Origin of the sequence: Acinetobacter sp. YK3, assembly GCF_001729365.1 — a bacterium.
Lineage (GTDB): Bacteria > Pseudomonadota > Gammaproteobacteria > Pseudomonadales > Moraxellaceae > Acinetobacter > Acinetobacter vivianii.
Genome location: NZ_LZPJ01000088.1, coordinates 1 through 57671 on the forward strand (window position 1 = coordinate 1; position 57671 = coordinate 57671).

At 42.7% G+C, this 57671-nt stretch carries 57 protein-coding genes and 1 riboswitch (1 of these 58 running past the window's edge); of the genes, 35 read left to right on the forward strand and 22 right to left on the reverse strand.

Annotated elements, in window-relative coordinates:
• Window positions 1–32: 32 nt before the first annotated feature.
• Entirely contained in the window at window positions 33–425 is a 393-nt protein-coding gene (locus A9Z07_RS09160; RefSeq protein ID WP_047431828.1) for a hypothetical protein, read from the reverse strand.
• Between the two features lie 150 nt (window positions 426–575).
• On the opposite strand from A9Z07_RS09160, the gene A9Z07_RS09165 reads away from it, so the two are divergent.
• The gene (locus tag A9Z07_RS09165; protein WP_004773934.1) at window positions 576–974 is read left to right on the forward strand and encodes an MAPEG family protein; all 399 of its coding nucleotides are present in this window, start codon (window positions 576–578) and stop codon (window positions 972–974) included.
• A gap of 114 nt (window positions 975–1088) precedes the next feature.
• The gene (ppa, locus tag A9Z07_RS09170; RefSeq protein ID WP_004656389.1) at window positions 1089–1616 is read left to right on the forward strand and encodes an inorganic diphosphatase; all 528 of its coding nucleotides are present in this window, start codon (window positions 1089–1091) and stop codon (window positions 1614–1616) included.
• A 99-nt stretch (window positions 1617–1715) separates the two neighbouring features.
• Here ppa and A9Z07_RS09175 read toward each other — a convergent pair whose 3' ends face one another.
• On the reverse strand, window positions 1716–3008 hold the full coding sequence (locus tag A9Z07_RS09175) for an OprD family outer membrane porin (RefSeq protein ID WP_005255607.1): 1293 nt from the start codon (window positions 3006–3008) through the stop codon (window positions 1716–1718).
• 739 nt (window positions 3009–3747) lie between these two features.
• Here A9Z07_RS09175 and A9Z07_RS09180 point away from each other — a divergent pair.
• A complete protein-coding gene (locus A9Z07_RS09180; protein WP_004773937.1) occupies window positions 3748–4518 on the forward strand; it encodes a TorF family putative porin in 771 nt (256 codons plus the stop codon).
• Between the two features lie 105 nt (window positions 4519–4623).
• Here A9Z07_RS09180 and A9Z07_RS09185 read toward each other — a convergent pair whose 3' ends face one another.
• From A9Z07_RS09185 to A9Z07_RS09195, 3 genes are all read right to left on the reverse strand, one after another.
• On the reverse strand, window positions 4624–5388 hold the full coding sequence (locus A9Z07_RS09185; protein WP_069578102.1) for a sulfite exporter TauE/SafE family protein: 765 nt from the start codon (window positions 5386–5388) through the stop codon (window positions 4624–4626).
• Window positions 5389–5739: 351 nt separating this feature from the next.
• Window positions 5740–7227 (reverse strand): YifB family Mg chelatase-like AAA ATPase, encoded by a 1488-nt coding sequence (locus A9Z07_RS09190; RefSeq protein WP_069578104.1) that lies wholly within the window; start codon window positions 7225–7227, stop codon window positions 5740–5742.
• A 69-nt stretch (window positions 7228–7296) separates the two neighbouring features.
• A complete protein-coding gene (locus tag A9Z07_RS09195) occupies window positions 7297–7524 on the reverse strand; it encodes an accessory factor UbiK family protein (RefSeq protein WP_004773944.1) in 228 nt (75 codons plus the stop codon).
• Between the two features lie 275 nt (window positions 7525–7799).
• Between A9Z07_RS09195 and glnK the strand changes: the two genes are divergently transcribed.
• The 7 genes from glnK (at window position 7800) to A9Z07_RS09230 (ending at window position 14644) form a co-directional block, all read left to right on the forward strand.
• Window positions 7800–8138, forward strand: coding sequence for a P-II family nitrogen regulator (gene glnK, locus A9Z07_RS09200; protein WP_004656379.1), 339 nt, complete (start codon window positions 7800–7802; stop codon window positions 8136–8138).
• A gap of 67 nt (window positions 8139–8205) precedes the next feature.
• A complete protein-coding gene (locus A9Z07_RS09205; RefSeq protein ID WP_069578106.1) occupies window positions 8206–9615 on the forward strand; it encodes an ammonium transporter in 1410 nt (469 codons plus the stop codon).
• 124 nt (window positions 9616–9739) lie between these two features.
• The gene (gene nrdR, locus A9Z07_RS09210) at window positions 9740–10204 is read left to right on the forward strand and encodes a transcriptional regulator NrdR (protein WP_004773947.1); all 465 of its coding nucleotides are present in this window, start codon (window positions 9740–9742) and stop codon (window positions 10202–10204) included.
• Window positions 10205–10216: 12 nt separating this feature from the next.
• Window positions 10217–11317: a bifunctional diaminohydroxyphosphoribosylaminopyrimidine deaminase/5-amino-6-(5-phosphoribosylamino)uracil reductase RibD gene (gene ribD, locus A9Z07_RS09215; protein ID WP_069578108.1), complete on the forward strand. Its 1101-nt coding sequence runs from the start codon at window positions 10217–10219 to the stop codon at window positions 11315–11317.
• Window positions 11314–12606: a DNA adenine methylase gene (locus A9Z07_RS09220; protein ID WP_004773949.1), complete on the forward strand. Its 1293-nt coding sequence runs from the start codon at window positions 11314–11316 to the stop codon at window positions 12604–12606. Before ribD ends, A9Z07_RS09220 begins: the two co-directional genes overlap by 4 nt.
• Before the next feature lie 389 nt (window positions 12607–12995).
• Window positions 12996–13835 (forward strand): MIP/aquaporin family protein, encoded by an 840-nt coding sequence (locus tag A9Z07_RS09225; RefSeq protein WP_004773950.1) that lies wholly within the window; start codon window positions 12996–12998, stop codon window positions 13833–13835.
• A 149-nt stretch (window positions 13836–13984) separates the two neighbouring features.
• On the forward strand, window positions 13985–14644 hold the full coding sequence (locus tag A9Z07_RS09230; RefSeq protein WP_004773951.1) for a riboflavin synthase: 660 nt from the start codon (window positions 13985–13987) through the stop codon (window positions 14642–14644).
• Between the two features lie 43 nt (window positions 14645–14687).
• Here the strand turns inward: A9Z07_RS09230 and A9Z07_RS09235 are convergent, their stop codons facing one another.
• From A9Z07_RS09235 to A9Z07_RS09245, 3 genes are read right to left on the reverse strand one after another with little or no spacing between them, the layout of a single operon-like run.
• Window positions 14688–15314, reverse strand: coding sequence for a hypothetical protein (locus A9Z07_RS09235; RefSeq protein WP_069578109.1), 627 nt, complete (start codon window positions 15312–15314; stop codon window positions 14688–14690).
• Window positions 15315–15349: 35 nt separating this feature from the next.
• Window positions 15350–15757, reverse strand: a complete 408-nt coding sequence (locus A9Z07_RS09240; RefSeq protein WP_004773953.1) for a DNA polymerase III subunit chi — start codon at window positions 15755–15757, stop codon at window positions 15350–15352.
• Entirely contained in the window at window positions 15750–17198 is a 1449-nt protein-coding gene (locus tag A9Z07_RS09245) for a leucyl aminopeptidase (RefSeq protein ID WP_069578111.1), read from the reverse strand. Before A9Z07_RS09245 ends, A9Z07_RS09240 begins: the two co-directional genes overlap by 8 nt.
• A 153-nt stretch (window positions 17199–17351) precedes the next feature.
• Here A9Z07_RS09245 and lptF point away from each other — a divergent pair, with 153 nt between their 5' ends.
• The 4 genes from lptF (at window position 17352) to A9Z07_RS09265 (ending at window position 22372) form a co-directional block, all read left to right on the forward strand.
• On the forward strand, window positions 17352–18452 hold the full coding sequence (lptF, locus tag A9Z07_RS09250) for an LPS export ABC transporter permease LptF (protein WP_004773955.1): 1101 nt from the start codon (window positions 17352–17354) through the stop codon (window positions 18450–18452).
• Entirely contained in the window at window positions 18452–19522 is a 1071-nt protein-coding gene (gene lptG, locus A9Z07_RS09255; protein WP_004773956.1) for an LPS export ABC transporter permease LptG, read from the forward strand. The genes lptF and lptG overlap by 1 nt, the downstream gene beginning before the upstream one ends.
• Window positions 19523–19645: 123 nt before the next feature.
• Window positions 19646–21190, forward strand: coding sequence for a 2,3-bisphosphoglycerate-independent phosphoglycerate mutase (gene gpmI / locus A9Z07_RS09260; RefSeq protein ID WP_069578113.1), 1545 nt, complete (start codon window positions 19646–19648; stop codon window positions 21188–21190).
• A gap of 9 nt (window positions 21191–21199) precedes the next feature.
• Window positions 21200–22372, forward strand: a complete 1173-nt coding sequence (locus tag A9Z07_RS09265; protein ID WP_047431852.1) for a S41 family peptidase — start codon at window positions 21200–21202, stop codon at window positions 22370–22372.
• A gap of 40 nt (window positions 22373–22412) precedes the next feature.
• On the opposite strand, the gene A9Z07_RS09270 is transcribed toward A9Z07_RS09265, so the two are convergent.
• Genes A9Z07_RS09270 through A9Z07_RS09280 form a run of 3 tightly spaced genes read right to left on the reverse strand, consistent with a single transcriptional unit; the run spans window position 22413 to window position 26098 of the window.
• The gene (locus tag A9Z07_RS09270; RefSeq protein WP_069578115.1) at window positions 22413–23849 is read right to left on the reverse strand and encodes a sigma-54-dependent transcriptional regulator; all 1437 of its coding nucleotides are present in this window, start codon (window positions 23847–23849) and stop codon (window positions 22413–22415) included.
• Window positions 23850–23867: 18 nt separating this feature from the next.
• The gene (locus tag A9Z07_RS09275; protein WP_069578117.1) at window positions 23868–25436 is read right to left on the reverse strand and encodes a sensor histidine kinase; all 1569 of its coding nucleotides are present in this window, start codon (window positions 25434–25436) and stop codon (window positions 23868–23870) included.
• A 26-nt stretch (window positions 25437–25462) separates the two neighbouring features.
• Window positions 25463–26098, reverse strand: a complete 636-nt coding sequence (locus A9Z07_RS09280; RefSeq protein ID WP_004773961.1) for a response regulator — start codon at window positions 26096–26098, stop codon at window positions 25463–25465.
• 210 nt (window positions 26099–26308) lie between these two features.
• Between A9Z07_RS09280 and pbpG the strand changes: the two genes are divergently transcribed.
• Window positions 26309–27370, forward strand: coding sequence for a D-alanyl-D-alanine endopeptidase PBP7/8 (gene pbpG, locus A9Z07_RS09285; RefSeq protein WP_123773889.1), 1062 nt, complete (start codon window positions 26309–26311; stop codon window positions 27368–27370).
• 126 nt (window positions 27371–27496) lie between these two features.
• On the opposite strand, the gene thrC is transcribed toward pbpG, so the two are convergent.
• The 4 genes from thrC to xerD form a co-directional block, all read right to left on the reverse strand.
• The gene (thrC, locus tag A9Z07_RS09290) at window positions 27497–28636 is read right to left on the reverse strand and encodes a threonine synthase (RefSeq protein ID WP_004656353.1); all 1140 of its coding nucleotides are present in this window, start codon (window positions 28634–28636) and stop codon (window positions 27497–27499) included.
• Between the two features lie 108 nt (window positions 28637–28744).
• Window positions 28745–30046, reverse strand: a complete 1302-nt coding sequence (locus A9Z07_RS09295; RefSeq protein WP_004773963.1) for a homoserine dehydrogenase — start codon at window positions 30044–30046, stop codon at window positions 28745–28747.
• A 129-nt stretch (window positions 30047–30175) separates the two neighbouring features.
• Window positions 30176–30991 carry a DsbC family protein gene (locus A9Z07_RS09300; RefSeq protein WP_069578119.1) on the reverse strand — a complete coding sequence of 272 codons (816 nt, stop codon included), beginning with the start codon at window positions 30989–30991 and terminating at the stop codon, window positions 30176–30178.
• Window positions 30992–31116: 125 nt separating this feature from the next.
• Entirely contained in the window at window positions 31117–32037 is a 921-nt protein-coding gene (gene xerD, locus A9Z07_RS09305; RefSeq protein ID WP_062847108.1) for a site-specific tyrosine recombinase XerD, read from the reverse strand.
• 150 nt (window positions 32038–32187) lie between these two features.
• On the opposite strand from xerD, the gene A9Z07_RS09310 reads away from it, so the two are divergent.
• From A9Z07_RS09310 to ftsW, 6 genes are all read left to right on the forward strand, one after another.
• Complete coding sequence (locus A9Z07_RS09310; RefSeq protein WP_004773968.1) at window positions 32188–32448, forward strand: FeoA family protein; 261 nt, start codon at window positions 32188–32190, stop codon at window positions 32446–32448.
• A complete protein-coding gene (gene feoB, locus A9Z07_RS09315; protein ID WP_062847107.1) occupies window positions 32445–34298 on the forward strand; it encodes a ferrous iron transporter B in 1854 nt (617 codons plus the stop codon). Before A9Z07_RS09310 ends, feoB begins: the two co-directional genes overlap by 4 nt.
• 54 nt (window positions 34299–34352) lie before the next feature.
• Complete coding sequence (locus tag A9Z07_RS09320; protein WP_069578120.1) at window positions 34353–34604, forward strand: DUF6587 family protein; 252 nt, start codon at window positions 34353–34355, stop codon at window positions 34602–34604.
• 51 nt (window positions 34605–34655) lie between these two features.
• On the forward strand, window positions 34656–34961 hold the full coding sequence (locus A9Z07_RS18050; protein WP_069578122.1) for a hypothetical protein: 306 nt from the start codon (window positions 34656–34658) through the stop codon (window positions 34959–34961).
• 99 nt (window positions 34962–35060) lie between these two features.
• Window positions 35061–36413, forward strand: a complete 1353-nt coding sequence (gene murD, locus A9Z07_RS09330) for a UDP-N-acetylmuramoyl-L-alanine--D-glutamate ligase (protein ID WP_069578124.1) — start codon at window positions 35061–35063, stop codon at window positions 36411–36413.
• A 17-nt stretch (window positions 36414–36430) separates the two neighbouring features.
• Window positions 36431–37624, forward strand: a complete 1194-nt coding sequence (gene ftsW, locus A9Z07_RS09335) for a putative lipid II flippase FtsW (RefSeq protein WP_004773975.1) — start codon at window positions 36431–36433, stop codon at window positions 37622–37624.
• Window positions 37625–37674: 50 nt separating this feature from the next.
• Here the strand turns inward: ftsW and gluQRS are convergent, their stop codons facing one another.
• From gluQRS to thiC, 5 genes are all read right to left on the reverse strand, one after another.
• The gene (gene gluQRS / locus A9Z07_RS09340) at window positions 37675–38607 is read right to left on the reverse strand and encodes a tRNA glutamyl-Q(34) synthetase GluQRS (protein ID WP_081406423.1); all 933 of its coding nucleotides are present in this window, start codon (window positions 38605–38607) and stop codon (window positions 37675–37677) included.
• A gap of 3 nt (window positions 38608–38610) precedes the next feature.
• Complete coding sequence (gene dksA, locus A9Z07_RS09345; RefSeq protein ID WP_004773977.1) at window positions 38611–39141, reverse strand: RNA polymerase-binding protein DksA; 531 nt, start codon at window positions 39139–39141, stop codon at window positions 38611–38613.
• 189 nt (window positions 39142–39330) lie between these two features.
• Window positions 39331–40146 carry a 3',5'-cyclic-AMP phosphodiesterase gene (cpdA, locus tag A9Z07_RS09350; RefSeq protein ID WP_069578128.1) on the reverse strand — a complete coding sequence of 272 codons (816 nt, stop codon included), beginning with the start codon at window positions 40144–40146 and terminating at the stop codon, window positions 39331–39333.
• A 22-nt stretch (window positions 40147–40168) separates the two neighbouring features.
• Window positions 40169–40780 carry an NUDIX domain-containing protein gene (locus A9Z07_RS09355; protein WP_004773979.1) on the reverse strand — a complete coding sequence of 204 codons (612 nt, stop codon included), beginning with the start codon at window positions 40778–40780 and terminating at the stop codon, window positions 40169–40171.
• A gap of 75 nt (window positions 40781–40855) precedes the next feature.
• On the reverse strand, window positions 40856–42751 hold the full coding sequence (gene thiC / locus A9Z07_RS09360; protein WP_047431871.1) for a phosphomethylpyrimidine synthase ThiC: 1896 nt from the start codon (window positions 42749–42751) through the stop codon (window positions 40856–40858).
• An 84-nt stretch (window positions 42752–42835) separates the two neighbouring features.
• A riboswitch (TPP riboswitch) is annotated at window positions 42836–42956 on the reverse strand.
• A gap of 146 nt (window positions 42957–43102) precedes the next feature.
• On the opposite strand from thiC, the gene phoU reads away from it, so the two are divergent.
• On the forward strand, window positions 43103–43825 hold the full coding sequence (gene phoU, locus A9Z07_RS09365) for a phosphate signaling complex protein PhoU (protein WP_004773981.1): 723 nt from the start codon (window positions 43103–43105) through the stop codon (window positions 43823–43825).
• 295 nt (window positions 43826–44120) lie between these two features.
• On the opposite strand, the gene A9Z07_RS09370 is transcribed toward phoU, so the two are convergent.
• Both A9Z07_RS09370 and argH read right to left on the reverse strand, forming a co-directional pair.
• The gene (locus tag A9Z07_RS09370; RefSeq protein WP_004773983.1) at window positions 44121–44393 is read right to left on the reverse strand and encodes an oxidative damage protection protein; all 273 of its coding nucleotides are present in this window, start codon (window positions 44391–44393) and stop codon (window positions 44121–44123) included.
• A gap of 49 nt (window positions 44394–44442) precedes the next feature.
• A complete protein-coding gene (argH, locus tag A9Z07_RS09375; RefSeq protein ID WP_032810861.1) occupies window positions 44443–45873 on the reverse strand; it encodes an argininosuccinate lyase in 1431 nt (476 codons plus the stop codon).
• Here argH and A9Z07_RS09380 point away from each other — a divergent pair.
• The 13 genes from A9Z07_RS09380 to A9Z07_RS09440 all read left to right on the forward strand — a co-directional run.
• Window positions 45864–47009, forward strand: coding sequence for a sensor histidine kinase (locus tag A9Z07_RS09380; RefSeq protein WP_005255549.1), 1146 nt, complete (start codon window positions 45864–45866; stop codon window positions 47007–47009). The genes argH and A9Z07_RS09380 overlap by 10 nt on opposite strands.
• Before the next feature lie 59 nt (window positions 47010–47068).
• A complete protein-coding gene (locus A9Z07_RS09385) occupies window positions 47069–47809 on the forward strand; it encodes a LytR/AlgR family response regulator transcription factor (RefSeq protein ID WP_004773988.1) in 741 nt (246 codons plus the stop codon).
• 110 nt (window positions 47810–47919) lie between these two features.
• Window positions 47920–48837: a hydroxymethylbilane synthase gene (gene hemC / locus A9Z07_RS09390; protein ID WP_032863816.1), complete on the forward strand. Its 918-nt coding sequence runs from the start codon at window positions 47920–47922 to the stop codon at window positions 48835–48837.
• Window positions 48837–49613, forward strand: a complete 777-nt coding sequence (locus tag A9Z07_RS09395; protein WP_069578132.1) for a uroporphyrinogen-III synthase — start codon at window positions 48837–48839, stop codon at window positions 49611–49613. Before hemC ends, A9Z07_RS09395 begins: the two co-directional genes overlap by 1 nt.
• Window positions 49610–50437, forward strand: a complete 828-nt coding sequence (locus tag A9Z07_RS09400) for a hypothetical protein (protein ID WP_069578136.1) — start codon at window positions 49610–49612, stop codon at window positions 50435–50437. The genes A9Z07_RS09395 and A9Z07_RS09400 overlap by 4 nt, the downstream gene beginning before the upstream one ends.
• 6 nt (window positions 50438–50443) lie before the next feature.
• Window positions 50444–51637, forward strand: a complete 1194-nt coding sequence (locus A9Z07_RS09405; protein ID WP_062847098.1) for a hypothetical protein — start codon at window positions 50444–50446, stop codon at window positions 51635–51637.
• Between the two features lie 8 nt (window positions 51638–51645).
• Window positions 51646–52086, forward strand: a complete 441-nt coding sequence (locus A9Z07_RS09410; RefSeq protein ID WP_004773995.1) for an acyl-CoA thioesterase — start codon at window positions 51646–51648, stop codon at window positions 52084–52086.
• Between the two features lie 390 nt (window positions 52087–52476).
• Window positions 52477–52803: an H-NS family nucleoid-associated regulatory protein gene (locus A9Z07_RS09415; protein ID WP_004773997.1), complete on the forward strand. Its 327-nt coding sequence runs from the start codon at window positions 52477–52479 to the stop codon at window positions 52801–52803.
• A 177-nt stretch (window positions 52804–52980) separates the two neighbouring features.
• On the forward strand, window positions 52981–53724 hold the full coding sequence (gene gspN / locus A9Z07_RS09420; RefSeq protein WP_004773999.1) for a type II secretion system protein N: 744 nt from the start codon (window positions 52981–52983) through the stop codon (window positions 53722–53724).
• The gene (locus A9Z07_RS09425; protein WP_069578140.1) at window positions 53724–54563 is read left to right on the forward strand and encodes a type II secretion system protein N; all 840 of its coding nucleotides are present in this window, start codon (window positions 53724–53726) and stop codon (window positions 54561–54563) included. Before gspN ends, A9Z07_RS09425 begins: the two co-directional genes overlap by 1 nt.
• Before the next feature lie 40 nt (window positions 54564–54603).
• Window positions 54604–56862, forward strand: a complete 2259-nt coding sequence (gene gspD / locus A9Z07_RS09430) for a type II secretion system secretin GspD (RefSeq protein WP_069578145.1) — start codon at window positions 54604–54606, stop codon at window positions 56860–56862.
• Between the two features lie 62 nt (window positions 56863–56924).
• Window positions 56925–57539, forward strand: coding sequence for an FHA domain-containing protein (locus A9Z07_RS09435; RefSeq protein ID WP_047431885.1), 615 nt, complete (start codon window positions 56925–56927; stop codon window positions 57537–57539).
• 70 nt (window positions 57540–57609) lie between these two features.
• Window positions 57610–57671, forward strand: the 5' portion of a protein-coding gene (locus A9Z07_RS09440) for a phosphoglycolate phosphatase (RefSeq protein WP_062848320.1). It continues 604 nt past the right edge of the window; the window shows 62 of its 666 coding nt (coding positions 1–62); its start codon is at window positions 57610–57612; the stop codon falls past the right edge of the window.

A 57671-nucleotide genomic window follows, 5' to 3' on the forward strand; every position in this document is an offset into this window, starting at 1 on the left:
AACGCCGCAATTGCGGCGTTTTTTTATTGGGTTCATTTTGAACCTTTTGATTTCATTAACCAGCGGTCAATATAAGGTCGACCAATACCAACGATGCCCACAAAAACGACCATGGTCGCGAGCTGGAAACGTAATCGTGTCGGATCAATGCCATTAAAACTAAAATAATTATCGGCAACTGCATAGAGCACAATGGCGGTCAGCCAGTGCCAGAGTGTCAGGCGATAAATACCGACTGCATAAAAGGCCACTGTCAGAATCACAAAAGTACCAAGTGTCGATTGCCAGTTTAGATTTGCACAAATCACACTGAGTAGAAATGCCATGATCGGGAGTACAACTTTAAGTACTCGATCAACTAAAATTTGATGCTGGCGTTGTTGAGCAAGCACCTCAAACATTTCTTTTTGATCTGGTTGCGGCATAGGTTGACCTTAAAACAGTATGAAAAAACACAACTTTTACACAAACAATGTGTGTAAAAGAAACGCTTGTTGAACAAGCACACATGAAAGTTCAATAAATTATAAGTTATGATAGCATGATCAGAAGAACTTCAAATGATGGATGTCAGCATGCAAGGTATTAGCGGCATTATATTGATTATTATAGTCGCATGTTTGTTGCCTTATGTATTTACCTTGATTGCAAAATCAAAAGGTGGTTTTCAAGCAAAAGATAATCAGAATCCTCGTGACTTTTTAGCCAAAACAACGGGACTATCTGCACGGGCAAATGCTGTGCAACAAAACAGTTTTGAGAGCTTACCTTTGTTTATTGCTGCGATGTTGATGGCAGAGTATATGGTGGTGCCAGAGTATTTCATTTTGACTTTGGGCTGGGCTTATATCGTATTTCGCGTCATTTATGGCATCTGCTATCTGGCCAATCTCGCCACGTTACGTTCTATCATCTGGTTTTTCTCTCTACTTTGTCCAATTTTACTGTTCGTGATTACGGTCAAAATGACCTGATGACAGCTGGCTATAAAATTCGCCAGCTCGCTACATATCTAGCATCATTTTCGCTGTATTCACGTTATAATCTGTCCGATTTACATCTACTTCACAATATAAACGAGTGTTGATATGAGTTATAGCAATATTCCTGCGGGTAAAGACGCACCAAATGACATCTATGTCATTATCGAAATTCCTGCAAATGCAGCCCCAATCAAATACGAAATCGACAAAGATTCAGATGCGTTATTTGTAGACCGTTTCATGGGTACAGCAATGTTCTACCCAGCAAACTATGGCTATGTTCCAAATACATTGTCTGAAGATGGTGATCCATTAGACGTACTTGTTGTAACTCCACATCCTGTTGCTGCTGGTTCTGTGATTCGTTGCCGTCCAGTGGGCAAATTAAAAATGGAAGATGATGGTGGTATTGATGCGAAACTGATCGCTGTTCCACACGAAAAACTATCTCCACTTTATAAAGATGTTCAAGAATATACGGATCTTCCGCCATTATTGATCAGCCAAGTTGAGCACTTCTTTGCACACTATAAAGATTTAGAGCCTGGTAAATGGGTAAAAATCAGTGGTTGGGAAGGTGCTGATGTTGCGAAAGCTGAAGTACTTAAAGCAATCGAAGCGGCTAAAAAGTAACTTTGAGATGCTCGACCAGATTTTAAAAAATTTAAAATCTGGTCATAAAAAAACTCCATTCATTTGAATGGAGTTTTTTATTGCTTGATCAGCTGTGAATTAGAATAATTTCACAGGAATATCAAGCCAGATACGCCATTCGTTGGTATCGCCAATGTAGGCATTTGTTTGATATTCATCACTTGCACGGTAATACGAGTGACGTAAACGTAAGCTCGCATCTTTGGCAAAACCAGATTGAACCGTGTATTTCACTTGGTTAAAGAATTCACGTTCATGTGCATTATCAGTCAAATTCTTGACTTTGATATCCCAACCATAGACATAGGCGGTGGTCCAGCTTAAGCCTGGTACGCCATAGCCACCAAAGTCGACGTTATATTGCAACTGTGCAGATTTTTCGCTGTTACCAATAAAGTCAGATAGGTAAGAGTTTGGCAAATAGATACTTTGAGCGCCATCAGCGTTTTCGCCATAGTCATAACCTGTATTACCATTATTTTGTTGGTAAGCCAGCATCACGCTATGTGGACCTGTGTTATAAGTCGTAGAAAGTGCCCAAATGGTATTTTTACGATTAGACAGGTCGTCAGTTGTACTTGAATACGTACTTGCCTTTTCATCCCATTTAGTGTGGTAAGCACTTAAGTCATACGTCAGACCACTGTCTTTATCTAACGGCTGCTTATAGTTCACATTGATATAATGACGATCTAGCTTATCTTTGCTATCCAAGCCAAAGTACGCCGCATTTAAGTTGTCATCAAATTTGTATTTTGCGCCCCAAACGACAGCACGATCAAGTTTGCGGCCATCAGTATTGATTTGGTCAGAGTACTGATCTTTAGTGAATTTACCGGCAGTTAACTCTAAGCCATCAATTTCACGGCTAGTTGCCAATACACCTTCAAAATATTCAGGTACTAAACGCGCTGTATTACTTGCTAAAACAGGAATATCGAGAACTTGTGTACCATAGGTTACAGTCGTATTCGAAATACGTGCTTTTACAAAACCGCCGCCACGTGCCCAGTGATCATATGTGTCACCTTTACCATCTACACCATTTAAGCGTTCGCGTGGGATCATGCCGTTACCAGCATTATTGTTTGAGCCTAATTTAAAAGAGCCATCGCCGATCACACCAGCGCCAAAGCCAACTAAACCTTGAGTAAAACCAGTTTCCAGTTTCACCATTGCCGTCTGAGCATATGAGCTAGTGTCTTCGACACCATTCTTTTTGTCACGATTTAAATAACCTGTACGGAATAAAATATCCCCTTTGGCATCTTCAACAAGTCCTTTTGCTTCGCTTTGTTCGCTTGCATATGTTGAGGTAATTAACGCGGCATTAATCAAAACCGCTAAAGTAAGTTTCTTTGCCTTTGGCATAGCTCGCCTCATTAAAAATAATAAATTTGGGATAAAACCGAAATTTTGATCAATTGTATAAGTTATGCATAAAAAAGATAGATTTTTATTAAAATTTTTTAATTATTTTTAAATAAAATACTTATAAAATTTTATGATTTGTTTCTCGTTTAAAAAGTATACATTTTAAGATCAAGTGTTTGATTATTAGTCATAATGTTGTTTATTTTGGATATAAAATAACCAGGTTGTTTTTTGTTTTATTCGAATAAAACTATGTGATTTATTGAGGTATTTTTTCTTTTATTTTAAATATTTATTTTTTCTTTGTGTGAAAAGTGTTCAATTGTTTGCTGCAAAAAGAACATCCCGACGAATGACGAAAGGGATTGTCCTAAAAAGAATATTTTTTAAGCGCATTTTAAGTTTTTTTGCCGTGCACTTTTATGGAACATTTCTGTTTTCTGCTGATTTAAGCTTAATTTGAAAGCATTTTACACTTTCTCGACCCTGACAAAATGCCTCTTTTTTGTGCAAAAAATAATCTTGAATGGGTTGGTGCGTCTAAATCGCTCAAAAAAAAATAAGGATGCTAGATCGGCCTTAATTCAGAACTATTAAAAATTTGAGTAAGGCGAATTTACTCATTAAGACCACGATGAAATATGGTTTAGCTGAAGTTGGCACAGCAATTGCTAATTACTTTGCGATGCAATTTAAAATTTAAATCAGTCGAATATCCATCATGGGGGAGATCAAGATGATGAAATTTGCATGTAAAGCAATCGCGTTGAGTATTTGTGCAGTGACTTCAACTTTTGCGATGGCAGAAGAAACAAATACATTATCTCAATACGGCCTGAGTTTTTCAGGAACGGCTGCGTTAACGACTGATTATCGTTATCGTGGTATTACACAAACTCAATCTGATCCTGCGGTACAAGGTGGTTTTGCATTAACACATTCATCAGGTCTTTATGCTGGGGTATGGGGTTCAAACGTTAACTTTGGTGGGGCTGATCCTCATCTTGAGCTAGATCCTTATGTGGGCTATGCGACTGAGTTACCATTTGCAGGTAAGCCGACTTTAGATGTCGGTTTATGGTACTACGGTTATCCAAGTGCATCTGACCTGAACTGGTTAGAACTTTACGCAAAACTAGGCTTTAAAAATGTATTGGCATCAGGTGATAGCCTATTAGGTAGTTTGAACTATACCAATGACTTTGCTGGTACAGATGAGAATGGCTGGTATGTGAACGCAACCTATAACATTCCGTTTGCAGATACTGGCTTTGGTGGCGTAGCAAGTGTCGGTTACACCAAAGTGGATAACTATGACTTTAGTGATACAGGTGGCGAAGACGATAATTATGTCGACTGGAAAGTCGGTGTGACGTATAGCGTGAAATCAGTATCTGGTTTAACGGCTGAACTTGCTGCTGTAGGAACCAATATTGATGCAGATTTCCAACCGTATAAACGTGGCACAGAAACAGGCGCAGTATTTACCTTGACCAAAGCATTCTAAGCTTCGTTGGATAAACAAAAAGCCAGCTCTATTGCTGGCTTTTTTATATTGAAAGATATTTGCTTGAGGGAAGTCGTTTAAATCTAATCATATCTTGCGATGGATTCAGAATATAGATAATCCCATTCTGATAATCAGAAAGACTAAAAGGAACAGAAAAAATATCCGGATAAACTGACTACCATATCGTAGTGCCAGAAATACGCCGACTAGAGCACCTATGACATTACAGACGGCAATCATTAAGCCGATTTCCCACAGCACATGACCTGTAGGGATAAAGAATAAAAGTGCAGAGCTAAAAGTACCAATATTCACAATTTTGGCTGATGCAGATGCGTTGAGAAAATCAAAGCCAAACACTTTTACAAATAAGAACAGCAGAAAGCTTCCGCTACCTGGCCCAAACACACCATCATAGAATCCAATCAAACCACCAAAAAAGATCCCCAGAACAATTTCTTTATGCCCACATTTGACATAAGTGCTATGTGCACCTAAGTCCTTCTTTAGAAAGGTATAAATCGCCATCAAGATGAGCAAAAAGAAAACAAGATAGGTCATGAATTGCTTGGGAATATGCGCAACTGTCATGGCACCAATAAAGGCAAACATGAATGCTGAAAGCATGGTCGGGATGAGTAACTTCCAGACAAATTTAATTTTATTCACATATCTAAAAATAGAGGAAACGGTACCTGCCCACACGGCTAATTTATTGGTACCTAAAACAGTGGTAATACTGTGCTGTGGCAAAGCATGTAATAGCGCAGGTATTTGAACTAAACCGCCACCACCTACTGCGGCATCAATCAGGCCACCACAGAACGCAAAAAATCCTAACATGAGTAGTGCGGTGTCATAGGTCATAATCGCCAACCTTTGGGAAAGTTGATTCGGCTGAAAGTGTTAGGTCATTTGTTCGGAATATTTATCCAGCTTATTCATGATGAATTCAGCTTATATCGTTTATTTTTTTGCCCATAAAAATGAGCATTCTTCTATTTTTGAAATCAAAAACTGTATAAACACAAATGAACGGTGTCTGTTTTCAACATAACTTGTTGCCTTATGAAACTCAATTGAATTGTGCCGACCTTTAAATTGCATGTTCGATAAATACAGTTAAGACATTATTTTTATATATTTTTTTAAAATCTTGGTTAATAAAAGAATCCGTACTACGACGGATTCTTTTGTTGAAAAATCTCGATAAAAATTTTAGGTTTGGTTGCCGCGATAGGATAGTGCTTCGGTTAAATGACTACTTGAGATCAGATCACTTTCTGCTAAATCGGCAATCGTGCGCGCAACACGCAATACACGATGGTAGGCGCGTGCAGACAAGTTAAGACGTTGCTGGGCCATCTCAATAATTTTTGTCGAACTGTCATCTAGCATAACATGCTGTTCTAATAACTTCGGTGATAAAGCTTGATTTAAGCACTGCTGTCTTTGGATCTGTTTTTCGTAGGCAGTGATCACACGTTGCCGCACGCTGGCAGAATTCTCGGTTGGCGTACGATCTTGTAGTTCCTGAGCCTGTAACGGCGGTACATCAATATGTAAATCAATACGATCCAGCAATGGGCCTGAGATACGATTTTGGTAGCGTTGAATACTTTCAGGGGAACATTGGCAACGGCTGTCCTGATTAAAGGCATAACCACATGGGCAAGGGTTCATTGCGGCAATAAACTGGAAATTTGCAGGAAAGGTCATTTGTCGTGCGGCACGAGAAATCACAATTTCTTTGGACTCTAAAGGTTGACGTAATACTTCCAGTACCTTGCGATCAAATTCTGGCAATTCATCCAGAAAGAGAACGCCTAAATGAGCCAAAGTGATTTCACCAGGCTTGGGTTGAGAGCCGCCACCAACCAACGCAATTGCTGAAGCGGTATGATGTGGGGCTCTAAATGGACGCTGGCCAAAACTGTGCGGTGCGTTGGCTACCGAATAAATACTGGCGACTTCTAGATTTTCCTGCGCATTGAGCGGCGGTAAAATCGAAGGCAGGCGAGAAGCCAATAAGGTTTTACCTGTGCCAGGTGGGCCTTTAAATAATAACGAATGTCCGCCCGCAGCGGCAATTTCTAGCGCTCGGCGTGGACGTAATTGACCTTTGACATCGGCAAGATCAAATTGATAGGCAGATGCGGCTGAGTTTGGTCGTTGTGGTGCAGCTGCCAGCTGGGCATTGCCCAAAAAATGTGCACAAACTTCTTGTAAATGCTGCGCTGCATAGACTTCAAAATCGGGAAGCTGGCTTGCTTCATCCAAATTTTCAGTGGGCAGTAGAAGGCGATGTTTGGCTTGTTGGCAGGCCATTGCGATGGTTAATGCCCCAGAAACAGGACGTAAGTGTCCATCAAGCGCCAGTTCCCCTATAAATTCAAAGCCTTCTGTACTGTGTTCTGGTAATTGTCCAGAAGCAATCAGAATCCCCAAGGCAATCGGTAAGTCCAGTCGAGAACCATCTTTGGGTAAATCGGCTGGTGCTAAATTGATGGTTAAGCGTTTGGTTGGAAACTGAAAACCGCTATTGATGATGGCAGAACGCACACGATCTTTACTTTCACGTACAGCGGCTTCAGCTAAGCCAACAATTGTTAAAGAAGGAAGGCCTGAACTAATGTGGACTTCAACTTCAATCTGAGGAGCATGTAACCCCAATAGCCCTCTCGTATATATCTTGGCAAAAGACATCTTGTTATTGTTCCATTGTGGTGCTTTATTTTTAATCATTCTGAGGTGCGAAATGCACCAAGTTGGTGCTTATTTTTTGTTCTGAATCACTTCTTCAAGTGTTTTCATTTGTTGCTGAAGTTCAGTCAAACGTTGGTTGGCTAACTCAAGCGCTGTTCTTTGGCGGTCAAGTTCTTGTTTTGAAACTAAATCCAGTTTTTCGATACTCTCGTTTAATAAAGCACGCAGATTTTTTTCTAAATCTTTTTTCGGCTGGTCAACTTGCTGCAAAATCGCTTGTAAAAGAGTTTCAATCATAAAGTACTCAATAAGTTATGTATATTTGCTGCTCAGTGTATCACTGCTTGTGTCAATCCTCTAGCACAGTTAAGGCCAGAACGAGGAGTGACTTATAAATCCAGTGAAACAGGAGCAAATGATACTTATTTTCGATGGACTATCTACATCTTCAAGGCTAAATAGGTTATAAAGAAAGCTTATGTCCGATATTTAAAAACCCCCAACCTTTAAATATTGGCATGAAAATTGAACATAAAACCTTACTGGTGAAAATAAGCCGAAGGAAAACAAACATGAAGCTTGTAACTGCAATTGTAAAACCATTCAAATTGGATGATGTGCGTGAAGCACTTTCTGAGATTGGTGTTCAAGGGATTACCGTAACTGAAGTCAAAGGTTTCGGACGTCAAAAAGGTCACACAGAATTGTACCGTGGTGCAGAGTATGTGGTTGATTTCTTACCAAAAGTAAAGATTGAAATTGCAATTAGCGATGAAATGGTTGATGCCGTCATTGAGTCGATTACTCGTGTCGCAAGCACAGGCAAAATTGGTGATGGCAAAATTTTTGTGACCAATTTAGAGCAAGTGATCCGTATCCGTACGGGCGAGACTGGGCCAGATGCTGTCTAAGTTGGCACAAACTTTGCTGAGCTATTAAATATAGCAATAGCTCGCGAAATCAGGTTGGGGGACACGAATGAAAAAAATGCTTATGGCGCTCAGTCTATCTGGCGCACTCTTAGGTGGTTCAGCGGTGGTTTGGGCAGAAGATGCTGCTTCAACGCCTGTTACTGAACACGCTGTAGCAGTTGACACTACAACTGCCTCAACAGAAATTGTTGCAGCAGAAGCGCCAGCTCCTGTGGAAGCAACACCAGCACCTGCTGCGGAAGCAACGATCGATACAGGTGATACAGCATGGGTTCTTGTTTCAACTGCGTTGGTGCTGTTGATGACGATTCCGGGCTTAGCTTTATTCTATGGTGGTATGGTTCGTAAGAAAAACGTACTGAGTACCATGATGTTCAGCCTTTCAGCGGCAATTCTTGTAAGTTTGATCTGGGTAACAGTAGGTTATTCTCTGGCGTTCTCTGGTTCAGGTGCTTATGTTGGTGATCTCGCGAAAGCCATGCTGAATGGCGTTGCCTTTGATGCCTTGACAGGCACCATTCCTGAAAGTCTATTCGTTATTTTCCAAATGACTTTTGCCATCATTACGGTTGCAATTATCAGTGGTTCAATTGCTGACCGTATGAAGTATTCTGCATTTATGGCCTTTATCGCAGTTTGGGTGATCTTGGTTTATGCGCCGATTACACACTGGGTTTGGGCAGCAGATGGCTGGTTATTTAAAGCAGGCGCGTTAGATTTCGCGGGTGGTACTGTTGTCCATATCAATGCGGGTGTCGCGGGTCTAGTTGCAGCGTATATGTTAGGCAAACGTACTGGTCTAGGCCGTGAGTCTATGGCACCACATAACCTGACCTTAACCGTCATTGGTGCAAGCTTGATCTGGGTAGGCTGGTTTGGCTTTAACGGTGGTAGTGCTTTAGGCGCTGGTGCACGTGCAGGTATGGCGATTCTAGTAACACAAGTTGCTGCCGCAGCTGCTGCATTCTCTTGGCTGATTGTTGAACGTGTGATTCGTGGTAAAGCTTCCGTACTGGGTGGCGCATCAGGTGCTGTTGCTGGTTTGGTTGTGATTACACCTGCTGCTGGTTTCGTTGGTGTAGGTGGCGCATTGATTATGGGTCTTATCGGTGGCGTGGTGTGTTTCTGGGGAATTACAGCATTGAAACGCCTGCTTAAAGCGGATGATGCCTTGGATGCATTTGGTCTACATGCGGTGGGTGGTATTGTTGGTGCGATTCTTACGGGCATCTTCTATAGCGATGAAATCATCAAAGCAGCGAACGTTGCACTCGCACCAACTTTTGCAGGTCAATTGTGGGTGCAAATCGAGGGTGTGTTAGCAACCATCGCTTACAGTGCAATCGTGACCTTCATTATCCTTAAAGTGATTGATCTGGTGATTGGGATCCGTGTTAGCGCTGATGATGAGCGTATGGGTCTTGACTTGAGTCAACATGGCGAACGTATTGAATAACACAGACAAGATGTGATTTAAAAACAGCCTCATGGGGCTGTTTTTTTATGCCTGTAGGGTGCTGGTTCTGCAATTGAAGAAACTTTGCTACACTTAGGCAAAGAGATTAAATAATCGCGCAACTATGCATTGTCCATTTTGTAACGCTGCTGATAGTAAAGTTATCGACTCCCGTTTGGCCGCCGAAGGGTGCCAGATTCGTCGTCGTCGTGAGTGTGTCATTTGTGGTGAGCGTTTTACAACATTTGAAAGCTATGATGTGGTGATGCCACGTGTTATCAAATCGGATGGTAAAAATGAGCCATTTGATGAAGCAAAATTACGTCGCTCATTGATGCATGCTTTACAGAAACGTCCTGTGACCCAAGAACAGATTGAAACCGTACTCAGCGATATCCAGTCGCATATTCGCCGTTTGGGTGAGCGGGATGTGAAGTCCAGAACGATTGGTGAAATCGTTATGCAGGCGCTTTTTGCGCTCGATCATGTGGCATATGTACGATTTGCTTCTGTGTATCAGGATTTTCAGGATGTCGATGCTTTTCGTCATCAAATTGAACAAATGCAACAACGCGAAAATGACAACTAAATTAGAGAAATCATGTCTGAGTTAACCCAAGATCATTTATCCGAACAGCAGTACTGGATGCAACGTGCCATTGAACTGGCGCGACTTGGACAATATTCGACGAAACCAAATCCTAATGTGGGTTGTGTCATTGTCAAAGATGGACAACTGATCGGGGAAGGTTATCACCCTAAAGCTGGTCAGCCGCATGCAGAGGTATTTGCCCTGCGTCAGGCGGGTGACCATGCCAAAGATGCAACCGCTTATGTGACATTGGAACCGTGTGCCCATTATGGTCGAACGCCGCCCTGTGCCGAAGCATTGGTGAAAGCACAGGTCAAAAAAGTTGTGGTGGCATGCTCCGATCCCAATCCGTTAGTGGCTGGCAAGGGCGTTCAGATCTTGCAAAATGCAGGCATTGAAGTTGAAACAGGCATTTGTGTCGATGAGGCAAAAACGCTCAACTTTGGCTTTTTAAAAGCCATGTCGACCGGTTTACCTTATGTCCGTTTAAAAGTGGCCTCGAGTCTTGATGGGCGTACTGCAATGGCTTCGGGTGAGTCCAAGTGGATTACCGGGACTGAAGCACGTCAGGATGTCCAACATTGGCGTGCAATATCAGGCGCCGTGATCACAGGTATCCAAACCGTGCTGGCAGATGATTGCGAGTTAAATGTTCGTGCTTTGACTGATGTTGATGTATCAACGGTGGTACAGCCGAAACGAATCGTGTTAGATCGCCAAGGGCAACTGCCATTGTCAGCCAAGATGTTACAAAATCCTGAAACAGTGATGGTGATGACACCATTTCGTCAAGAACTTGCCGATTTAGGCGTGATACAATTGACGCCGCAACCTTTAAATCAATTATTGCAGACCTTATCTCAACAGTATCAAATTTATGATGTATTGGTTGAGGCAGGTGCAACTTTATCCACCGCCTTTTTACAGCAAGGTTTGGTTGATGAAATGATTAGTTATGTTGCACCAACTTTACTTGGTCAATCTGCCCGCGCTATGTTCAATGCTGAATTTAGTAAAATGGCAGAACAACGACGATTTGAGTTGGTCGATGTAACCCAACTTGGGCAAGACATTCGCCTGAGATTGCTCCCTATCCAAGAGTTGATATGAATCCAGAACCATCGGTTTATCACAAACGTCGTCATGCGGCCCGTACGACTGACGAATATCTTTTTCATCAGTTAGTTCCTTATCTTGGGAATAAGCGTCGACTTCTACATTTGATTTTAGAAGCGCTTGAGATTACAGGAACGCTGAATAGCAAGAAAAAGAATCCACCGATTTTTGCGGATTTTTTTGCAGGCAGTGGGGTGGTTTCTCGTTTAGCCCGTCAAAATGGCTATCGTGTGATTGCCAATGACTGGGAGCCGTATAGCCATGCGCTGAATCATGCGATTTTGGCTTGTGTTGATGCACCTGCATTTAAAGAATTGGGTGGCTATCAAAAAGCCATTGATTATCTGAACCGTTTGCCTGAAGTCAAAGGTTGGGTCACGCATAATCTATGTCCGCGCAATGATGATGTGTATGATCCTGCACGTGACCGCCTGTTCTTCAAACGCCGTAACGGTATGCGTATTGATGCGATTCGTCAGCAGATTGCAACTTGGCAGGCACAGGGTGCAATTAATGATGTAGAAATGAGTGCTTTATTGGCACCATTACTGTATTCAGCCAGTTTTGTTAGTAATACCAGTGGCGTTTTCAAAAGTTTCCATCAGGGCTGGGGTGGGCGTACCCAAACGGCACTGGAACGGATTGAATCATTATTATGGCTGACACCTAGCCGTTTCTGTGAGATCGGTGATCCTAAACGTCCTGCGGCAGAAATGTGGTGTGTCGATGCCCAGCATCTTGCCAATCAGATGAGTGGTTTTGAAGTGGATGTGGCATATCTGGATCCGCCGTATAATCAACATGCGTATAGCAGTAATTATCACGTTCTCAATGCGTTGACCTTATGGGATCAAGTCGATTTACCTTCACCTGATACCAAAGGTTTTAAAAGCGGTATTGATCGTGCTTGGCGTAAAGAACGTCCAAGTCCTTATAACTCTTCTAAATATGCCAAAGAGGCGTATGAAAAGTTATTGGAAACCATCAATGCACGTTACATTTTGACTAGTTACTCGACCGATGGAAATATCGAGCCCAAAGACTTACTGACCGCCAATTTAAAGCGCGGTAAAGTCACTTTATTGACCCAAGATGTACCGCGTTATCGGGTGAGTAAACAGCGTCAATCCGAGCGGGCACGTGTACTGGAATTTATTGTGATTACCGATACGCACGCTAAATCTGGACCGCCGTTACGGCAGTTGTTAGGGCAGTTGTATCACTTCGCTGAACTGGGCGGGGTTGATACTACAGGGAATAGCACCCAACTGGCACTTTGGTAAAACAGGACACCACTTTTAAAAAGTGGTGTTTTTGTATTCAGTTTCTTTGTTAAATCGGATAATTAGATAAATAAAATCGGTTTATGTGATAAGTACCTGTTTTTATAGTAAATATCTTGCATTTTTTAGTCGTTTCTATGGTGTTGGTCAGTTTGGTTAAATCTGCTATTAAAAATAATGAAAATTAAAAAAACTAAATAAAAACAATTACTTGAATTCTATTTTTATATCCATTTTAGTTGTTTTACGCACCGATTTTAGAGAAAAATCTTTTGATCAATCGTTTAAAAATTTACCAAACAATATTGACCAGTTTCAAAAATAAATATAGTTTGCCGAGCTTAATTTAGGGTCTTGCCTATTTGCAGCGATGACCAAGAGAGGTTGTTATGAGTCGCTCGGAACCCACCTTATTGGGGCAATGTGTAGCCGAATTTTTTGCTACCGCAATTTTTTTATCATTTGGTATTGGTGTGGTGGCTGCACTTAAGCTTGCAGGAGCAAGTTTAGGTCTGTGGGAAATCAGCATTGTATGGGGCTTGGCAGTTGCATTGGCTGTCTATTTGTCTGCTGGTATTTCTGGGGCACATCTCAATCCTGCCGTGACCATCGCTTTGGCTTTATTTGCTGGTTTTGATAAGCGTAAAGTCCCGTTCTATATCATTGCCCAAGTCGCAGGTGCTGCGACAGGTGCACTGCTGGTATATGGGCTATATAGCAATTTATTTGTAGATTATGAACAGACGCATCACATGGTTCGTGGCAGTGTAGAAAGTCTGGAGCTGGCGGGAATTTTCTCAACTTATCCGCATCATCTATTGTCGCTGGGTCAGGCTTTCATGGTCGAGATGTTTATTACCATGTTATTGCTGTGGCTGATTATGGCAATTGGTGATGACAGCAATGGTTTGCCACGTGGTGCTTTGGCACCGATTCTGGTCGGTTTGCTGGTTGCCGTGATTGGTGCTTCTTTTGGCCCATTGACTGGCTTTGCCATGAATCCTGCACGTGATTTTGGCCCGAAAATCGTGGCTTATTTCTCAGGCTGGGGACCAGTTGCTTTTACCGGTGGCCGTGATATTCCTTATTTCATCGTACCCATCATTGCACCGATCGTAGGTGCATGCTTAGGTGTGCTGGGCTATAAATTATTCTTTAGCCATTTCCTGATCAAGAATCAGGTTGCAACCAAAGATACAGCAGAACAGCAAGTCTCTGAAATGCAATAAATGCATGATTCAATCATGTATAGAAAGAGGGTGGTCAGATGATCGCCCTTTTTATTTGCTTTGGGGATGCCTTGTTATCTCGGGTTCTTTGCTTTAAGGTATCTGATTCACTGTGGCAGACACTGCAATAAAGATAGGTTGAAACTCCCATGTTTACAGGCATTATTGAAAGTTTAGGTAAGGTTGAGAGCCTACAAAGTGTAGGCGGTGATGTTCGTCTACGTATCCAGACTGATTTGGACATGTCTGATGTACATTTGGGTGATTCGATTGCCACCAATGGGATTTGCCTGACTGTGATTGAGTGGGGCGAGAACTGGTATGCAGCAGATGTTTCCCGTGAAAGCTTGAACCGTACTACGCTCGGGCAATGGAAAGTCGGACAGGCGGTGAATGTTGAAAAAGCAATGTTGCCGACCACACGTTTTGGTGGACACATTGTTAGTGGTCACGTTGATGGGCTGGGTGAGATTACGCTGGTTCGCGAAGACGCACGCTCTTTATATTTTGAAGTGACTGCTCCGGTTGAGCTGGCAAAATATCTGGCTGAAAAAGGTTCTGTTACGGTCGATGGCATTAGCCTCACCATTAACCATTTACGTGGCAATATTCTGAGTCTGAATTTGATTCCGCATACCGCTGAACGTACCAATATTGGCACTTGGCAGGTGGGAAGCAAAGTGAATTTAGAAGTTGATGTATTGGCACGTTATATCGAGCGTTTATTGCTGGGTGATAAGGCGGCTGAGCAGAAAACTGAATCGAATATCAGCATGGCTTTTTTAGCTGAAAACGGTTTCTTAAAATAAAAGATAAAGTATAAAAAAGCCCAGTTTAAACTGGGCTTTTTTATTATTTCTCGTCCGAGAACTCACTGTTCTTCAAAATATATTCAATTTCATCTTGTGCCAGTGCATGCAGCTTGGCACGGAATACTGTAACTGCTTGCTCAATCAGGCCTTCGGCTTCAAGTTCAAGTCGGACACGGACACTTTCCAGCTCAGACAGAATCTGCTGATCATCAATGGCGATGCGCTGACCGCGTGCATAATCAATACTTGGCTGTTCTGGGTTAGTCTGGTAGCGCTCGGTCTGTTGCGCAATTTCCTGATCGATATGACCACGTAGCGCAAGTAAATTCTCGGTTTGTTGTTCAAACTGACGCGCTTCATCTGCTTGCAGTTGTGCGGCATAAGCGGCTTCAGCTGCACGTTTTTCTTCCAGTGCTTTTTCGAGCGCCAGTTGTTTGCGAATACGTGCCTGTTCTAGCAATTCTGCTTTTAAATCTGCATAGGCTTGATCAATGCGCTGTTGAGAACGCTGTTGAGCGTTCTCCTCATTCTGTGTCCACGTTTGAATTGAGGTTTGTGGTAATAACAGATCACAGATACGTGATAAATCTTCCTGATAGGTCTGACGAACCGCCTCAGGTGCATTTAACCAACGTTTTTTAAAATCCTGACCTACATTTAATGCCACAAGACACTCCTAAAATGATGTTTTTTATTGCCAATTTATAATTTAAATGTACGAGGTTCTATGCCCAAACGTCGATACATTTTAAATTTTTCCCGCCCAATCTGTTTCGCAGTTTCATTATTTTCAATAATTTCGATAATGTGGCGAAAATCTTGAGTTTGTTCAAGTGCATGATTGTTAAAATTAAACACGATCCAATCATTGGATGGTGGTAAATCTTTTGAAATACACACTGGACTATGCGGCTGGTCAATCCCATGCGCAATGAAACTTTTTGGATCGAAGCTCCAGAGCAGCTCATCCAGTTCATTTTGCAAGTCTGGATCAGCACAGTACCACCAGATGTGGGGATGCTGATTCAGAATCTTGCGACACAAACGGCAAGCACTTTCGACTTGCCGTTCCTGACTGTTTTCAAAGAGATAAAAACTGATTTTAGCCATTCGTTTGAACACGATTAGCCAAGAATTGCATCAATAATGGCACTGGACGACCCGTAGCACCTTTAGTGGCGCCAGATAACCACGCCGTACCTGCCACATCAAGATGCGCCCAACGGTAGTCGCGAGTGAAACGTTCGAGGAAGCAAGCCGCTGTGATTGCGCCGCCGTATGGGCCACCAATATTGGCAATATCGGCAAAAGGTGAATCGAGTAATTCTTGATACTCTTCCATCACGGGCATGCGCCATACACGGTCAAGTGACTGTTCACCTGCTTGTTGCAAGTCTTGTGCAAGTTCGTCATCTGGTGTGAATAAACCACTGACCACTTTACCCAGTGCAACCACACATGCACCTGTAAGTGTTGCAATATCAATCACAAGGGCAGGGTTAAAACGTTTGATATAGGTCAAGGTATCACACAGGACTAGACGACCTTCTGCATCAGTATTCAGAATTTCTACAGTTTGCCCGCTCATGGTCGTTACGATGTCACCAGGACGCGTCGCATGAGCAGATGGCATATTTTCTGCTGCGGCAATTGCACCCACCACATGAATTGGCAATTGTGCTTCACAGAGTGCTTGAATGGTTCCAAGAACTGAAGCTGCGCCGCACATATCAAATTTCATTTCATCCATGCCTAAGCCTGGTTTTAATGAAATACCGCCAGTATCAAAAGTCACACCTTTACCCACCAGTACGACAGGCGCTTGGTCAATTTGGGCATTGTATTCAAGGGTAACAATACGACCCGGACGATCCGAACCTTTGCTCACGGCAAGGAAGGCATACATGCCCAAATCAGCCATTTGCTGCTCATCCAGTACAGTGACTTTCAGTAAGTCTGGATATTGTTTAGCAAGCGCAAGCGCCTGATCTGCAAGATATTCAGGGAAACATATATTTCCAGGACGGTTACCCAGATCACGCGCAAAGTTTTGACCCGACTGAACCGCATGAATCAGCTTTAACTGTGCTTCATCTAACGTGGTCTGGCTGGCAATCAGGTGAATGGTTTCTAGCACGAACTCATTCTTTTTCGACTTAAACTCGTCATAGCCATAAGCCGCTTGCGTGAGGCTCAAGACAAATAGTGCGTGTAAATCAGCAGGTAGAGCTGAAAGATCAATACTAATTTGTTTAAATTTATTTTGTGATGATTTGATAATGCTTTGTGCGAGTTTTGCTAATTTTGTCGCTTTTAGCTCGTCACTTTTTCCAAGCCCTAATAATTGTGTGTTGGCTTGAACAGAGACATTGGCAAGCAAGGCCAAGTTATCGTTAAAACCTGCTTTGTATTGGGTTGCGTTAAGGACGTCATCTAGATGGTTGATTTGATAAGTATTTAAGTTCTGTTGTAATTGTTCTGAATCAACCAAAATCCACAAAGATTCGCTAGACGCCTGAGCTGGGAATGCGTTTTGAAGTGTAAATTTCATTGTTTGTATAGAACCTAATGAGCAAAAAAGAAAGATAAGTCCATTAAACACTTTCAGATATGAGGTTGCAATCCGCAACAAGCGATAGGTTTTATATTTTTAACATTCGGGTAAACTAGCGTTACCTTCGATTGGTCTTTTGGAAGTATTACTTTGATTATTCGGCGTTATCTCGTCAAACAGGTGGTTTCGACATCTCTCGTCGTCATTGGTTTATTAACCATGATCATGATGGGTGGTCGTTTGATCAAGTATTTTGGCGTAGCAGCTCAAGGTCGTTTGGATGCTGGTATCTTATTTAGCATTATCGGCTATCGCTTACCTGAATTTTTAACGTTGATTCTCCCTTTGGGTTTCTTTATTGCATTAATGCTGGTATTCGGGCGTCTGTATGTCGACCATGAAATGGCAGTTTTAAATGGCAGTGGCGTCAGTCGGAATCAGTTGGCCCGTTTATTGTTGCCAATGACCGTGGTGTATCTGGTGGTACAGACTTGTTTAATGGTCTGGATGGGGCCGTGGGGCTTACGTGAGTTTGAAAAATTAACCAGTACCCAAGCGGTGCGGACTGGATTTGATCTGGTGCGTCCGAAAGAGTTTATTTCTTCGGGGCCTTACACTATTTATGCAGGCTCGCTTTCAGAAGACCGTAAGAACTTAAAAGATATTTTCTTCTATCAGAAAGGCAATCAACCCGATAAACCGGATGTCATGATTCTGGCAAAAGAAGCAACACGAGTTGAAGTTGCCAATGATACTGCCAATGTAGTGGATCTCGTCCAAGGCCGTCGTTACGAGATTTATCCAAATCAACCACGTTACACGCAGGCGGAATTCCAGTCTTATCGCTTACGTTTAGAAAATGATAAAGACGTAAAATTTGAGAGTGGTGATGTTGAAGCATTATCCATGTCCAAGTTATGGGAAAAACGTGATGATCCTGTCGTGCGTAGTGAACTGGGCTGGCGTGTGTTTGGCCCATTTGTGATTATCGTGGCTTTAATGCTGGCGGTCGCATTGTCTGAGGTGAGTCCGCGTCAAGGTCGTTACTATCGTTTGATTCCCGCGATCTTTATCTTTGCCAGCTTGATCGTATTATTGATTGCGATTAAGACCCGAATCAGTAAGGAAGAGCTTGATATTTGGGCTTATCCAGTGGTTCTTCTTGTTTATGCCATTGCCGCAGCAGTTTTTGCGCGTAAACAAAAACTGGCACCAAAATTCAAGAGAAGTATTCAGCGAGTGGGGTTGTGATGTTAGCACGTCGAATAGTCGCCAAACATGTGACAAAAACCACGATCCTAGCCATGCTGGGAACTACGCTGGTGTTATCTTTCTTGCAGGTTCTGTTTACCTACTTAGGTGAATTAGGCTCGCTCAAGCCCGACTATAATGCGTGGCAAGCTTTCTTGTATGTGATGTGGGGTGCACCGCATTATCTATATGAAATCCTTCCTGTTGCAGCCTTGATTGGTTCCGTACTGGGGCTTGGGGCATTGGCATCAAACAGTGAATTGATCGTAATGCGTTCTGTCGGGATTAGCTTATGGCGAATCGTCGGCTGGGTGATGCGTTCGGCCCTGTTATTGATTGTATTGTCTTTTGTTCTGAGTGAATGGGTGATTCCTTATACCAACGAACAGGCACAAAGTATTAAGAAGCAACGTAGTGTGGCGGCGTTGGGTGAAGTCAAAGGCTACTGGACCCGTGAAGGGCAGCGTTTTATTTATATTGATTACGCCAACTCAAAAGGCCAGTTACGTAATATCCAGTCAATTGATTTTGATCAGGACTACCGTTTGCAGTCTTTTGTGAATGCTGAAAAGGGCCAGTTTGTTAAAGATGGTCAATGGACTTTAGAGCAGTCACATCAGGTTGATTTATTGGCACAAGGTAATGCCATTAAAACCGATCATGATCAACAGGCATTGGGCTTGGCATTACAGCCGAAATATGTGCATATGGTGACTTTAGATCCTGAAGATTTATCACCCAGCCAGTTGATTAGTTTCATGCGCTATATGGATGAATATAGTCAGGTACCGAAAACTTATGAACTGGCGTTCTGGCAAAAAGTGACCTCGCCGTTTGCCTTGATTACGCTGGTTTTAATTGCCTGCTCGTTCATTTTTGGCCCACTACGTCAACAGTCGATGGGCTTCCGTCTGGTGATTGCCTTATTTACGGGACTTGGCTTCTTCTACTTACAAGATTTCCTCGGCTATGCAAGTTTGGTCTATGCACCATCTCCAGCATGGTTTGTGCTGATGCCTGTAGTTCTCATATTTATGGTGGGAAGTTACCTACTCTATCGTGCAAGATAATGGATCTTTCATTCATGGGCTCTATCATCGGTATTGATGAAAGCCATGAGTGAGGTCATAGAGAAATACCTTAAACTTCGGTAAAATATACCGATCAAATGATCGACAAATAGAGAGTCCATTATGACGGATGCAAATGCTGGCAAAATTCCTCACGTTCTCGTAATCATGGATGGCGTAGGACATCGTGAAGCAGTTGATGACAATGCCTTTCTGGCAGCAAAAACACCCAACCTCACGGCAATGAAAGCAAAGCATCCGAATAGTTTAATTTCTGGCTCAGGTGAAGATGTGGGCCTGCCTGATGGTCAAATGGGCAACTCTGAAGTTGGGCATATGAATCTGGGTGCAGGTCGTGTGTTGTATCAGGACTTCACTCGTATTACCAAAGACATTCGTACGGGTGCTTTTTTTGAGCATGAAGTTCTAGTGGATGCGGTTGAAAAAGCTAAAGCAGCGAATGGCGCCGTGCACGTGATGGGCTTGTTATCAGAAGGCGGTGTTCACTCGCATGAAGATCACATTGTCGCAATGTGCGAACTGGCGTTAAAACGCGGTGCAAAAGTGTATTTACATGCTTTCCTTGATGGACGTGATACACCGCCACGTAGTGCTCAACCTTCATTAGAAAAACTGGATGCCTTATTTGCACAATATCCAAATCAAGGTCGTATTGTGTCGATGATTGGCCGTTATTTCGCGATGGATCGTGACAATCGTTGGGATCGCGTTGAACAAGCGTATCGTTTAATGACGGAAGGCGAAGCCGTACGTGTCGCCAATTCAGCAGTTGAAGGTTTAGAGCAAGCCTATGCAGCCAATGAAAATGACGAGTTTGTGAAAGCAACACGTATTGGTGACGCTGTCAAAGTTCAAGATGGCGATAGCATTGTTTTCATGAACTTCCGTGCCGATCGTGCTCGCGAAATTACCCGCGCTTTTGTGGAAAAAGATTTTGCTGGTTTTGAACGTAAAGTGGTGCCGAATTTATCTAAATTTGTCATGTTGACGCGCTATCAGGCCAGCATTGATGCACCCGTTGCGTATATGCCAGAAGGCCTTAAAAACTCGATTGGTGAATATCTGTCTGATTTGGGCAAAACCCAATTGCGTATTGCTGAAACTGAGAAATATGCGCATGTGACTTTCTTCTTCAGCGGTGGTCGTGAAGATGAATATCCTGGTGAAAAGCGTATCTTGATTCCATCACCGAATGTTGCGACTTATGACTTAAAGCCTGAAATGAGCGCTTATGAAGTGACCGATGAGTTGGTGAATGCCATTAATTCAGGTGAGTTTGACCTGTTGGTGGTGAACTATGCCAATGGTGATATGGTCGGGCATACGGGTGTGTTTGATGCGGCGGTAAAAGCGGTTGAAACGGTGGATACCTGTTTGGGACGTGTTTACGATGCCGTGATGGCAAGCAAAGGACACATGTTAATTACTGCGGATCATGGTAATGTAGAGCAAATGCAAGACTATGACAGTGGACAGGTTCATACCCAGCACACCACTGAATTGGTGCCATTTATTTATGTTGGCCCAACTCAGGCAACGATTGCGGAAGGTGGTGTATTGGCTGATGTGGCACCAACATTACTGCATTTAATGCACATTCCTGTACCGCCAGAAATGCAGGGTAAGAACTTAATTACTTTAAAATAAGGTGAAGCAATGACCCAGCACAACAACATTTACCGAGCCTTATGTGCAAGTTTGTTGATGTGTTGGGGGCATAGTATTTATGCGGCACCGATTACGCATTCATCGGGATGGACGGAAGATGCGCCTCCCACAGCTGAAGTCCCGATTGAATCGATTCAACAATTTGTCCAAATCTACGGTATTGTTAAAGATAACTATGTCGATAAGAAGTCGGACGATGCATTATTTCAACAGTCAATCAAAGGGTTGGTCAGTGGTTTAGACCGTTATTCTCGTTATCTCTCGGCAGAAGAATATCGTCAACTGATTCAATATACCGAAGGGGATCTAGCCTCTGTCGATTTTAATTTAAATTATGATGCGCATTCTAAATCTTGGCAGATTCAGGACTTAAAAGCGGGTTCTGACTCAAGTAAGCTGGGTTTACGTAATGGACAAGCCATTGTTAAAGTGGACAATCAGGAATTAAAAAATCTCAACAAAGATCAGGTGCAAGGCCTGCTGTATGGTTCAATTGGCAGTACCGTACAGATCCAGCCAGAGAATAATAACAGTACCACCATTCTGGTCAGAAACAAGAAAGTAGAAACCGATATTGAACCTGTTTTAATGCATAATCAGGTACTTGTACTTAAAATTAGAGTTTTCCAGCAAGACACTGCCAATGAAATTAAGCGTTTGATCGAAGAATATAGTTCAGCCAAGCTTAAGGCTGTTGTTCTCGATTTACGTAATAATCCTGGTGGTCTATTGTCTGCTGCAGTTGAGTCAGCGGATTTGTTCCTGAATCAGGGACTGATTGTGACTACGAAAAGCCGTTCGGAAGGCGATCAACAATTTCAGGCTTTACCTTCTTTTGAATTTCAAAACCTGAAACTGGGTATTTTAATTAATAAACGCTCAGCCTCGGCTGCTGAGGTTTTTACCGCTGCCTTGAAAGAACATAAGCGAGCTTGGGTTGTGGGTGAAAATAGTTATGGTAAAGGCGTGGTGCAGAAACTGTTTCCTTTACCGAGCGGCGCTGCCTTGCAAATGACGGTGTCGCATTACTACACACCTAATGGCAACATGATTGAGGGGCAAGGGATTCAGCCGAATCAGATTTCGCCTTTAGCGCCTGAAATGAAAGAAGATACTTATCTTGAACATGTCACTGATCTGGTGTTAAAAAGCCGATACTAAAAAATAAAGCTCCTTTTTTAAGGAGCTTTATTTTTAAAGATTATTCATCATCTTCGGTATCTAAACCAAATTTTTTCAGGCGATAGCGTAAAGAACGGAAGGTCATTCCTAACTTTTTCGCCGCTAAAGTGCGATTCCAATGCGTCAGATTCAGCGCATTTAGAAGAATTTCTTTTTCGATATTTTCTAAATAGCGTTCTAAGCCTTCAGGTGGAAGCTTTTTCGAACTCATTGTTGGGCTAGCAGAATGTTGTGGGGTTTCCACTTCTTCTGCGGTCGTATTGTTAAATGAAGGTGTTGGATGTGCAATCGAGCTGCGTAATGGGGCCGTTTGCAAATGGGCCAGATCAATCGATTCATCATCGCTTAGTGTCATTGCACGTTCGATGATATTGCGCAGTTCACGCACATTTCCCGGGAAATATTGCTGCAACAAGAACTGCTCTGCACGAGAAGACAAAGTCTTCACCGAGACTTCCCATTCCTGACTAATCTTTTGAATAAAATGATTGGCCAATAGCAGAATATCCTGACCGCGCTCACGTAATGGCGGCAAGACCAGATCCATGACATGAATACGGAAGAACAGATCTTGTCGGAAGCGGCCTTGTTGGACCAGCATTTCAAGATCTTGATGGCTGGCACTAATCACACGGAAATCGACATCAATTTCCTGATCTGAACCGACAGGGCGAATTTTCTTTTCCTGTACAGCACGTAGTAATTTGACCTGCATATTTAAAGGCAATTCAGCAATTTCATCTAGAAATAAACTACCGCCGTGCGCAGAAAGAATTAAGCCTTGCTTATCCTGTGTTGCACCAGTGAAGCTGCCTTTCTTGTGTCCAAATAACTCGCTTTCCATCAATTCAGTTGGAATTGCACCACAGTTAATGGCAATAAAAGGCCCTTCGCTACGGTTACTTAAACGATGTACCAGATTGGCAACCACTTCTTTACCTGTGCCTGATTCACCTGTAATGAAGACAGGTGCCTGTGAGCGCGCGATCTTCTTTAACGCAATACGAAGTTGCTGGATTGGTGCTGAACGTCCAATCAGAAGCTTATTCTCTAAAGCGGTTTCAGCGGCTTCCTGTTCAGGTTGTGGTCGATTCAAAGCTTTCTGGATCAACTGATCCAAGTGCATTTGATTCACGGGTTTGCTGACAAAATCAAACGCACCTGCTTTGAGTGCTGCGATTGCAATGTCCATGTTGCCATAGGCCGTTAGAACGGCAATCGGCGTGTTGGGATAGTTTTGGGTTACATGTTTGACCAGATCTAAACCGTTACCATCTGGCAGGTTTAAATCTGTTAAGCATGCATCATACTGGAACTCAGTAAAGAATTTTTTTGCCTGTTCGACACGATAAGCGATATGTGTCTTGATGCCCATGCGCGCAAGCGTCATCTGCATTAAAAGACATAAGTCCTCTTCATCGTCTACGAGCAAGACGAGTGGTTGTTTTGTTGCCATTTCCCCGAAAAACCTAATCTAATCTATGAATTTTGAGCATTCCATCCTGAAACATGCTCCTTGTTGTCGCTCTATATAGGTGAGCTTTGCATGATTCGCCTCACAAAATGTGTGAGACAAGTACAATCCTAAACCAGTTCCTTTAATTTCGGTACTAAAAAATGGTTTGAATAACTGAGAAATATCCCGTTTTGAGACACCCATCCCAAAATCGATGACATCAATGCAGATTCGACCTTCTTTTTCATGCACATCCACTTCGATAAAAGGGGCGTCTGTTGCGTTATGGCGTAACGCATTACGGATCAGATTAATCAGTACCTGACGCAATTGTTTTTCATCAAATACGATTACAGTCTGTTCTGCTAGTTTTAACTGGATCATCTGTTTTGCATCAGCCAGATCTTCATTTAATAAACTTTCAAAGAACGGGGTGAGCTGGATGGGTTGTGCTTCTGTTGGTCTGTTACGAGCCATCGCCAAAGTATCTTGAACAATGCTGTCAATGCGTTTGGCTTGCTTGCTAATCATCCGTGACAGCATTTCTTGCTGATGTGCATCACTGTCTTTTAGGAGTTCATTGGCCTGTACAATTGCAGCCAATGGATTGCGAATTTCATGGGCAATACTGGCAGAAAGTTGTCCTAATGCTGCCAGCTTGAGCTGCTGTACCTGCTGGGTTAATTTTTGTGCATCTTTCAAGATCAGCAAGACCAGTGCCTGTTCGGGCACAATCAAATGTTTGACTCGAACATGAACTGTATACGGGCTTTGTTGCGATTCAAAACTAAACTCTTCGCCGTCCTTTAAATCACTAAACTTAATCAGTTCAAATAGATCAGGCTGCAATTTGATCAATGGTGTTTTTTCAAGAGAAACAGGTAGATAAATACCCAATAATGTATTGGCCGCTGGATTGGTCAAGACAATATGATTACTTTCATCCAGTACTAAATAACCGTCTTCAATTTGCTCGAGAATATAACGATTAATATTTTGCAGCTGATGAATTTCAATCGATTGATGGAAAGTAAGGGTTTCTAAAATTTTAAAACGTTGAACTGCAATTCGGCCAATGGCATGCACAACAAAAAATAAAAAAGCCAGAAAAACACTATTGCCAAGATGAGTTAAGTTGATTGCATCAAAAAAATCACCTAAAAAGCGCTGGTATACCACCATGATGACGGCAAATAGGGTAATGATCAGCGATAGCTGTGAATTTAATAAAATGGCTGAGGAGAAAATAATGATGACATACAGCAAGCTGAGTTGCAGGTTTGGCCCGCCGGCTGAAAATGTGATTAAACTCAAGCAGATGACATCAATCAGGAAGATAATAATCAGCTGTCTGGACACTTGTACAGGGACTAAGTGTAAGATAAAAAGCTGAATGATATTTAGTGTGATATACGCGATCAGGGTATAAAAATATAAAGCTGGATAAATATAATTGGCGCTTAATTGCTCGGCAGTCAATAAATAAATCAGCAGCAGGCTCACGGCAATAATCAGCCGATAGCCGCTATACCAAACGCCCAGTCGATAGACGGTCTGAGAGACCGATGATGCAATTTTCCCTAACATAGGCGTTGACTATTATTTTAAGAATTTTAAGGTTTAATCAGTCCATAGCGTATCGCAAGATGCGTCAGTTTGACATCACTATCAATCGCCAGTTTTTCAAAAATACGATAGCGATAAGTATTTACGGTCTTCACGCTGACAAATAATTTATCTGCAATTTCCTGTGCGCTGATACAGTTGACCACCATCATTGCCACCTGCATTTCACGTTCTGACAATGCATCAAAAGGGGATTGCTGAGTATCAGAAAGATAGGAACTGGCCAATTGCTCGGCAATATCTGCACTGAAATACTTGCCGCCTTGCATGACTTTATTAATCGCACGAACCATTTCGGAAATTGGCGCACCTTTGGTGATATAGCCTTTTGCACCTGCTTTGAGTAAAAGGGATGGGTAGGGCTCTTCCGCCAGACCGCTGACAGCAATGACCTTGGTTTCAGGTGCACTCTGCAATAAACGTCGCGTTGTCTCAACTCCACCAATGCCAGGCATATTCACGTCTAGCAATACCACTTGGGGATGTTTCTGGCGAACCAGCGCAATCGCTTCTTCTCCAGACTCAGCTTGTCCGATCACCTCAACATCGGGGTGGTCTTCTAGCATACGGCAAATCCCTGTGCGCACGAGTTCATGATCATCAACAACGAGAACAGTGATCAAGAAGACCTCCTTTTTTCAAAAACACTGGTTTTTTGTTACATAAAGCAAAATTAGCTTGCAATGAAACGACAAAATTAGCAATCCTATTCTTCGTTTCTAGCGAATAGTTGTACACAATTGTGTCTACAAAAGCTTTACCCGATTTGTTCAAATGTAAGGCATAATGGTGGTAAGCGCAAATGTGCAGCGTCCTGAGTTGAGTATTGTGTCGTGAAAAATTCTAAAAAATCTATCATGCATGTTCTAAGCATGTCTATCTTGTTGGCGTGGAGTTCAACAAGTTTTGCTGAACTGGTTGTGAATAACAATCCAGCTTCTTCGCGTGCGAGTGGTTCAGCAACATTAAACTGGTCTGCAAGTGATGCGAGCCAGTTAATGGAAGATGATGAACCCTTAGAGATTGGCCCTCAAGGTTCAACCTCTGTGACCACAACAGTGCGTAACAGTGGTTCAGCATCAATTACATCAAGTGCACCTCAGCAGTCGACACAGATTCGCGATACGTTTGGCTATAGCAGCCAGCCGTCAGTGAATGCACGTGCTGCTCTGGTCATGGATGCACAAACAGGTGAGGTGTTGTACAGCAAAAACAGTAACATGTCGGTTCCGATTGCTTCAATTACCAAATTAATGACGGCCGTAGTGACTGCTGATGCGCGCTTAAACATGTCAGAAGAAATTACCCTTGAGTCAATTGACTTTGCGGGTGCGGGTGGTAAAAACTCAAGCTCAACTTTACGTGCTGGCGATAAGATGAATCGCGCAGAAGCATTGTTGTTTGCCTTGATGAAGTCTGAAAATCCAGCGGCAGCTGCATTAGCACGTACTTATCCAGGTGGTCGTCCTGCATTTATTGCAGCGATGAATGCCAAAGCGAGGCAATTGGGCATGACTTCGACACGTTATGCTGAGTCAACAGGACTTGATCCACATAATGTCTCTTCTGCACGTGATTTAGGAATTTTAGTTAGTACTGCTTCACAATACGGTCTTATCCGTCAATTCTCAACTACACCAACCTATGACTTTAATCTAGGCTACCGTGTACTTAAGTCAAACAATACTAATGCTTTAGTCCGTAACGGCGGCTGGAACATTAACCTGTCAAAAACAGGTTATATCAATGAAGCTGGTCGTTGTGTCGTAATGCATACGACTGTGAATTCACGTCCAGCGGTTGTGGTGTTATTGGGTGCGCCAAGTTCGCAAGCACGTAATAGTGATGCAACCAATTTATTAAGCTGGTTAAGCACTTTGCCAAAACGTGTTTAATCCCGCTTGATGTAAAAAAACGCTTCATGATGAAGCGTTTTTTTATCGTTAAAATTTACTTATCTTATATGAATGCATAAAAAAACCAGTTGCCTGCAACTGGTTTTTTTATTTCAGAATTTATTCTTACATATTTGAAAGAATCGAGTCTTTAACCTGATCCATTGTTGCATCAATTGACAACATCACTGCATCAGCACATTGCTTGATTGCAGTATCTGGATCTTTTAAGCCGTTACCTGTCACGGTACATACAATCACAGAGCCTTCAGCAATTTTACCTGCCTTGATGTCACGGATTGCACCGCCAATTGAAGCGGCAGAAGCAGGTTCTACAAATACGCCTTCGTACATTGAAAGTAAACGCTGTGCTTCCAAGATTTCGCTGTCTTGAAGCTCATCGAACCAGCCTTTAGAGTCACGTACTACTGCTTTAGCATGGTTCCAGCTTTGTGGATTACCGATACGGATTGCAGTTGCAACTGTTTCAGGGTTTTCAACAGGCGCACCACGTAAGAATGGCGCAGCGCCAGAAGCTTGGTAACCAACCATGGTTGGTAGGCCTTCTGGTTTAGGACCTGTGAACTGATCTGTAGCCGCATCATAAATGACTTGTTCGAATTGATCCGCAGGTTGGTTTGCTACAGCTTCGGTATAACCCATCCAGTGTGCTGTGATGTTACCCGCGTTACCGACAGGCAAGCAGTGATAATCAGGTGCACGACCCAATGCTTCTACGATTTCATAAGCAATGGTTTTTTGACCTTGCAAACGATACGGGTTGATCGAGTTTACAATCGTTACAGGTGCCTGATCAGCAACTTCTTTGACCAAACGCATACCATCGTCGAAGTTACCACGGATTTGCATGGTGATCGCGCCGTACATCATTGCCTGCGCCATTTTACCCATCGCAATTTTGCCTTCCGGGATCAAGACGAATGCTTTGATACCTGCACGAGCTGCATAGGCTGCCGCTGCTGCTGAAGTATTACCTGTAGATGCGCAGATAATCGCTTTAGAGCCTTCTTCAACTGCTTTGGTCACCGCCATGGTCATACCACGGTCTTTAAAAGAACCAGTTGGGTTCAGACCTTCGTACTTCACATAGATTTCGACGTTTTTGCCAATAATACGTGGAATGTTCTCTAGTTTAATCAGTGGAGTATTACCTTCACCTAAAGAAATTGCGCGTGTAGTTGCAGACACAGGTAAACGGTCACGATAACGATCTACAAGACCAGTATAACGATTGGCATTCGACATGATGGTGTTCCAATATAAGGTAGAGAAAAAATCCCGCTCAACAAGCTCCCTTTCAAAAGAGAGCAGTTCCATTCTTGAGTGAAGAAAGGGTGAGGGGATTTAAACTGATTAACTATCGAGCGATTCTAAACGAATTCTCACGATTTCGCCACGAATTGCAGGTAATGCTTGAATTTGTGCAAGCGCTTCGTCCATTTTAGATTCAACGATCGGATCTGTTAAAATCACGATTGGAATCAGGTCTTTTAAGCGTGATTGCTGCATGATGGCATCAATACTGATGCCTGCACGGCTAAGAATAGTGGTCACATCTGCCAATACACCCGTTTGGTCTTCAGCATTCAGGCGAATGTAATAACCCGTGGTCATTTCTTCACGACTGAGGATTGGCACATTGGTGAGTGCTTCAAAGGCAAGTTGAGGAATTGTTCCGGCGCCATCTTCGGTATACGAAATATCACGTACGATATCAATCACGTCAGCAACGACAGCAGAGGCGGTCGGGCCAGCACCTGCGCCAGCACCATAATAAAGTGTTGGACCAACGGCATTGGCTTGAACCAAGACAGCATTTTTCACGCCATTGACATTGGCAATCAATTCTTCCGCAGGGATCAAGGTTGGGTGTACACGTAGCTCAATACCTTTGTCAGCGCGACGTGCAATCCCTAAGTGTTTGATACGGAAACCAAGTTCTTCTGCATATTTCACATCTTGAGCGGTGATTTTGCTGATGCCTTCGGTATAAACCTTATTGAACTGTAAAGGAATACCAAATGCACATGAAGCCAAAATGGTGAGTTTGTGTGCCGCATCAATGCCTTCAACATCAAAGGTTGGATCAGCTTCAGCATAACCAAGTTCTTGCGCTTCTTTTAACACATCTTCAAAAGCACGACCTTTTTCACGCATTTCAGTCAGAATGAAGTTGCCTGTACCGTTAATGATGCCAGCAAGCCATTCGATATGGTTGGCTGCAAGGCCTTCACGGATGACTTTAATAATCGGGATACCGCCAGCAACTGCTGCTTCATAAGCAATCTGCACAGCGTTGTCTTCTGCTGCCTTAAATAGCTCATTACCATGTTCAGCAAGTAACGCTTTGTTGGCTGTCACGACCTGTTTGCCATGTTTAATGGCTTCCATGATGACTTCATAAGCAGGATGAATACCACCCATGACTTCGACCACTACATCAACATCAGGTTGACGTACGATCTCCATCAAGTCATCACTTTGTTTGATCCCTTCGAGTTGTAAATCTGGACGTGGACGGCGTGTGCCTACGTGTGTAATTTGAATTTCTCGACCGGTACGGCGTTTAATTTCCGCAGCATTTTCTTGTAGTAATTTAAGGGCTCCACCACCTACAGTACCAAGACCGAGTATCGCCAGACGAACTGGTTTCACGTCACACTCCATTATATTCAATCATTTTAATGAAGCTTGATCATAGCTAAAAAAATGCAGAGACACTAGGGCTAAGATCATCTTTAATCTGTCGCCCGAGTCTTTGTGATTTTGAAAAGGATTTTTAGCTTATTTGTTTAAGCGTTGAACAATTTCTTCAGGTGTCATGTAGCCACCTAAATATTCACCTTCAACGTTATAAATCGCTGGTGTGCCATTTACGCCCATGTTCAGACCCAATTGGTATTGATCACGGACTGGATTCTTACATTCTGTGGCATTTACAGCTACACCTTGAGTCGCTTGCTCAAATGCAGCCTTACGATCTTTGCTACACCAGATGGCCTGCATGGTTGGCATGAATTGTTCACCACGTGGCCATGCGATATAACGCACTTCAATTCCTTTGGCATTAATTTCAGCCAAGTGTTCATGCAGTTTATGGCAATACGGGCAGCTTGAATCGGTGAACACATAAATCACATGCTTGGCTTTACCCCCTTGTGCCGGGTAAACGATCAAGTCTTCAGTTTTGAGTGAAGCTAAATGCTTTTTATTTTCTGTTGCTTGTAATGCATCGCTCACATTATGCAGTTGTTTGTCACCTAAACGCACCACATCACCTTGAATAATGTACTGGCCATCAGCGGTAGCATAGACTGAACCCATCCCTTCCAGACTTACCCAGAACAGGTTCGGTACTTCAGTTTTTTTGACAGCAAGAATTTTGGCATTGATGTTGGCTGTCTTGAAATGTTTTTCTAATATAGAAACTAAACGCTGCTGTGCATTGCGTTCATTTAAGGTTGAAGCTTCACCTGTCGCAGGTGCACTTGCTGTGAGTGCATCTTGTTTTTGTGCTGAATTTTCTTTTGAGCAAGCACTGACTAATAATGTTGATGCTAATGTACAAGCAATTACAAGCTGAGACCGAGTAAACAACATATAGAACCTTTTTGTACGTATTTAAGGGCTTTAGCATAACAAAAAAAATGAATCACTTCGTTAAATCTTGCTGATGCTGTGTGAACGGAATCAAGTTTTAACCTAATCCAAGACAGAAGGTCGTTTTAACCCCGTGGATGGTATTTACCATGTAACTCTTGCATACGGTGCTGCGCCACATGGGTATAAATTTGCGTGGTGGAAAGATCGCTATGACCCAGTAACATCTGTACCACACGTAAATCTGCCCCGTGATTGAGTAAATGAGTTGCAAAGGCATGGCGTAAGGTGTGTGGTGATAACTCGGCTTGAATATTGGCCTGTAAGGCATAGCGTTTAATCGCATACCAAAAATTCTGACGACTCATGATGCCGCCGTGTTGAGTCAGAAATAAATAATCGGTACTGCTTTTATACAGTTGCGGGCGTGATTCCACCAAATATTTTTCAATCCAGTCACAGGCAAATTGACCCAGAGGAACCAGACGTTCTTTATTCCCTTTACCTGTAATTCGTAAGTAGCCTTGTTTTAAATTGATCAGTTCAAGTTTCAGGTTGAGCAATTCTGATACACGCAATCCACAGGCATACAGCACTTCGAACATGGCACGATCGCGTAGACCGAGTGCAGTGTTGGTATCAGGTGCATTAATTAAGGCTTCAACATCTTGCTCCGACAAATCTTTGGGTAAGGCCCGACCAATTTTAGGAGAATGATGTGTGGCAACGGGATTATCATCCCTGAGTTTTTGTTCTCGTAAAAATTTATAAAATTGTCTCAAGGCAGAAAGGCAGCGTGCAATTGAGCGGGGGCTTTTACCAGCTTTGGTCAGGGCAATCAGCACATCTGCAATATCGTCACTCGACCATTCTGGTAAGGCTATTTTTTGATGTAATTCACTACATTGGATCAGGTCAGATAAATAAGCATTACGGGTATGCGGGCTCACCGTTTGAGCAACCAAATAATCACGAAAGCCCTGTAAAAATCCGAGATGTTCTGGAATATTAACGGCTGCAGGAATTCGCGGTTTTTTATTTAACATAATGGAGTTACTGAACTTTCTTGTTTTGCACTGTAAAAGAAAAATGAATTGTTGTCGATCTGTCAAAAGCGTAAATGCCATTGAGATTGTTTTTGGTAATTATTCTCATTTGCTTGTATACTATAATAAAGAGAGTAAAGGGTCAGAGCGGTGCGATTGTCAGCATTAAAAGTCAAGCAAGTAGCGGTGATCACGAAAGTGAATCGTTTGGTCGATGAGACAGAACAGCCAGATTTAGTTGCGGTTCGTTTAGAAAGTTTAGGCTTTGTGCCTGGTACACAAGTGCAAGTGATTACCAAAGGTATTTTTGGTGGTGATCCGATTCTAATCCAGCTCGGTTTTACGCGTTTTGCGTTACGAAAAGCGGAAGCTGATAAAATTGAAATTCAACTTGAAGGAGCACCTGCATGAGTGATGCGTTACGTGTTGCCCTTGTGGGAAATCCAAACTGCGGTAAGACATCTTTATTTAACCATTTAACTGGAACACGCCAAAAAGTTGCCAACTATGCGGGTGTGACGGTTGAACGTAAAGTTGGACATTTTCAGCTTCCTTCTGGAAAGTCCGTGCGTGTGCTGGATTTGCCCGGGACCTATAGTTTACAAGCTACGAGTCCAGATGAAGAAATTACCCGTGATGTTTGTCAGGGCAAGATTGCTGAAGAAGGTCAGCAAGATGCTTTCTTGTGTGTGGTAGATGCGACGAACTTAAAACTGCATTTGGGTCTCGTGCTTGAAGTGATTGAGTTGGGTCGTCCGATTCTCGTTGTGTTAAACATGATGGATGAGGCGCGTCGTCGTGGTATCCAGATCAATACACAAAAGCTTTCTGAGCGTTTAGGTGTTCCTGTTGTTGAAACTGTCGCGGTGCGTAACTCAGGTATCGAAAACCTGCTGCATGCCTTGGATCAGGAAAAATATTCTGTTCCGCAGACTGAGCTGAGTGGTTTAACAGGGACTCACCATCAGAAAATTGAAGTTATTTTCAAAGATGTGGTGAACTTTGTTGATCAGGAAGACAAACGTACTGATTTCCTCGACAAAATTTTCTTACATCCTGTTCTCGGGTTACTTAGCCTTGCAATCATGATGTTTATCGTCTTCCAGGCCGTGTTTGCCTGGGCGGCGCCGTTTATGGATGGGATTGAAGAATTCTTTGCATGGTTCGGTGAAGCATTAGGCGAGCATATCTCTCAGCCTTTGCTACATAGTTTGGTGGTTGACGGGATTATTGCGGGTGCGGGTAGTGTGGTTGTGTTCTTGCCACAAATCTTGATTTTATTCTTCTTTATTTTGGTTTTAGAAGAATCTGGTTATTTACCTCGTGCAGCGTTTTTACTTGATAAATTGATGTTTAAAGCAGGCCTAAGTGGTCGTGCCTTTATTCCATTACTTTCAAGCTTTGCCTGTGCGGTACCTGGCATCATGGCCACTCGTAGTATCAGTGATCCACGTGATCGTTTTACCACGATTATGGTTGCACCATTGATGACCTGTTCTGCACGCTTGCCTGTTTATGCGTTATTGATTGCTGCTTTTATTCCAAGTCAAACGGTATGGGGTATTTTCAACCTGCAAGGACTCGTATTATTCGGCTTGTACATGTCTGGTATTGTTAGTGCGCTCTGTGTGGCAATCGTGATGAAATTTTTGCAAAAAGATAAATCACAACATGCGCTTTTACTTGAATTACCGAGCTACCGTATTCCAGATATTAGAAGTGTTGGGATTGGCTTGCTGGATCGCGGTAAGATCTTCTTAAAACGTGTGGGTGGCATTATCTTTGCCCTATCGATTTTACTTTGGTTCTTATGTACTTTCCCGCAAGCACCAGAAGGGGCAACTTTACCTGACATCGATTATAGTTTTGCAGGGATGTTGGGTCATTTGCTCCAGCCAATCTTTGCGCCTGTTGGTTTTAACTGGCAGATCGTGGTTGCGTTGATACCTGCAATGGCTGCGCGTGAAGTTGTGGTTGCGGCTTTGGGTACGGTTTATGCATTATCGGGTGCGGATGATGATGCAATTGCGCAAGGTCTTTCACATTTAATCAGTGCTGATGGTTCTGGCTGGTCATTGGCAACAGGGTTGTCTTTATTGGTGTGGTTCATTTATGCCCCACATTGTTTAGCGACCTTGGCAACTGTACGCCGTGAAACAGGTTCATGGAAACATGTATCGATAATGACTGCCTACCTGTTTGGTCTGGCGTATTTAATGTCTTTCTTCACCTACCAGATTGCATCGCGCATCTGGGGTTAAGAAATCCTACCCAACCTCCCTTGAAAAAGGGAGGGAATCACTGGAGAGACGCTTATGTTTGAGTACTTGATTGTTGCTGTATTGGTGCTGTGGAGTGCTGTTGTGGTCTTTAAGAAGGTATTTCCTCAAACAGCGGGTTCAGCATTTTTAGCCTTATCGAATGCATGTCAGCGTTTGGGTTGGCAGCGTTTGGCGGTATGGTTAAAACCTAAAATGGTTGCTGGTTGTGGTGGAAGCTGTGGCTGTTCAACCGATGAGTCTGAAAGCAAAAAAACGGAATCTGTCCAAACGGTGAAATGGCGTTGATAAAACTCAAAATGCCCATCGTAAGATGGGTATTTTTTTGGAACAAGAAAAATGAATCAGACTCCGATGAGTAAAAAACAATCGTTAAACTCTAAACATCAATTGATTCTATTGGGCTTTATCCTAGTGATGACCTTCCTTTATCTTTCTACATTGTCTAAAGATCTGAATATTTATAAAGAAACCCTCTCTTGGCTTATTTCATATTTAATCTTGATTTACCTATGGCTAAGACCCGAATTGATTGAACTTAAATTTAAGCAATATGCATTTAAATCTATAGATTGGCTCGGTGCTGTGATCTTAACTTTATTGGAGATTAGTCTTTTTATACCTGTTCAAGCTTTTACGCACTGACACAAAAAAGATTGAATAAAACCAAAACTGAAAAAGCATTTAAAACAGTAAAGTGCTAACATTTTTGCCATTCTGTGATCTGCAAAAAATGGGGCAAAAATGTTAATACAGCGCGGTGGATTAAAAGTTGTAGCTGGCTTGGGAATTTCCGGTGTATCCGCGGTAAATTTTTTACATGAACAGGGCTACCAAGTTGCAGTAACAGACTCGCGCGCAACCCCGCCAGGACATGACCAGATTCCAGCAGGTGTGCGTACCAGTTTTGGTCAACTGGACACGGATCTTTTATTACAAGCAGAAGAAATTATTCTCAGTCCGGGGCTGGCACCTCAACTTCCAGAAATTCAACAAGCGATTGAAAAAGGCATTCCAGTCGTCGGTGATATTCAGTTATTGCGCCGTGCCACAGAAGTGCCGATTGTTGCGATTACAGGATCAAATGCGAAAAGTACAGTCACGACCTTAATTGGATTGATGGCAGAGGATGCGGGCAAGAAAGTTGCTGTAGGTGGAAATCTGGGCCGCCCAGCATTGGATTTATTAAAAGATCAACCTGAATTAATTATTTTAGAACTGTCGAGCTTTCAGCTTGAAACGACATCACACTTGAATGCTGAAGTTGCTGTCGTGTTGAATATGAGCGAAGATCATCTAGATCGTCATGGTGATATGCTGGGTTATCACAAGGCTAAACATCGCATTTTCCAAGGTGTGAAAAAAGTCGTTTATAACCGTGATGATAATCTGAGCCGTCCTCTGGTGCCTGATGTGACACCGATGCAGAGTTTTGGCTTGAATGCACCTGATTTGAATCAATATGGTGTGTTACGTGATGCAGATGGCAGCATGTGGCTGGCACGTGGCAGAGAGCGTTTGCTGAAAACTTCCGAGATGTACATTCAGGGCATGCATAACGTTGCCAATGCGTTGGCGTGTTTGGCGTTGGGCGAAGCGATTGGTTTACCTATGGCTTCGATGCTGGAGACCTTAAAGCATTTTAAAGGTCTTGAGCATCGTTGTGAGTACGTTCAAATCATTGATGGTGTGCGTTATTACAATGATTCGAAAGGAACCAATGTCGGCGCCACACTGGCTGCGATTGATGGTCTGGGTGCTGCAATTGAAGTGAAAAATGGCAAACTGGCTTTGATCCTTGGTGGTCAAGGTAAAGGTCAGGATTTCAAACCATTACGTGATGCGATTCAAAAATATGTGAAATCAGTGATTCTCATTGGTGAAGATGCTGCGGTGATTGAGCAGGCAATTCAAGGTACAACCGTGATTCAGCATGCAGCCAGCTTGAAGGACGCTGTTGCAATGGCACAAAAAGCGACTCAGGAGGAAGATGTGGTATTACTTTCACCTGCTTGCGCGAGCTTTGATATGTTTAAGAGCTACAATGATCGTGGACATCAATTCGTGGCATGTGTAAATGCCTTGAATGAAAAATAAGAACTAGGAACAGAACTATGGCTGACTTAGCCCAAAATACGGTACAGAAGATTTCGCAATTGCTGAATCGTTTACCTAAGCTACCCGCAGAAATGACGGCACGAAATATCCTGATTTTTTGTGTGATTTCATTGCTATGTTTCGGTTCAATCATGGTTGCATCGGCGTCAATGCCATATGCGGAATATATCCATGAGAGTCCTTTTTACTTTTTGATTCGTCATGGTATTTCGATTGTGGTTGCTGCGGTGGTGGCATTTTTAACCTATCGGGTTTCATTGAATCTCTGGTTTAAAAATGCTTTCCCTTTATGGCTTATTACCATTGTCCTGCTCTTGGCGGTATTGGTGGTCGGTTCCGAAGTCAACGGTGCGCATCGCTGGATTAAAGTGGGTGGCTTTACCTTACAGCCAACCGAGATTGCCAAAATTGTCATGGCAATCTTCACTGCGGATTATGTGGTACGCCGTGCCAAGGAAGTCCGTACACACTGGAAAGGCTTGCTACGTTTAAGTGGTGTGATGGCTTTAACCGTGGGCTTTATCGTCGCTGAGCCAGACTTGGGTGCAACAGTCGTTATTGTCCTGATGATGGTGGGCGTGTTCTTCTTGGCAGGCGCACCAGCGACCCAGTTCCTGATCATGCTGGGTGCGATCTTTGCGGGTGTTAGTGCGTTGATTATCTTCGAGCCATTCCGTTTCCAGCGTCTGATCTCATTTACCAATCCTTGGGCAGATCCATTGGGTGTCGGTTATCAGCTCTCGAATGCCTTGATGGCCTTTGGTCGTGGTGAATGGTTTGGTACGGGTCTAGGACATAGTGTCCAGAAGCTGTCTTATTTACCAGAAGCGCATACGGACTTTATGTTGGCGGTATTAGGAGAAGAATTCGGCTTCTTTGGTGTGTCAGTGGTGATGATCTTGTCATTTACCATGCTGGCGTGTTGTATTCGTATTGGGCATCGTGCCTTGCAGCACAATTATCTGCGTGCGGGCTATCTGGCATACGGGATTAGCATTATTTTCCTGATGCAGATTCTGGTAAATGCGGGCATGAACATGGGGTTAATGCCAACCAAAGGTTTGACCTTACCCTTCATTAGTTATGGTGGTACATCATTGATGATGTGTGCTGCAATGATCAGTTTAATCCTGAAAATTGATGCATCGACACAAGAGTTAAACCCTGTGAAAGAAGAGTCGAATTTCTAAGATATTCAAACAAATAAAAAGCCCTGTCATGATGCAGGGCTTTTTATTGCTTATAAATAGGTACCAGTTAAATGAATACCTTGCGGAATCAAATTTACATCCCACTGCTGTACGGCCTGTTGTAGCATGATACGTGGCTGATCCAGTTCAACAGATGCTTGTCCCAAAGCTAAAATAGCCTGATGCAGAAGTTCGGGTGCTTGGCTGATATCAAGGGCTTGTGCCAGATTCTGTTTAGACAGCTTTTGGCCCTGATCATTCATGGCCAGAGGGAGATGCATATAACTTAGGGCGGGATAATTGAGTAAAGATCCTAGCCAGATTTGTCGAGCAGTATTGTCGAGTAGATCTGCACCACGCACCACATGGGTAATGCCTTGTAGATAATCATCGACCACCACCGCCAATTGATAGCTGATAATCCCATCACGACGCTTCAAGACAAAATCGCCTAACTCATCTTGTAAGTTAGAACATTGTTGGCCTTGTAAACGGTCTTGAAAACAAATCAATTGATCTGCGACTTTTAGACGAATCGCCTGATTGGCAAAATCCAGATTCAGATTGCGACAGGTACCTGCATAGATGTGATTGGAGCCCAACATTTTCCGTGTGCATTGGCAAGCGTAAATGTCTTGTGATTGCTTGAGTTGTTCAAGCACTTGCTCATAAATATCTAAACGGTCTTTTTGGAAAATAATCTCCGCATCTGGTTCAAACTGAAATGCATCGATACAGGAGAGGATATGTGTTTCGCTATTGGGATAAATGCGGGGAATGTCGGTATCTTCAATACGGACTAGCCATTTGCCTTGATTGGCTTTGGCATCACAATAACTGGCAACTGCGGTGAGCAGTGAGCCAAAATGCAATGGGCCGGTTGGCGATGGCGCAAACCGACCCACGTAGCTACAACAATCTGGTTGCTGTTGGAAGCATTCTGGCGAAACAACTGCTTGCTGTTCCGCAGTATGTTCAAGCATGGTTTAACCGTTGTTTTGCTTTTCTTTGATTTCAGCCAAAGTTTTGCAATCGATACAGAGAGTCGCAGTTGGGCGAGCTTCTAGACGACGTAAGCCAATTTCGATACCACAGGTTTCACAGAAACCATAGTCTTCGTTTTGAATGGCTTCAATAGACTGTTCAATTTTACGAATGAGTTTGCGTTCACGGTCACGTGTGCGTAGTTCAATCGCAAACTCTTCTTCTTGAGTTGCTCGGTCATTTACGTCAGGAAGTGCGCTTGATTCGTCTTGCATGGTGTTCAAGGTACGATCAACTTCAGACATTAACTCTGCTTTCCATGCGTTCAAAATTTGGCGGAAATGCACAAGTTGTCCTTCAGACATATATTCTTCATTTTTCTTCGGCTGATAAGGCGCAATACCAAATAAGCTCGCAGTTGTACCACCTTCTGAAGCTTTCGGTTTGGTTTTACGTACGCGCTTCGCCGATTTTTGATCGTCGATCACTTCTGTCTGTTCGTCCAAGACTTGATTTTGGTTGTCATTCGCCATATAGGGCATTCCTCATCTTACACGTACTATCTATACGCAAAAAATATGGTGATATGCAAGTGTTTTTATAGAAACCTAAGATGGTTTTTTCCATCAAGGGTCGACATCATATAGAGTTTTTGGACAAGATGGTAGTCATTCCCGTCCAGATTTTGTGTGAATTCGTCAATGTAATTTGTAATCAAAAGTTTAATCATATCCCAGCACTTCAGAACTACTCATTCGCTGTGAAGTGGGAAGTCGATAGACCTGAGTTTCCAGTTCTCCATTGGCTTTCAGGCGGATTAAACGATAGCCTGGATGCTCTTCATCGAGTGCGAATTTCTCGCTTTTAGGTTTGAACTGAATACAGGTCGATGGGGTAGATAAAAATTCAATGCCTTGCCAGGTATTGATTGAATCCTGATGCACATGCCCACAGATGATCGCCTTTACATTGGAGAACGGTTTAATAGTTTCTAGCAGGTCAGATGAATTCTTTAATTTGTGCTGATCAATCCATGCTGATTGCATTGCAAAAGGGTGGTGATGGCAGGCAATAATCACATGACGATCATGCAATTGATGGAGTAAGGTGGTTAAACGTTGTAACTGTATCTCGCTAATTTTTCCATCAATGCGCTGAGGCTGAGCACTATTCAATAAGATAATGCTCCATTGTCCTAACTCGACGACGGTCGGTTGGGTTTGATCTTCCTCATGAAATGGAAAATGCGTGACATCATCATGATTACCCGGGGTATGAAAAAAAGGAATTCCCAGCGTTTGCATGTGTTGTACATAGCGTTTATACGTTAAAGGTGTTGGCGACTGGGCCAGATCACCTGTGTGTATGATCAGATCGATATGAGGATGTTGCTGGCGCATCATGTCGATGACTGCATGAAAACTTTGCTCGGGTTGCATGCCGACAAATTCGAGGTGGGGATACTCTAATAAATGTGTATCGGTAATCTGTATCATCACAAAATCTTGCTGTGATAATGATGAGACCTTGAAAGTCACCGTCGTTAGCCCCTTCAGATTCTTATCTTTGTTGTATGTGTTGAGCCAGCCACTGTAATGCCATGATCACAGGTGCGTTTCTCAACCGCCCGTTATGAAATAATGCTTCTAATTGGGAATAATCAAACAAATGAAGTTGAATGTTTTCACCTTCATCTGGCATCCCAAAAATACCCCCATCTTCTGGAAGATGAACGTCTGCAACATATAAATGGAAAAATTCGGAGCAGGCACCAGCAGAAGGGTAGAAGCTAAATAAATGTTTTAATTCAGTGATCTCGCAGCCAGACTCTTCCAAGCTTTCACGACGAATACAGCTTTCTGGAGACTCATCTCCATCAAGTACACCCGCAATAACTTCGAGTTGCCAAGGGGAAACAGGATCATTGACGGCCCCTACACGGAACTGTTCAATCAATGCAAAGCGTTGTTGCTGATCGCTATAAAGCAAAACGCCAGCTGCTTCAGGACGATGAACTAATTCACGTTGAATCAAGGACGAGTAATCTTTTCGGTGAAATAACCGATGTTTTAAGCTCACTTTCTCAACTTGAATGAACCCTCGAAACAATGGTGTTCGAGATTCTATCGTAACGTCGGTGGCTGAATAGCTGGCGTGGTCAAGAATATTCATCTTCAATCAGGATGAGATTGTACATATCTCATCCTAACCGAGAATGATTCGCAGGCAAATCTTTTTTTAGTCGATTTACACTTTGTGGTACAATTTTTGACCATGTTCCTGATAAGCGGTTTTCATGGCATTGAGACCTGCTTCAACTTCTGTTTCCGCATCATTTGACTGCTTGGCATTGTGTTGATTTTGCGCATAATCTCGCACATTTTGGGTGATTTTCATCGAACAGAATTTTGGACCACACATTGAGCAGAAGTGGGCTGATTTATGCGCTTCTTTTGGAAGTGTTTCATCATGCATACTGCGCGCGGTATCAGGGTCTAGACTTAAATTGAACTGATCATCCCAACGGAATTCAAAACGCGCTTTTGATAACGCATTATCACGAACTTGCGCACCTGGATGACCTTTAGCCAGATCTGCCGCATGGGCTGCAATCTTATAGGTGATGATGCCGTCTTTAACGTCTTTTTTGTTCGGTAAGCCCAAGTGTTCTTTTGGCGTCACATAGCACAGCATTGCCGTGCCATACCAGCCAATCATCGCTGCGCCAATCGCAGAGGTAATATGGTCATAGCCTGGCGCGATATCTGTTGTGAGTGGCCCAAGCGTATAGAATGGCGCTTCTTTACAGACCTCAAGCTGTAGATCCATATTTTCCTTAATCATATGCATTGGCACATGACCAGGGCCTTCAATCATCACTTGTACATCATGTTCCCAAGCGCGATGGGTCAGTTCACCCAAAGTTTTAAGTTCGCTAAATTGTGCTTCATCATTGGCATCTTGTACGCAACCTGGACGTAGACCATCGCCTAAGCTAAATGATACGTCATAGGCTTTCATGATTTCGCAAATTTCGTCGAAATGAGTATATAAGAAGTTTTCTTCATGATGCGCCAAGCACCATTGCGCCATGATTGAACCACCACGAGACACGATACCTGTCAGGCGATTCGCTGTCATTGGTACGTAGCGCAATAATACCCCTGCATGAATGGTGAAATAGTCCACGCCTTGCTCAGCTTGTTCAATAAGGGTGTCTTTAAAGATTTCCCAAGTTAAATCTTCAGCCACACCATCGACTTTTTCCAATGCTTGATAGATAGGTACAGTACCGATAGGCACAGGTGAATTGCGGATAATCCATTCACGGGTTTCATGGATGTTCTTACCTGTCGATAAGTCCATGATCGTGTCGGCACCCCAACGGGTTGCCCATGTCATTTTCGCCACTTCTTCATCAATGGATGAGCCGAGGGCCGAGTTACCAATATTGGCATTAATCTTTACCAAAAAGTTACGACCAATAATCATCGGTTCGCATTCTGGGTGATTAATATTGGCTGGGATAATGGCACGACCCGCTGCGACTTCCTGACGAACAAACTCGGGCGTAATTTCTTTTAAATTTTGCGCACCAAAGTTTTGCCCAGCATGCTGACGCATATCGACGCCTTCACGTTGACGCTGGTTTTCACGAATAGCGATATATTCCATTTCAGGGGTAATTATGCCTTGTTTGGCATAGTGCATTTGCGTGACATTTTTCCCTGCTTGAGCACGACGTGGGTTTTGAATATGGGCAAAGCGGATGTCGGCAGTACGAATATCTTTTAAACGGGCCTGACCGAATGCTGAGCTGAGGCCTGAAAGAATGTCACTATCCTGACGTTCATCAATCCACGCTTGGCGAACCAGTGGCAAACCTTTATTCAAATCGATTTTTACATTGGGATCGGTATACACGCCAGAGGTGTCATAGACCATCACAGGTGGGTTGTGTTCACCGCCTAAACCTGTCGGTGTTTCTGTTAAGCTGATTTCACGGAAAGGCACCTGGATGTCTGGGCGAGAGCCTTCGACATAAACTTTTCTTGAAGCAGGTAGGATACGGGTTAAATCTTTAGCGTCTTGCTCATGTTGAGCAGAAATATCAGCAGGGGAAAGATTCGTTAACTGGTTCATGGCATGATCCTTATGTATGGCATTAACGAATCAAGCACGACCAAAAACAATGGCGGATTTATCTCTATGATAAATAAAGGCTAAGTTTTTGCTGGGCTTGATTCCTACGCAGGTGTTAACCTGATCAGGTTCAACGGTACTTGCCTTTAAATTCTGTGATTAAGACAATCTCAGCAGTTTGTTAACTGCGCTCCGTCAAGCGACGTATTTAGACTAACAGATTTTAAAATTTTTGTTGTATCAATTCACACCAATTTACAATGCGTAAATCCATGCTATTGTCATAAAACTTTCATCATTTCTATGTTCTAATCACCAATCAATTTTCCATGTGTCTAGTGGAGGCATACTGTGAGCCCAAGCAATCCTGTGTTAAGTCATCATATTTCTTCACAATTTAATGAAGACTTGCAAGATGTGCATACCAAGTTTATGACCATGGGTGGATTGGTGGAGCAACAAGTTGCTAACTCAATTCATGCTTTATTGGACACAGATGCGAATTTAGCCATTGATGTTCAATTCAAAGACAATGCCGTTAACCAGTTTGAACGTGATATTGATGAAGGTTTAACCCTGATTCTTGCTCGCCGTCATCCTGCTGCGATCGACTTGCGTATGGTGATTGCCATGAGTAAGGCCAATACAGATTTAGAACGTATTGGTGATGAAGCTGCAAAGATTGCCCGTATTGCACAAAACTTGTGTGAAGAAGGTGAATCACCACGTGGTTATATGGAAACACGTCATATTGGTAATCAGGTGCGTGTCATGATTCATGATGCTCTGGATGCATTTGCCCGTTTAGATGTGGAGCAGGCCTTGAAAGTGGTGATGGCCGATGTCGACATTGACCGTGAATATCAATCTGCGACACGTACTTTAATGACCTATATGATTGAAGATCCGCGTCATATTTCACGTGTAATTAATGTGATGTGGGTATTGCGTTCATTAGAGCGTATTGGCGATCACGCGCGTAATATTTCAGAACAAGTGATTTACATGGCAAAAGGTATGGATGTGCGTCATACCAGCATTGAAGAAATCGAACAGAAAGTACATCAGAAATAAGTGTAAAAATGAAATAACTTTAAACCGCTCGATCATGAGCGGTTTTTTAATTTTCAGGATATATAGATAAAAAAATCCCAGACTTCGGGGGAAAAGTCTGGGAGAGAAATATCATGCGTTACGTGAGATATCAACGTATCTCTTTGTCCTTCTGAATACAACTATAAGCGGAGGCGTCTGAGGTGTCATGTAGACAACTGTGTATACTCTGTAAGGCTTTATTACTTATGTAAATGTCACGTAAAAAGAGAGCTGAAAATAGCTCTCTTTTTATCGCAGAAACAGACAAAATGACTTACTTTTGCTCAGTCCAACCTTCTGCTTTTTCTACACTTTCATCGTTATTGAAGAACTTTTCACGCTGTTCTTCAAGAAACTTCTTCGCATCAGGTTCAAACACATTCAAACGCTTTTCATTAATAAGCGTGGTTTGGTGTTTTAACCATTCCTGCCATGCCTGCTTTGAAACAGTTTCAAAGAATTCCTGACCTTTCGCACCTGGAAACGGTGCGAAGTCCAAGCCTTCAAGCTCTTGTTTATATTTGCGGCAAAATACTTGTCTAGTCATTATGGCATCCAGTGAAAGTCCCTCTTTGTAAAAGAGGGATATAGGGAGATTAATATAACTGTTCTAGGCGAGTGTGCGCACGCGCAATCGCAGCTTCAACCTGTTTTGGTGAAGTTCCACCAATATGGTCACGAGCATTCACAGAAGCTTCTAAAGTCAATGCTTTATCAAATACATCTGCGGTGATCAAGTCAGAGAATTGCTGTAACTGTTCAAGCGTCAATTCTGATAAATCTTTTTCTTCTGCAACACCTAAAGCCACCGCTTTACCGACGATTTCATGTGCATCGCGGAATGCTACGCCTTTTTTCACAAGGTAGTCAGCAAGATCGGTTGCGGTAGAGAAGCCACGAAGTGCTGCTTCACGCATAATTTCGATATTTGGAACAAGCGCTGGAACCATGTCTGCGAAAGCCATGAGTGAACCGCGCACGGTATCAATCGCATCAAATAACGGTTCTTTGTCTTCTTGGTTGTCTTTGTTATATGCCAATGGCTGACCTTTCATCAGGGTTAATAAGCTGATCAAGTCACCAAATACACGACCTGATTTACCACGGACCAATTCAGGTACATCTGGGTTCTTCTTCTGCGGCATGATTGAAGAGCCTGTGCAGAAGCGATCAGGAATATTCACAAACTTGAATTGTGCAGAAGTCCATAAAATCAGTTCTTCTGACATACGTGACAAATGCATCATGATTAACGATGCCGCAGCATTAAATTCAATGGCAAAATCACGATCAGAAACCGCATCTAAAGAGTTTTCTGAAACAGCTTCGAAACCAAGTAATTCAGCAGTATAAGCACGGTCAATTGGATAGGTCGTACCTGCCAAGGCAGCAGAACCTAATGGCATGCGATTGACACGTTTACGGCAGTCTTGCAGACGCTCTGTGTCACGTACCAGCATTTCAAACCATGCCAGTAAGTGGTGACCAAATGTCACTGGCTGAGCAGTTTGTAGATGTGTAAAGCCAGGCATGATGGTATTGGTATTTTGACTTGCCAGACTGAGGAGGCCTTTTTGTAAACGAAGTAATAAGCCTAAGATGTCATCGATTTCATCACGCAAATATAAACGGATGTCAGTTGCGACCTGATCATTTCGACTACGGCCTGTATGGAGTTTTTTACCAGTAATGCCGATACGTTGAGTCAAACGAGACTCAATGTTCATGTGAACATCTTCTAAATCAATACGCCATTCAAAGTTACCCGCTTCAATTTCAGCTTTAATTGTGCTTAAACCTTGGATAATGTCGTCACGTTCAGCTTCAGTCAGTACACCTACTTTCGCAAGCATAGTGGCATGCGCAATTGAACCTGCGATATCTTGTTTATAAAAACGTTGGTCAAATTGCACAGATGCGGTAAATTCTGCAACAAAAGCATCAGTTGCTTCAGAGAAGCGACCGCCCCACATTCCAGAGGTTTGATTCGGGCTGGCTGAAGAAGAGGATTGAGAAGATGTGGTCATGGCGGCTCAGTAAAATAAAAAAGAGTATAGCAAATCCAAACACAGTTGCCGAAACTCGACGTAAGAAGTTATCGCAAACTCGTCAGGGGGGGAATCCATCAGGCTCCTATTTTTTTACGAAAATTGGGCAATGGCAACACTTATTAGAATTAATTGTAGCAAGTAATGTGCTGGCGATGGTGCTGGCTTTGGCTGAAGCTCGGTCATGGCAGGCTTTGGAGGGCATTCGTGTCCTGCAATATATGTTTTTTATTAACTGGGTAATTTTATCTTTTTCGGCGCTGGTGGATTATTTTCAGGATTTTTTTGCCAAATTTAGTCAAAAGGTCGCTCTGGTTCTGGGCTTTATCCTGCTGCAAATGATTGTCCTGTTGACCACCTGTGTAGTGAATGTTCTGCAATATTGGGCTACACGTTCTGGGCCATTTTCCGAAGAGATCCTATTTCATGGAACCAGCTTGCACTTAGGTTATGGAGTGTTGCTGGGCGCTTTCTGCATGCGCTATTTATACATGCGTGAACAATGGATGAATCAGCAATACAGTGAATTGAATGCTCGTATTCAGGCCATGCAGGCACGCATTCATCCACATTTTTTATTTAACAGTCTGAATAGTGTGGTGAGTCTGATCGCGATTGATCCTGATAAAGCGGAAAATATGCTGATTAATTTGTCCAGATTATTCCGTGCCAGCTTTCAGGAGCTGAAGTTGGTGAGTCTGGCGGAAGAAATTGACTTATGCCAGCACTATTTAAGTATTGAAAAGATGCGTTTGGGGGAGCGTTTGAATGTAGAATGGAACATACAGGCAACGCCAACTGAATTAAAACGGGTCACCATCCCGTTATTAACGTTGCAACCTTTGCTGGAGAATAGTATTTTTCATGGGGTAGAAAAAGTTTTGCAGCCATCAACCATCAGCGTATTGGTTGAAATATTGCAAAATCAAGTCACTATAGTCATTACTAACCCTTATTCTCACGATACAATAAAATCGAGAAAAGGAAATGGTATAGCGATTGAAAATGTGAAGCAGCGCCTGAAAGCTTATTATGGGCAAACGGTGAAGTTTCAGATTTACGGGGGAGCGTCGTTATATACGACGGTGGTAAATTACCACGATCAAGTAAAATAATAAGTCGAGTTAACCATAAAAATGATGGATATGAAGTTAACGGTGACAAGGAGAAAAGGATGAGAGTTCTGATTGCTGATGATGAACCCCTTGCTGTAGAGCGTTTGTCACGTTTAGTGACTCAAATGGGGCATGAAGTCATTGCGACAGCGCATCATGGACAGGATGTGTTAAATCATATTGAAAATGACTCACCAGATGTTGTTTTACTGGATATTCAAATGCCCGGGATGAATGGTCTGGAATGTGCTGAACAGCTCAGCCAGCTCAATCCTCGTCCGGCCATTATTTTCTGTACAGCATACGATCAACATGCATTGGAAGCATTTAAATTTCAAGCACAAGGATATTTACTTAAACCTGTTGCACAACAAGATCTACAGCAGGTGTTCAATCATTTAACTCAACTTACACAAGCACAGATGACTGGCTTACAACAACAAGATGATATGTACGATACTAAAACCCAACGCCAACAAATTGCTGCGAAGACTTATCGCGGGGTCGAGCTGATTCCATTAGAAAATGTATATTATTTTTTAGCGGATCAAAAATATGTCACGGTTCGCCATAAAAATGGCAGCGTACTGATTGATGAAACACTCAAGGATCTGGAGCTGGAGTTCGCAGACCGCTTTATCCGTATTCACCGTAATGCACTGGTGTCGTTAGACTATCTTGAAGGTCTGGAACTGGTTGCAGCAGGACAATATCAGGTTCGGTTACGTGAGCTGGATGAGCGTTTATCTGTGAGCCGCCGTCATTTGCCAAGTTTAAGAGAGTGTATGCATCAATTGTAAATGAGACTTTTCAGCTGAATGAATGATCACTTTATGATTTTTTACTTGCAATTTCGGGTGATCAAGTTAAGTTGGGAGCAATTGCTTTGATCAATACTTCACTTGAATTTATGAAAACCTTAAAAATTGCGACCCGACAAAGCCCGCTTGCACTTTGGCAGGCCGAGCATATCCGTTCTCGTTTAAATGCGCTTTATCCAGATTTAACGGTTGAGCTGGTCAAGTTTGTGACGCAGGGTGACAAAATTCTTGATACACCACTGGCAAAAATTGGTGGTAAAGGTTTGTTTGTTAAAGAATTGGAAGCCGCATTGCTCGATGGTCGCGCAGATTTAGCCGTCCATTCCATGAAAGATGTACCGATGCATTTGCCTGAAGGCCTAACTTTAGCGGTAATTTGTGAGCGCGAAGATCCGCTGGATGCATTCGTTTCAAATCAATACCAACATTTTGATGAGTTACCGCAAGGTGCAAAAGTCGGTACTTCGAGCCTACGTCGTAAATGCCAGATTTTACAGCAACGTCCCGATCTGGAAATTATTGATCTACGTGGCAATGTCGGTACCCGTTTATCCAAACTGGATGATGGTTTGTATGATGCAATCATCTTGGCGAGTGCGGGTCTGAAACGTTTAGGTTTGTCAGAACGTATTCGTCATTGTCTGGCACCTGTACTTAGTCTGCCAGCAGTTGGACAAGGTGCGCTGGGATTGGAATGCCGTGCAAATGATGACGCATTGTTAAAACTGATCCAGCCATTACAACATGAAGAAACCTCGATTTGTGTTCGTGCAGAACGTGCTTTCAATGCTTATCTTGAAGGTGGCTGTCAGGTTCCCATCGCAGGCTATGCCACTTTAGCCAATGATCAGCTTCAGATCGAAGGACGCGTGGGGAGTGTCGACGGACATACTTTATTAAAAGAACAACTGGTTGGCGCACCAGCCGAGGCTGAGCAACTGGGTGAGCAACTGGCACAACGCTTATTGGCGCAAGGTGCGGGTGAGTTGCTAAAAGCGTTGTATTAATGCTGTTTATCAATACACGTCCTGAAGACCGTGCGGGTGCTCTAACACAGGCATTGTCCGAGGCGGGCTATCAGGTTGTGGGTTTGCCTTTACTTGAACTGGTTGCGGAGCCTTTTTCGGAAGGCTTGCAGCAGCTCTATCAGCAGCTTGATCAGGTTCAGGCAATTGTGGTGGTCAGCCCAACCGCTGTTGAAGTGGGAATGCAATATTTGCAGCAAGCAGGTGTCACACTTGAACAGTTGCAACATGTTCGATGGATTGCAGTGGGGCAAACCACTGCACAGGCGCTGGCACGATTTAATATTCAAAGTGATGTGCCTGAGGTCGAAAACTCAGAAGGCATGCTGGATTTACCTATTTTAAAACAGCAGAAAAATTTAAAGAAAATTGCGTTCTGGCGGGGGCTAGGTGGACGACAATTCATGATGCAGCAATTGCAGCAGCAGGGGATTGAAGTACTCAATTTTGTGCTTTATCTCCGTCAATGTCCCCAACAAAGTTTTGCGCTATTTCCTGAAATTCTAAACCAGATAAACCCTCAACAGCATGTTACGGTACTGATTAGTAGCGAAGCGAGCTGGAATTACTGGCAGCAGATGTGTGAACAACAACAGCCGCCCCGAGCATGGATTTATTTAGTACTGGGGGAAAGGCTGGCACAACTATTAGAAAAAACCAGAACACAGACAAACAAAGCATTTAACATTATTCAGCTTGAAAATTTATCTGCATCAGAGATCATTCAACGCATGAGAGACTGGCAAGGACATGTATGAGAAAAATTGGTTATTTAATATTAGGGCTGAGTTTATTGTGGTTGGCTAAACTCAGTTACGATGTTGCACAATATTCTCAAACGGTTCCCCAGCTTCAACAGCAGCTTACCCAGACTGAACAGCGTTATGCATTATTGAATGATCAATTTGTCGCGGTCCAACGTCAGTTGCAGAATAATCGTGTAGTTGAGCCTACAGATCATAGTTCAATTCCAATGACGGTTGAGGGCATCTCACCGATTATCCTGATTAAGCAGCAAATGCAACTGGTGCAGTTTGCGCTGGATCAGCAGCAATTTATCTATGCGTTGGAACAACTGAATCAGGCACAGCAACACGTGGTGCAATATGCAGTTTCACCCGCGTTACAAGATAGTCTGATTAAATCGATAGAGCAGGATAAACAGGCGATCCAACAATTTGTTTTAAATCAAACCCAGCAACAGCAGCAGCTTGATCAATTATTGCAGCAACTGGATCAAAAGATTGTGCAAGATCTTCAAAACCCGAAAGTATCAATTGAAAAAGGTGAAATTGCGACATGGTGGCACTGGTTTAAACTAGAAAAAGTTCAACGCTCATCACCTGATTTAATGAGCCGTAATATTACTTTGAAAGAAGCACAGTTACGTTTATTGCTGGCATCTCAAGCATTACATGAAGGTCAATTTACTGAATATCAGAAATCGGTTCAGGAAGTGATCCAGTTACTTGCAGAGTTACCTGATCAAAATAGCCAGAAAATGAAACTGCGCTTAGAGAAAATCTTAAACCAGCAAGCAGTGCCAACACCGAAATTAACAAGCTTAGGTTTGGTGGGATAATCTGTCATGAAGCAATTAATGTTGATTTATTTTCTCTCGGCTTTGGTGCTTTTCGCATTATTTTCTGTGTTGAGTTATGGCTATGGAAATGGCTATGTTTATATCTACTGGCGAGAATGGCAGTTCCAGAGCAGTGTTTGGGGGTTGATTGCACTGTTTATTGCAATTAGTCTGTTCTCGCAATTGTGCTGGTTAATTGCTAAACGGTATTTCACTCGTGAGCAAAGAAAAAAAGAAACTATCCTGCACTTTAAGGAATTACATCCTTATGAGCAGCTCGGCATTGTCTGGTTGTTAGATGCTTCAAAAGATCAGCAGGTTTTTATTGAGCGGGTATTTACCCAGTCTGGTTTGCTCAGCAATATTATTGATGCTCAATTTGATTATCAAAATGGCGATTATGCAGCCGCCTTGCAAAGTCTGGATAAATCTGCACCGATGGCTTTTGAATTGGCTGAATTGCAGCGTATTGATATTTTCCTTGAGCAAAAAGAAACCGAGAAAGCGCTAACACATTTAGAATTTCTGGCACAGCATCAGCTTTCTCCATGGCTGGTTGAAATAGAAACGGCGTATCAACAGCGTATTACTGCATTGTGGGGCAAACTAGCACTACAAGAACCGTGGTTATTTTTGCAAACCACTCAGTATGGTTTGTTAGATGCAGAACATCGTGATTTATGGTTGCAGCAATTATTAATTCATTTTGATCAGGCATCCGTAGATGATCTTGCCGCATTACAACAGCGTTATCTGGTGTTGCAGGATGAGATTGAAACGCGCCCTTATAGTAGCAAAGTGCTTTGGTTGAAATTGTTGGCGCGCATGCCTGAGATGAGCGTGCAACATGAAGATCTGGCGCTGCATCTATTGCAAGATCAGTTCGATCCAGAAGTGTTTTATTTGTGGTTTCAGCAGCAATTACTCAAGCAGATTCCAGATTATGCCTATGTTGAGCAGCGTATTATTCAACTGGAACAGCGTTATACCAGCGTTCCAATGCTGGCCTTTGCAAAGTGGCATATTTATACCGCGACACAGCGTCAGGCAGAGGCAGAGCAGTTATTAACTTTATATCCTGATAATATATTAATGAGTTATTTAAGGATTAAGTCGACACTGGGTGATAATCAGGACTTAATCAAGCAGTTAAATTTAATATTTGAAAATGATGTAAATTTTCTTAATTTTAAGATATGAGTGTAAATATGAAAGAACTGTCTGTCTATCCTGTTATTCATCGGCAGGCTGTGGCTTGGGGCGATATGGATGCTTTTGGGCATGTCAATAATGTGCAGTATTATCGTTATATGGAAAGTGCCCGTATTGCCTATTTAATGGCATTAAATATCTTCGATCAGGAGATATTGACAGTGGTTGCTTCGAGTCAATGTAAATATTTAAAACCTGTATTTTATCCCGATGTGTTACATATTGGTGCGCGTATTGAAGAGCTGAGAAATAGTGCTTTTCGTATGCATTATGTATTATGGAGTGAAAGCCAGAATCAGATTATTGCCACTGGTGAGGCAGTGATGGTTTGTGTAGATAAAGTAACATCAGGCAAACTCAATATCCCCGATTCGATTAGACAGAAGATTATTCAGCTAGAAGAAAATGTGGGGCATCAATTAATAACAAACAAATAATTATAAAGACAATTATGTCTATTTTATTTGAATATATAAGAAATTTCATAATGTGGTGTTTTTGAGCGTATTGCAGAACAGCTACTTCAAAAGCACCATCCTATAAATGAGCAAATCAGAAATTTTTTAGTGAAATTTAAGAATACGTTAATATAATTGTTGTTTGGTGTAGTCCTTTATTTAATTTAATAAAATCTATTTTTTATATCAAAACTCTACTTTTTTTGTTTTATTGTAAATAAAAAGCCATTTTATTGTTGATATGCGATTAAGTGGGCTATTCTTATATTGATTATTTAATCGCTTATAAATTAATATTGAATAGAATTCTAAATTCATTTTTTTATTTTGAGTGATATATTTTTTTCTTATTAAGTTGGAGTGGTTCGAATGAAACCAGATATTAGCGAATTATCGGTAGAAGATTTAAAGCGTTTACAAGCAGAAGCAGAAGCTTTGATTGCAAGCAAAAAAGATCAAGCAATTGAAGATGCTTATAATCAAATTGTTGCAATTGCTGAAGGCATTGGCTTTAGCGTTGAAGAGTTGTTGGAAGTGGGCGAGCAAAAGCGTAAGAAAACAACGCGTAAAGCTGTAGAACCACGCTACCGCAACAAGAGCAATACTGAAGAAACTTGGACTGGCCGTGGTAAACAACCACGTTGGTTAGTTGCTGAGTTAGAAAAAGGTGCAAAACTTGAAGATTTCTTAATCTAAGCAAGTTTTAAAGTCATCGTTTTGTCATACGATGACTTTATCCTAATTCAAAAGCCAGGCTTAAAAAGCTTGGTTTTTTTATATGAGAGAATTGGCGATGTTGAAAAAGTATGCATAATGTCATTCAGGGGCGAGTGTCTCGAAAAGGATGATATTTTGCATGTTGGTAAGGGTTGAATGAAGAAAAAAACCAAGCAATGGAGATGGTGGCTTTTCGCCATTTTTGCATTTTTAATTTTTATTATTTTACAAATTCCAGCGACATGGTTAATTGCAAAATTCTCAAAAGATAATCAAATATTACATAATGTCAGCGGCAATATCTGGCAGGGGCAGGCAGATTGGCAACGTGGCCAACTGCGAGGTTCAGTTCATTGGAAAACCCGTCCTTTAGATTTGTTATTGTTACGTCTGGGCGCAAATCTTGATATCCACAGCGGCAATACGCAATTCAGTGGGGTATTCGGTTATGGTTTAGGTCAAAAAATCATGATCAAGGATCTTCAAGGCGCTATTTCTCCTGAAACATTAAAGTATTTTGCCAATTGGCAATGGCCTGAAAATTCTATTCAATTGAAAGACGTACAATTTAATTATCAAAAAGAAAAAGGGTTTAGTGCTGCGCAAGGTCAATTGAACTGGGGTGGCGGGGCATTGAGCTATACCTTTGGTCAGCGTCAAGACCGTATGAATATGCCGTCATTGGTGGCTGAAATAAAAGATGAGAACGGCCAACTCCAGATTGATATTCGTGATCAGCGTAGCCAGAAAATGGGAAATCTCAGCTTAGATGCCAACTTGATGTTAGATGTGCAGTTGACGCAACGGATGTTGTTGAATATTCCATCCTATCAGGGTAAAGCTGGACTAGATACCTATGTAATTAGTTCACGTCAGCCGTTGTTGCAGGGTGGTTTCTGATGAAAGCAATTACTCAAAAAATGCAACAATTGCGTTGGCAGAAGCTTGATAAGTTAAGTGGCCTGATTCTGGCTTTATTGATTTTATGGTTATGCTGGAAGTTAGCTTCATTGTTCTGGTGGGTGGTTGCACCGCCACAACCGATGCAGTTTGATCGGGTGGAATTGGGTTCGCAGCAGGCCCAAGTTCCAAACATCAGCTCATTTGCTTTATTTAATGAGCCAGCGGCAGCTTCGGCAGATGATAATGTCAATCTGGAGTTGCAAGGTGTATTGCTTGGTCACCCAAATCACTTGTCTTCTGCGGTCATTAAAATGAATGATACAGCTGAACGTTATCGAGTAGGTGAAACGGTAGGCTCAACTTCGTATCAACTCTCCGAAGTGTATTGGGATCATGTGATTTTGCGACAAGGTAATGGCGCAACACGAGAAGTCAAATTCAAAGGATTGGACAATGGTTTATATCAACCGGCAGCACCTGTTTTAAATAATGGATCGAGTGTCCCGCCAGCAGCAGCGCCTGCGCCTGCCCAGAATTCACCTCAATCTGCACTTGGACAGGCAATCCAGCAAATGCAGGATAACCGAGAGCAATATCTGAAAAATATGGGTGTAAGCAATGGTGGGGATGGCTATGAAATATCGGACAAGACGCCGTCGAATTTAAAAAATACCTTAGGTTTACGTTCGGGTGATCGTATTTTATCGATCAATGGACAAACCGTCGGGCAAGGACTCAACGAAGTACAATTATTAGAGCAAGTACGTCGTGAAGGGCATGCCAAAATAGAAATAAAACGTGGTGATCAGGTGATGACCATACAACAAAGTTTTTAGTGATCACACGTCACACATCAGTTAGGAATAAGTGCAGGTTATGGCTTTCTTGAATCATCAACGTCCACTTTGGGCATTACTTGCCGCAGCACCTTTGGTGGCGACAATCAGTACCCATGCGCAAGCACAAACATGGAAGATCAATCTACGTGATGCGGACTTAACAGCATTTATTAATGAAGTTGCTGATATTACAGGTAAGAACTTTGCTGTTGATCCACGTGTACGTGGCAATGTGACGGTTATTTCCAACAAGCCGCTGAATAAGGATGAGGTCTATGACCTGTTCTTGGGCGTGCTCAACGTCAATGGTGTGGTGGCACTTCCTTCGGGAAATACGATCAAACTGGTACCAGACAGCAATGCCAAGAACTCGGGTATTCCTTACGATGCGCGTAATCGTGCGGGTGGTGACCAGATCGTAACGCGTGTGATCTGGCTACAAAATACCAATCCTAATGACCTGATTCCTGCATTACGTCCATTAATGCCGCAGTTTGCACATCTTGCTGCCGTGGCTGGAACCAATGCCTTAATTGTTTCTGATCGTGCTACCAATATTTACCAGCTTGAAAATATTGTCCGTAATCTGGATGGAACTGGACAAAATGATATTGAAGCAATCAGCTTGCAGTCGAGCCAAGCCGAAGAAATTATTGGTTTGCTAGAGACGATGAGTGCGACAGGCGCATCGAAGGACTTTATTGGATCGCGTGTTCGTGTGGTTGCAGATAATCGTACCAATCGTATTTTGATTAAGGGTGATCCCGATTCACGTAAGCGTTTACGTCAAATGATTGAAATGCTGGATGTACCTTCAGCCGCTCGCTTGGGTGGTTTAAAAGTTTTCCGCCTGAAATATGCCAGCGCTAAAAATCTGGCTGAAATTTTACAAGGTCTGGTTACAGGACAATCAGTTTCTTCTTCATCTTCTTCGTCATCGAATAGCAACACTAGTTCAAATTCGATCAATAACCTGATTTCAAATAATCAGAATTCAGGCTCATCATCGGGATCATCTTCTGTTTCAACACCTTCGATTAATTTAAATAGTAATTCTAGCAATAGTCAAAATGCTGGCATTACCAGTTTCAATCAGGGTGGCGTTAGTATTATTGCGGACCCTGCGCAAAATGCTTTGGTGGTGAAGGCTGAACCACAATTGATGCGTGAAATTGATGCTGCGGTTCAGCAACTGGATACGCGCCGTCAGCAAGTCATGATTGAAGCGGCGATTATTGAAGTGGTTGGAACTGATGCCGATCAGTTGGGCGTGCAATGGGCACTGGGTGACCTGAATAGTGGCGTAGGATTAATTAACTTTTCCAATTTGGGTTCTGGACTGTCAAAAATCGCGGCGGGTTATTTAACCGGTGGTGCAGCGGGTGCGGCAGGCGCTTTAGGTGATGGTGCATCGATTGGTATCGGTAAGTATAAAGAAGGCAGCAATGGCTCTCGTCAGTTATACGGTGCATTGATTCAGGCACTTAAAGAAAATACCAAGTCTAACCTTCTTTCAACACCTTCTATCGTGACCATGGATAATGAAGAAGCCTATATTGTGGTTGGTCAGAACGTTCCTTTTGTAACAGGTTCGGTCACCACAAATAGTACAGGCGTTAATCCTTATACGACAGTTGAGCGTAAAGATGTCGGGGTGACCTTGAAAGTCATTCCGCATATCGGTGAGGGTGGTTCTGTCCGTTTGGAAGTCGAGCAAGAAGTCTCTAACGTTCAGAACAGCAAAGGTCAGGCGGCCGATTTGGTCACCAGTAAGCGTGCAATTAAAACTTCGGTATTGGCAGATCATGGACAAACCGTTGTGTTGGGGGGCTTAGTCTCAGACAACACGACTTTAGGACGTCAAGGCTTACCTATATTGAGTGATATTCCGTACTTGGGCCGACTGTTCCGTTCGGATAATCGCAGTAATGAAAAGCGTAACCTGCTTGTCTTTATCCATCCGACTATTGTTGGGGATTCTGACGACGTTCGACGTATCTCACAACAACGCTACAATCAGCTTTATAGCTTGCAGTTAGCAATGGACAAGAATGGTAATTTTGCCAAATTACCTGAAAATGTTGCAGATATTTATAGCCAGCAGCCTGCGGCAAATTCACCTTATCAAAAAGTTCCGACTGCGACGCAAGCTCAAAAAACAGTTGTGGTGACGACACCTGTTGCGGTGGAACAACCACAAGTGCAGCAGAAAACCGTGCAACTCCCTGTGAAAGAAACCGAACGTAGTAAAAATACGGTAACGACAACCACGATTCGTCCTGCGTCTTCACAGTAGCTGCACAGAAACGCTTATGTCACAATGTTACGATTGCGGGAAACTATAAAGGATATGCATCTATGACTTGGAAATTACAAGCCATTACAGGTGAATTTACGGGGCAGGAACTGAATATTGAGCGTGATATGTTGGTTGGCCGACATCAGGATGCCGATATTCTGTTGCAATCAGCCGATATTTCACGTCGTCATGCCGCGCTGTTGCTCAAAGATCAACAGCTGTGGGTGCAAGATTTAAACTCGTCCAATGGCACATTTATTAATGATGCACGCATTGAGCAGGAAACTGAATTGCATGATGGCGATATTCTGCAATTTGCCAGCTTTGTGTTCTCGGTGCTTGCTCCAGCAGCGGAAACGGAATTACCTGAAATTGAAGCAGAGCCTGTGACTGCAAATACGCATGATCAAGGCATGCCGAGTATTGCAGAACGTGCGGTCGAAACACCAATCACACGTGATGGGATGCCACAACAGGTCGCGATTCCAAAACCAGCACCAATTCCTGAAGGTGTGCAGGTACAGGCTGTGCCTGAACCACAACCTGTTGCACTTGAAGAACCTGTTTCACGTGTGGCTGAAGAGAAAGAGCAACAGAAGAATGCTTCAGTTGGACTCATTTCAATTATTGTATTGATCATTTTAGCTGTGATTGCCTGGCTGTTCTTTAAATAATCGGGCGAAGCTTCTACAATCAAGGCATGCCCACGTTGGTATGCCTTTTTTATTTTTAGGGTGAAATATCATGTCTATTGCACAGTTGCAAAGTCGTCATCTGGTGTTATTTGATCTGGATGGAACGCTGGT

What these genes read in the sequence shown, in the direction of transcription:
- A9Z07_RS09380 (WP_005255549.1), top strand. Translation starts at nt 45,864, where the DNA reads ATGTGGTCATGGCGGCTCAGTAAAATAAAAAAGAGTATAGCAAATCCA.
- A9Z07_RS09385 (WP_004773988.1), top strand. Translation starts at nt 47,069, where the DNA reads ATGAGAGTTCTGATTGCTGATGATGAACCCCTTGCTGTAGAGCGTTTG.
- A9Z07_RS09355 (WP_004773979.1), bottom strand. Translation starts at nt 40,780, where the DNA reads ATGAATATTCTTGACCACGCCAGCTATTCAGCCACCGACGTTACGATA.
- ftsW (WP_004773975.1), top strand. Translation starts at nt 36,431, where the DNA reads ATGGCTGACTTAGCCCAAAATACGGTACAGAAGATTTCGCAATTGCTG.
- A9Z07_RS09185 (WP_069578102.1), bottom strand. Translation starts at nt 5,388, where the DNA reads ATGACCTATGACACCGCACTACTCATGTTAGGATTTTTTGCGTTCTGT.
- gpmI (WP_069578113.1), top strand. Translation starts at nt 19,646, where the DNA reads ATGACGGATGCAAATGCTGGCAAAATTCCTCACGTTCTCGTAATCATG.
- A9Z07_RS09160 (WP_047431828.1), bottom strand. Translation starts at nt 425, where the DNA reads ATGCCGCAACCAGATCAAAAAGAAATGTTTGAGGTGCTTGCTCAACAA.
- A9Z07_RS09275 (WP_069578117.1), bottom strand. Translation starts at nt 25,436, where the DNA reads ATGTTAGGGAAAATTGCATCATCGGTCTCTCAGACCGTCTATCGACTG.
- lptG (WP_004773956.1), top strand. Translation starts at nt 18,452, where the DNA reads ATGTTAGCACGTCGAATAGTCGCCAAACATGTGACAAAAACCACGATC.
- A9Z07_RS09400 (WP_069578136.1), top strand. Translation starts at nt 49,610, where the DNA reads ATGAGAAAAATTGGTTATTTAATATTAGGGCTGAGTTTATTGTGGTTG.
- A9Z07_RS09175 (WP_005255607.1), bottom strand. Translation starts at nt 3,008, where the DNA reads ATGCCAAAGGCAAAGAAACTTACTTTAGCGGTTTTGATTAATGCCGCG.
- A9Z07_RS09245 (WP_069578111.1), bottom strand. Translation starts at nt 17,198, where the DNA reads ATGAAATTTACACTTCAAAACGCATTCCCAGCTCAGGCGTCTAGCGAA.
- A9Z07_RS18050 (WP_069578122.1), top strand. Translation starts at nt 34,656, where the DNA reads ATGAATCAGACTCCGATGAGTAAAAAACAATCGTTAAACTCTAAACAT.
- A9Z07_RS09265 (WP_047431852.1), top strand. Translation starts at nt 21,200, where the DNA reads ATGACCCAGCACAACAACATTTACCGAGCCTTATGTGCAAGTTTGTTG.
- gspD (WP_069578145.1), top strand. Translation starts at nt 54,604, where the DNA reads ATGGCTTTCTTGAATCATCAACGTCCACTTTGGGCATTACTTGCCGCA.
- feoB (WP_062847107.1), top strand. Translation starts at nt 32,445, where the DNA reads ATGAGTGATGCGTTACGTGTTGCCCTTGTGGGAAATCCAAACTGCGGT.
- glnK (WP_004656379.1), top strand. Translation starts at nt 7,800, where the DNA reads ATGAAGCTTGTAACTGCAATTGTAAAACCATTCAAATTGGATGATGTG.
- A9Z07_RS09300 (WP_069578119.1), bottom strand. Translation starts at nt 30,991, where the DNA reads ATGTTGTTTACTCGGTCTCAGCTTGTAATTGCTTGTACATTAGCATCA.
- thrC (WP_004656353.1), bottom strand. Translation starts at nt 28,636, where the DNA reads ATGTCGAATGCCAATCGTTATACTGGTCTTGTAGATCGTTATCGTGAC.
- A9Z07_RS09410 (WP_004773995.1), top strand. Translation starts at nt 51,646, where the DNA reads ATGAAAGAACTGTCTGTCTATCCTGTTATTCATCGGCAGGCTGTGGCT.
- gspN (WP_004773999.1), top strand. Translation starts at nt 52,981, where the DNA reads ATGAAGAAAAAAACCAAGCAATGGAGATGGTGGCTTTTCGCCATTTTT.
- A9Z07_RS09370 (WP_004773983.1), bottom strand. Translation starts at nt 44,393, where the DNA reads ATGACTAGACAAGTATTTTGCCGCAAATATAAACAAGAGCTTGAAGGC.
- thiC (WP_047431871.1), bottom strand. Translation starts at nt 42,751, where the DNA reads ATGAACCAGTTAACGAATCTTTCCCCTGCTGATATTTCTGCTCAACAT.
- ribD (WP_069578108.1), top strand. Translation starts at nt 10,217, where the DNA reads ATGTCTGAGTTAACCCAAGATCATTTATCCGAACAGCAGTACTGGATG.
- hemC (WP_032863816.1), top strand. Translation starts at nt 47,920, where the DNA reads ATGAAAACCTTAAAAATTGCGACCCGACAAAGCCCGCTTGCACTTTGG.
- A9Z07_RS09240 (WP_004773953.1), bottom strand. Translation starts at nt 15,757, where the DNA reads ATGGCTAAAATCAGTTTTTATCTCTTTGAAAACAGTCAGGAACGGCAA.
- murD (WP_069578124.1), top strand. Translation starts at nt 35,061, where the DNA reads ATGTTAATACAGCGCGGTGGATTAAAAGTTGTAGCTGGCTTGGGAATT.
- A9Z07_RS09180 (WP_004773937.1), top strand. Translation starts at nt 3,748, where the DNA reads ATGATGAAATTTGCATGTAAAGCAATCGCGTTGAGTATTTGTGCAGTG.
- xerD (WP_062847108.1), bottom strand. Translation starts at nt 32,037, where the DNA reads ATGTTAAATAAAAAACCGCGAATTCCTGCAGCCGTTAATATTCCAGAA.
- A9Z07_RS09415 (WP_004773997.1), top strand. Translation starts at nt 52,477, where the DNA reads ATGAAACCAGATATTAGCGAATTATCGGTAGAAGATTTAAAGCGTTTA.
- argH (WP_032810861.1), bottom strand. Translation starts at nt 45,873, where the DNA reads ATGACCACATCTTCTCAATCCTCTTCTTCAGCCAGCCCGAATCAAACC.
- A9Z07_RS09270 (WP_069578115.1), bottom strand. Translation starts at nt 23,849, where the DNA reads ATGGCAACAAAACAACCACTCGTCTTGCTCGTAGACGATGAAGAGGAC.
- dksA (WP_004773977.1), bottom strand. Translation starts at nt 39,141, where the DNA reads ATGGCGAATGACAACCAAAATCAAGTCTTGGACGAACAGACAGAAGTG.
- A9Z07_RS09395 (WP_069578132.1), top strand. Translation starts at nt 48,837, where the DNA reads ATGCTGTTTATCAATACACGTCCTGAAGACCGTGCGGGTGCTCTAACA.
- A9Z07_RS09435 (WP_047431885.1), top strand. Translation starts at nt 56,925, where the DNA reads ATGACTTGGAAATTACAAGCCATTACAGGTGAATTTACGGGGCAGGAA.
- gluQRS (WP_081406423.1), bottom strand. Translation starts at nt 38,607, where the DNA reads ATGCTTGAACATACTGCGGAACAGCAAGCAGTTGTTTCGCCAGAATGC.
- A9Z07_RS09425 (WP_069578140.1), top strand. Translation starts at nt 53,724, where the DNA reads ATGAAAGCAATTACTCAAAAAATGCAACAATTGCGTTGGCAGAAGCTT.
- A9Z07_RS09165 (WP_004773934.1), top strand. Translation starts at nt 576, where the DNA reads ATGCAAGGTATTAGCGGCATTATATTGATTATTATAGTCGCATGTTTG.
- A9Z07_RS09225 (WP_004773950.1), top strand. Translation starts at nt 12,996, where the DNA reads ATGAGTCGCTCGGAACCCACCTTATTGGGGCAATGTGTAGCCGAATTT.
- A9Z07_RS09320 (WP_069578120.1), top strand. Translation starts at nt 34,353, where the DNA reads ATGTTTGAGTACTTGATTGTTGCTGTATTGGTGCTGTGGAGTGCTGTT.
- A9Z07_RS09205 (WP_069578106.1), top strand. Translation starts at nt 8,206, where the DNA reads ATGAAAAAAATGCTTATGGCGCTCAGTCTATCTGGCGCACTCTTAGGT.
- A9Z07_RS09220 (WP_004773949.1), top strand. Translation starts at nt 11,314, where the DNA reads ATGAATCCAGAACCATCGGTTTATCACAAACGTCGTCATGCGGCCCGT.
- nrdR (WP_004773947.1), top strand. Translation starts at nt 9,740, where the DNA reads ATGCATTGTCCATTTTGTAACGCTGCTGATAGTAAAGTTATCGACTCC.
- A9Z07_RS09195 (WP_004773944.1), bottom strand. Translation starts at nt 7,524, where the DNA reads ATGATTGAAACTCTTTTACAAGCGATTTTGCAGCAAGTTGACCAGCCG.
- ppa (WP_004656389.1), top strand. Translation starts at nt 1,089, where the DNA reads ATGAGTTATAGCAATATTCCTGCGGGTAAAGACGCACCAAATGACATC.
- A9Z07_RS09230 (WP_004773951.1), top strand. Translation starts at nt 13,985, where the DNA reads ATGTTTACAGGCATTATTGAAAGTTTAGGTAAGGTTGAGAGCCTACAA.
- A9Z07_RS09190 (WP_069578104.1), bottom strand. Translation starts at nt 7,227, where the DNA reads ATGTCTTTTGCCAAGATATATACGAGAGGGCTATTGGGGTTACATGCT.
- A9Z07_RS09405 (WP_062847098.1), top strand. Translation starts at nt 50,444, where the DNA reads ATGAAGCAATTAATGTTGATTTATTTTCTCTCGGCTTTGGTGCTTTTC.